Annotated in this window: 48 protein-coding genes, 2 tRNA genes and 1 riboswitch; of the genes, 24 read left to right on the top strand and 26 right to left on the bottom strand. The window is 46.6% G+C overall.

What is annotated here, in order from left to right; translation table 11 throughout:
• The first annotated feature begins 295 nt into the window (after positions 1-295).
• Positions 296-1,132, top strand: coding sequence for a DUF4846 domain-containing protein (locus ADIS_RS00545; protein ID WP_010852275.1), 837 nt, complete (start codon positions 296-298; stop codon positions 1,130-1,132).
• 322 nt (positions 1,133-1,454) lie between these two features.
• On the opposite strand, the gene ADIS_RS00535 is transcribed toward ADIS_RS00545, so the two are convergent.
• Positions 1,455-1,528, bottom strand: a tRNA-Arg gene (locus ADIS_RS00535).
• A 177-nt stretch (positions 1,529-1,705) separates the two neighbouring features.
• On the opposite strand from ADIS_RS00535, the gene ADIS_RS00530 reads away from it, so the two are divergent.
• Positions 1,706-2,440, top strand: a complete 735-nt coding sequence (locus ADIS_RS00530; RefSeq protein WP_010852274.1) for a porin family protein — start codon at positions 1,706-1,708, stop codon at positions 2,438-2,440.
• A 25-nt stretch (positions 2,441-2,465) separates the two neighbouring features.
• Here the strand turns inward: ADIS_RS00530 and ADIS_RS00525 are convergent, their stop codons facing one another.
• On the bottom strand, positions 2,466-3,089 hold the full coding sequence (locus ADIS_RS00525; RefSeq protein ID WP_010852273.1) for a hypothetical protein: 624 nt from the start codon (positions 3,087-3,089) through the stop codon (positions 2,466-2,468).
• Positions 3,089-4,543: an RNA polymerase factor sigma-54 gene (gene rpoN / locus ADIS_RS00520; protein WP_010852272.1), complete on the bottom strand. Its 1,455-nt coding sequence runs from the start codon at positions 4,541-4,543 to the stop codon at positions 3,089-3,091. Before rpoN ends, ADIS_RS00525 begins: the two co-directional genes overlap by 1 nt.
• A 197-nt stretch (positions 4,544-4,740) precedes the next feature.
• Here rpoN and asnS point away from each other — a divergent pair, with 197 nt between their 5' ends.
• Positions 4,741-6,192, top strand: a complete 1,452-nt coding sequence (asnS, locus tag ADIS_RS00515) for an asparagine--tRNA ligase (protein WP_010852271.1) — start codon at positions 4,741-4,743, stop codon at positions 6,190-6,192.
• An 85-nt stretch (positions 6,193-6,277) separates the two neighbouring features.
• Positions 6,278-6,718 carry a hypothetical protein gene (locus tag ADIS_RS00510; protein ID WP_238325344.1) on the top strand — a complete coding sequence of 147 codons (441 nt, stop codon included), beginning with the start codon at positions 6,278-6,280 and terminating at the stop codon, positions 6,716-6,718.
• 4 nt (positions 6,719-6,722) lie between these two features.
• Here ADIS_RS00510 and ADIS_RS00505 read toward each other — a convergent pair whose 3' ends face one another.
• The 13 genes from ADIS_RS00505 to ADIS_RS00445 all read right to left on the bottom strand — a co-directional run bounded on the left by ADIS_RS00505 (position 6,723) and on the right by ADIS_RS00445 (position 17,408).
• Positions 6,723-8,219 (bottom strand): bifunctional ADP-dependent NAD(P)H-hydrate dehydratase/NAD(P)H-hydrate epimerase, encoded by a 1,497-nt coding sequence (locus tag ADIS_RS00505; protein WP_010852269.1) that lies wholly within the window; start codon positions 8,217-8,219, stop codon positions 6,723-6,725.
• Positions 8,220-8,295: 76 nt separating this feature from the next.
• Positions 8,296-8,757 carry an ExbD/TolR family protein gene (locus tag ADIS_RS00500; protein ID WP_010852268.1) on the bottom strand — a complete coding sequence of 154 codons (462 nt, stop codon included), beginning with the start codon at positions 8,755-8,757 and terminating at the stop codon, positions 8,296-8,298.
• 2 nt (positions 8,758-8,759) lie between these two features.
• On the bottom strand, positions 8,760-9,398 hold the full coding sequence (locus ADIS_RS00495) for an ExbD/TolR family protein (RefSeq protein WP_035804124.1): 639 nt from the start codon (positions 9,396-9,398) through the stop codon (positions 8,760-8,762).
• 1 nt (position 9,399) lies between these two features.
• Entirely contained in the window at positions 9,400-9,729 is a 330-nt protein-coding gene (locus ADIS_RS00490) for a hypothetical protein (protein ID WP_035804122.1), read from the bottom strand.
• 53 nt (positions 9,730-9,782) lie between these two features.
• A complete protein-coding gene (locus ADIS_RS00485) occupies positions 9,783-10,586 on the bottom strand; it encodes a MotA/TolQ/ExbB proton channel family protein (protein WP_010852265.1) in 804 nt (267 codons plus the stop codon).
• Positions 10,587-10,874: 288 nt separating this feature from the next.
• A tRNA-Ser gene (locus ADIS_RS00480) sits at positions 10,875-10,962 on the bottom strand.
• A gap of 162 nt (positions 10,963-11,124) precedes the next feature.
• Positions 11,125-12,201 carry an asparaginase gene (locus ADIS_RS00475; RefSeq protein WP_035804120.1) on the bottom strand — a complete coding sequence of 359 codons (1,077 nt, stop codon included), beginning with the start codon at positions 12,199-12,201 and terminating at the stop codon, positions 11,125-11,127.
• The gene (locus ADIS_RS00470; protein ID WP_010852263.1) at positions 12,191-12,973 is read right to left on the bottom strand and encodes a TatD family hydrolase; all 783 of its coding nucleotides are present in this window, start codon (positions 12,971-12,973) and stop codon (positions 12,191-12,193) included. The genes ADIS_RS00475 and ADIS_RS00470 overlap by 11 nt, the downstream gene beginning before the upstream one ends.
• Positions 12,974-12,996: 23 nt before the next feature.
• Positions 12,997-14,100 (bottom strand): glycosyltransferase, encoded by a 1,104-nt coding sequence (locus ADIS_RS00465; protein ID WP_035804118.1) that lies wholly within the window; start codon positions 14,098-14,100, stop codon positions 12,997-12,999.
• A complete protein-coding gene (locus ADIS_RS00460) occupies positions 14,097-14,729 on the bottom strand; it encodes a polysaccharide deacetylase family protein (RefSeq protein WP_035804116.1) in 633 nt (210 codons plus the stop codon). The genes ADIS_RS00465 and ADIS_RS00460 overlap by 4 nt, the downstream gene beginning before the upstream one ends.
• A 3-nt stretch (positions 14,730-14,732) precedes the next feature.
• Positions 14,733-15,944, bottom strand: a complete 1,212-nt coding sequence (locus ADIS_RS00455; RefSeq protein ID WP_010852260.1) for a PP2C family protein-serine/threonine phosphatase — start codon at positions 15,942-15,944, stop codon at positions 14,733-14,735.
• Positions 15,945-15,961: 17 nt separating this feature from the next.
• Entirely contained in the window at positions 15,962-16,213 is a 252-nt protein-coding gene (locus ADIS_RS00450; RefSeq protein WP_010852259.1) for a hypothetical protein, read from the bottom strand.
• A gap of 25 nt (positions 16,214-16,238) precedes the next feature.
• The gene (locus ADIS_RS00445) at positions 16,239-17,408 is read right to left on the bottom strand and encodes a glycosyltransferase (protein WP_081634835.1); all 1,170 of its coding nucleotides are present in this window, start codon (positions 17,406-17,408) and stop codon (positions 16,239-16,241) included.
• Between the two features lie 26 nt (positions 17,409-17,434).
• On the opposite strand from ADIS_RS00445, the gene ruvC reads away from it, so the two are divergent.
• The 4 genes from ruvC to ADIS_RS00425 all read left to right on the top strand — a co-directional run bounded on the left by ruvC (position 17,435) and on the right by ADIS_RS00425 (position 20,665).
• Positions 17,435-18,007, top strand: coding sequence for a crossover junction endodeoxyribonuclease RuvC (gene ruvC, locus ADIS_RS00440; protein WP_010852257.1), 573 nt, complete (start codon positions 17,435-17,437; stop codon positions 18,005-18,007).
• Between the two features lie 238 nt (positions 18,008-18,245).
• On the top strand, positions 18,246-18,662 hold the full coding sequence (locus ADIS_RS00435) for a nucleotidyltransferase substrate binding protein (RefSeq protein ID WP_010852256.1): 417 nt from the start codon (positions 18,246-18,248) through the stop codon (positions 18,660-18,662).
• Positions 18,663-18,781: 119 nt separating this feature from the next.
• Positions 18,782-20,059 (top strand): LVIVD repeat-containing protein, encoded by a 1,278-nt coding sequence (locus ADIS_RS00430; RefSeq protein ID WP_010852255.1) that lies wholly within the window; start codon positions 18,782-18,784, stop codon positions 20,057-20,059.
• A gap of 3 nt (positions 20,060-20,062) precedes the next feature.
• Positions 20,063-20,665, top strand: a complete 603-nt coding sequence (locus tag ADIS_RS00425; protein ID WP_035804113.1) for a hypothetical protein — start codon at positions 20,063-20,065, stop codon at positions 20,663-20,665.
• Positions 20,666-20,734: 69 nt separating this feature from the next.
• Here ADIS_RS00425 and ADIS_RS00420 read toward each other — a convergent pair whose 3' ends face one another.
• Both ADIS_RS00420 and ADIS_RS00415 read right to left on the bottom strand, forming a co-directional pair.
• Positions 20,735-21,796, bottom strand: coding sequence for a YncE family protein (locus ADIS_RS00420; protein ID WP_010852253.1), 1,062 nt, complete (start codon positions 21,794-21,796; stop codon positions 20,735-20,737).
• Positions 21,793-23,664: a TonB-dependent receptor gene (locus ADIS_RS00415; protein WP_162141544.1), complete on the bottom strand. Its 1,872-nt coding sequence runs from the start codon at positions 23,662-23,664 to the stop codon at positions 21,793-21,795. The genes ADIS_RS00420 and ADIS_RS00415 overlap by 4 nt, the downstream gene beginning before the upstream one ends.
• A 185-nt stretch (positions 23,665-23,849) precedes the next feature.
• A riboswitch (cobalamin riboswitch) is annotated at positions 23,850-24,062 on the bottom strand.
• An 87-nt stretch (positions 24,063-24,149) separates the two neighbouring features.
• Here ADIS_RS00415 and ADIS_RS00405 point away from each other — a divergent pair.
• The 4 genes from ADIS_RS00405 (at position 24,150) to ADIS_RS00390 (ending at position 28,445) form a co-directional block, all read left to right on the top strand.
• Positions 24,150-25,316, top strand: coding sequence for an ABC transporter substrate-binding protein (locus tag ADIS_RS00405; RefSeq protein WP_162141543.1), 1,167 nt, complete (start codon positions 24,150-24,152; stop codon positions 25,314-25,316).
• Positions 25,303-26,337, top strand: a complete 1,035-nt coding sequence (locus ADIS_RS00400) for a FecCD family ABC transporter permease (protein ID WP_010852248.1) — start codon at positions 25,303-25,305, stop codon at positions 26,335-26,337. Before ADIS_RS00405 ends, ADIS_RS00400 begins: the two co-directional genes overlap by 14 nt.
• Before the next feature lie 12 nt (positions 26,338-26,349).
• Complete coding sequence (locus tag ADIS_RS00395; protein ID WP_010852247.1) at positions 26,350-27,330, top strand: ABC transporter ATP-binding protein; 981 nt, start codon at positions 26,350-26,352, stop codon at positions 27,328-27,330.
• A 143-nt stretch (positions 27,331-27,473) separates the two neighbouring features.
• Positions 27,474-28,445 (top strand): c-type cytochrome, encoded by a 972-nt coding sequence (locus ADIS_RS00390; RefSeq protein ID WP_010852246.1) that lies wholly within the window; start codon positions 27,474-27,476, stop codon positions 28,443-28,445.
• Positions 28,446-28,531: 86 nt separating this feature from the next.
• Here the strand turns inward: ADIS_RS00390 and ADIS_RS00385 are convergent, their stop codons facing one another.
• Positions 28,532-29,320, bottom strand: a complete 789-nt coding sequence (locus ADIS_RS00385; RefSeq protein ID WP_010852245.1) for an SDR family oxidoreductase — start codon at positions 29,318-29,320, stop codon at positions 28,532-28,534.
• Positions 29,321-29,444: 124 nt separating this feature from the next.
• On the opposite strand from ADIS_RS00385, the gene ADIS_RS00380 reads away from it, so the two are divergent.
• From ADIS_RS00380 to ADIS_RS00370, 3 genes are all read left to right on the top strand, one after another.
• The gene (locus tag ADIS_RS00380; protein WP_010852244.1) at positions 29,445-29,879 is read left to right on the top strand and encodes a MarR family winged helix-turn-helix transcriptional regulator; all 435 of its coding nucleotides are present in this window, start codon (positions 29,445-29,447) and stop codon (positions 29,877-29,879) included.
• Positions 29,880-29,985: 106 nt separating this feature from the next.
• Positions 29,986-30,990, top strand: a complete 1,005-nt coding sequence (locus ADIS_RS00375) for an NAD(P)/FAD-dependent oxidoreductase (protein WP_010852243.1) — start codon at positions 29,986-29,988, stop codon at positions 30,988-30,990.
• 18 nt (positions 30,991-31,008) lie between these two features.
• Positions 31,009-31,329 (top strand): 2Fe-2S iron-sulfur cluster-binding protein, encoded by a 321-nt coding sequence (locus ADIS_RS00370; RefSeq protein ID WP_010852242.1) that lies wholly within the window; start codon positions 31,009-31,011, stop codon positions 31,327-31,329.
• Between the two features lie 64 nt (positions 31,330-31,393).
• On the opposite strand, the gene ADIS_RS22085 is transcribed toward ADIS_RS00370, so the two are convergent.
• A complete protein-coding gene (locus ADIS_RS22085; RefSeq protein ID WP_010852241.1) occupies positions 31,394-33,997 on the bottom strand; it encodes a histidine kinase N-terminal 7TM domain-containing protein in 2,604 nt (867 codons plus the stop codon).
• Between the two features lie 273 nt (positions 33,998-34,270).
• Between ADIS_RS22085 and ADIS_RS00360 the strand changes: the two genes are divergently transcribed.
• From ADIS_RS00360 to ADIS_RS00330, 7 genes are all read left to right on the top strand, one after another.
• Positions 34,271-36,073 (top strand): c-type cytochrome, encoded by a 1,803-nt coding sequence (locus ADIS_RS00360; RefSeq protein WP_010852240.1) that lies wholly within the window; start codon positions 34,271-34,273, stop codon positions 36,071-36,073.
• A 387-nt stretch (positions 36,074-36,460) separates the two neighbouring features.
• The gene (locus ADIS_RS00355; RefSeq protein WP_010852238.1) at positions 36,461-37,177 is read left to right on the top strand and encodes an ABC transporter ATP-binding protein; all 717 of its coding nucleotides are present in this window, start codon (positions 36,461-36,463) and stop codon (positions 37,175-37,177) included.
• Between the two features lie 181 nt (positions 37,178-37,358).
• A complete protein-coding gene (locus ADIS_RS00350; protein ID WP_010852237.1) occupies positions 37,359-37,907 on the top strand; it encodes a cob(I)yrinic acid a,c-diamide adenosyltransferase in 549 nt (182 codons plus the stop codon).
• A 5-nt stretch (positions 37,908-37,912) separates the two neighbouring features.
• Positions 37,913-38,980, top strand: coding sequence for a branched-chain amino acid aminotransferase (locus tag ADIS_RS00345; RefSeq protein ID WP_010852236.1), 1,068 nt, complete (start codon positions 37,913-37,915; stop codon positions 38,978-38,980).
• A 127-nt stretch (positions 38,981-39,107) separates the two neighbouring features.
• A complete protein-coding gene (locus ADIS_RS00340) occupies positions 39,108-39,617 on the top strand; it encodes a hypothetical protein (RefSeq protein WP_155906962.1) in 510 nt (169 codons plus the stop codon).
• Between the two features lie 88 nt (positions 39,618-39,705).
• Positions 39,706-40,807 (top strand): peptide chain release factor 2 gene (gene prfB, locus ADIS_RS00335; RefSeq protein ID WP_155906960.1). Its coding sequence is split into 2 segments (ribosomal slippage): positions 39,706-39,765 and positions 39,767-40,807, totalling 1,101 coding nucleotides; the frame shifts between segments, so codons are not numbered across the junction.
• A 103-nt stretch (positions 40,808-40,910) separates the two neighbouring features.
• Positions 40,911-42,119, top strand: coding sequence for an MFS transporter (locus tag ADIS_RS00330; protein WP_010852233.1), 1,209 nt, complete (start codon positions 40,911-40,913; stop codon positions 42,117-42,119).
• Here ADIS_RS00330 and hslU read toward each other — a convergent pair.
• The 5 genes from hslU to ADIS_RS00305 all read right to left on the bottom strand — a co-directional run bounded on the left by hslU (position 42,099) and on the right by ADIS_RS00305 (position 49,742).
• Positions 42,099-43,490, bottom strand: coding sequence for an ATP-dependent protease ATPase subunit HslU (gene hslU, locus ADIS_RS00325; protein ID WP_202900537.1), 1,392 nt, complete (start codon positions 43,488-43,490; stop codon positions 42,099-42,101). The genes ADIS_RS00330 and hslU overlap by 21 nt on opposite strands.
• A gap of 21 nt (positions 43,491-43,511) precedes the next feature.
• The gene (gene porQ / locus ADIS_RS00320) at positions 43,512-44,492 is read right to left on the bottom strand and encodes a type IX secretion system protein PorQ (protein ID WP_010852231.1); all 981 of its coding nucleotides are present in this window, start codon (positions 44,490-44,492) and stop codon (positions 43,512-43,514) included.
• Between the two features lie 25 nt (positions 44,493-44,517).
• Positions 44,518-47,007: an endopeptidase La gene (gene lon, locus ADIS_RS00315; protein WP_010852230.1), complete on the bottom strand. Its 2,490-nt coding sequence runs from the start codon at positions 47,005-47,007 to the stop codon at positions 44,518-44,520.
• Between the two features lie 250 nt (positions 47,008-47,257).
• On the bottom strand, positions 47,258-48,577 hold the full coding sequence (rseP, locus tag ADIS_RS00310; protein WP_010852229.1) for an RIP metalloprotease RseP: 1,320 nt from the start codon (positions 48,575-48,577) through the stop codon (positions 47,258-47,260).
• Position 48,578: 1 nt separating this feature from the next.
• Entirely contained in the window at positions 48,579-49,742 is a 1,164-nt protein-coding gene (locus ADIS_RS00305; RefSeq protein ID WP_010852228.1) for a 1-deoxy-D-xylulose-5-phosphate reductoisomerase, read from the bottom strand.
• 252 nt (positions 49,743-49,994) lie between these two features.
• Between ADIS_RS00305 and ADIS_RS00300 the strand changes: the two genes are divergently transcribed.
• Complete coding sequence (locus ADIS_RS00300; protein WP_035804108.1) at positions 49,995-51,473, top strand: S1C family serine protease; 1,479 nt, start codon at positions 49,995-49,997, stop codon at positions 51,471-51,473.
• Between the two features lie 22 nt (positions 51,474-51,495).
• On the opposite strand, the gene ADIS_RS00295 is transcribed toward ADIS_RS00300, so the two are convergent.
• On the bottom strand, positions 51,496-51,888 hold the full coding sequence (locus ADIS_RS00295; RefSeq protein ID WP_010852226.1) for an HIT family protein: 393 nt from the start codon (positions 51,886-51,888) through the stop codon (positions 51,496-51,498).
• Positions 51,889-52,268: 380 nt separating this feature from the next.
• On the opposite strand from ADIS_RS00295, the gene ADIS_RS00290 reads away from it, so the two are divergent.
• On the top strand, positions 52,269-55,499 hold the full coding sequence (locus tag ADIS_RS00290; RefSeq protein WP_010852225.1) for a response regulator: 3,231 nt from the start codon (positions 52,269-52,271) through the stop codon (positions 55,497-55,499).
• The last annotated feature ends 65 nt before the right edge of the window (positions 55,500-55,564 follow it).

The following is a 55,564-nucleotide window of genomic DNA, read 5'->3' as shown; positions in this document are numbered from 1 at the left end:
AACAATTTTTCCGCCAACGCAAGAAAGAATACCAAGTTTTTATCCAATAAAACCTGAATCCTCTGATGATCAGGAAGATTATTTAATAGCTCTATCCTCAGGCCACTAAATACGTATTTAACCGTTTCAATACTCCTCGTCGAAACGGCTACTTATTCCGGAAAGTAAAAACATAGCCACCCTGAAATTAGTTCTTACAGCCTGGCTTTTTTTAGGAACAGCTTAGTGTGTTAATCAAAAGCACCTATTTGATATGTAGTTCCAAAACGACATCTTGCGTTAGATTTAAAACCTCATGAAACAGCTCGGTCCCTCTATCATCCTCTGTACTTTGACGTTATCGCTGCTCTTCACAGCCTGCAACGGTACAGATGCTTCAAATCTCCTCAATACGGAGGGATCTACCGTGGCAGAAAGAGTACTTGTACCCCGTGGATTTGCACGAGAATCCACCACCTCGGGATCCTGGCAGTATTATCTGCAACACCTCAGGCTTCTGCCGCATGGCTCCAAAGTTGTGGACTTTCAAGGCCGCCCGATTTCAGACCAGCGTAACCATGTTGCCGTGATGGACATCGACGTCGGAAGCAAAGACCTACAGCAATGCGCAGATGCTACCATCCGGCTTAGAGCAGAATATCTCTACGAGCGCAAAGCGTTTGACAAAATCAAATTCCAGTTCACAAGTGGGCACAACTACGCCTGGCTTGACCATGCCAAAGGCATCAGGCCAGATGTCAAAGGCAACAAAGTGGAATTCAAACAGACCGCCAATTCAGACAACAGCTATCAGAACTTCCGTAGATATCTCGACATCGTTTTCATGTATGCAGGTACCATCTCCTTAGAAAGAGAGTTGACCAAAGTCAACCGTGGAGGGGATTATCAGATCGGTGATGTGATCGTACACCCTTGTAGCCCAGGCCATGCGGTCATCATTGTGGACCGTGCCAAGAACAGTAAGGGCAAGTACATCTACCTGCTGGCTCAGGGTTACACGCCCGCACAATCCATACACGTTGTCAAGAGCCATGACAGAGGGATTTCCCCCTGGTTTGATCTTCCAAAAAAACTACCTATCTGGCACGAACGCTTTTTCTTCAAAAGCCCTCAGATCAGAAGGTTTTCCTGAAACCATAACAAAAACCCTTTATGTGTTGGAAAATTAAAGACCTTAAAAATGGGTGTTGCTTTGAAAACGGGATAATATCGACATATCCACCGAATGAACCAGTACCAAGCGACCCCGAAGGAAGAGCTGGAAGAGCGGATTTGCCAGCACATGTCGGCATCCATTTTGATGTGGTACAGCTTTTGCTGATAACGTGAAATTTGAGAAGAATCCAGATAAAAAGGGGAAGCAGAAAAACTGCTTCCTTTCCAAACACCGTGATTGCCTTCACAAAAAAGGGAATCAAAACCGGTAAAAAACGCACCTAGAATGAGTTAGAAAGTGACCTCGTCAGGATTCAAACCTGAAACCTCCTGAGCCGTAATCAGGTGCTCTATTCAGTTGAGCTACGAGGCCATACCCAAATGGGAATGCAAATTTACCCATTTATCTAGATTATGCAATACAGGGTGTCGTTGTTTTAGGAAAAAAATCGCCAATTGCTCATATTAAGAATTATTAAGATTAAATGACACCGTAATAAAGTAAGATTTCCTAATTTAGCCACCTCAAATTTTAACAAGGATTTCTTAAATGAATAAATTAACGCTGATTTTAGCTGCTCTTTTGCTCACGTTTGAAGTATCTGCTCAGGAACGCGAACGAACGCCCATCGGTGGCAGGCCGAGTATTCCAGGCGATCTTTTTCTGGATTTTGGGTTCAACTTCTTAAATAACAGGCCGGACGATCTGGGAACACGTTTCTTTGCCTCCAGGGTTGTCAACATATACTATCAGACCTCCGTTAAACTGGGTGAAAACTCGGGATTTACCTTTAACCCTGGATTTGGATTTGGACTTGAGAAACTGGCCTTTCAAGACAACCAAACGTTGGTTCCCAATTTGGCCATTTCGCCTGAGTCAAGCCAACTTGTGCCTATTTCATCCATTTATGGCAACAATGCGATCGTTGAAACCAACACCATGGCCATCAACTATTTTGATATCCCCCTGGAGCTCAGGTACCACTTGAATAAATCGAACTACGCGAAAAGTGTCCGGTTTGCTTTGGGCGGAAAATTTGGGCTTTTATACAATGCACATACGAAAGTGCAGGTAACTGACAGCAACGGACTGACGCAAAAGGTGAAAAACCGACAAAACTATGGGCTAAACCCCATCCGATATGGTGTTTATACCCGCCTTGGATTTCCGGGATTTACCCTTTGGTCTTATTATGGCCTAAACGGCGTTTTCAAAGAAGGACGTGGTCCATTCGGAACAGAAGCCACCCAGTTTAACTTTGGAATATCTGTAACGTTGTTCTAGTCTTCCTTGATTGGTTTGAATAACGTCAGAGCATCAGTTGAAAATAATACCCGCTGAAACAAAGAAGGAATCCTAATAGAAACCCGCCAAGGATTTCAGCGGGATTATGCACGTCAAGGGCCAATCGGGCCGAACTTACCGCCCCCGCAACCAAAATACTGGCTAAAAACGGATAAAATAAAACAGCAGATTCGAAACGCATCAATAGCACGCACATAATTGCCGAAACACCGGCAACCGCTGTGGCGTGGGCACTTATTTTCCAAAAAAAGGTAATTACCGTCAACAGACCCAGGCAAACAGTTATGAGTGTCAGCGTGAAGCTTATCAGTTCATCCACATTCAGGCGCAAATAAAAAAAAGTGGCCGTCATCCCATAAAACACGGTTACCAGGCTGAAGGGAATAACCCGTTGTTGCCGGCTGGGAAGGTGGAAGCTATCGATCGAGTAAGTAAGGCGCATACCCACCATGCTGATCAAAGGGATTACGCAGGTGGTCAAGCCTACAAGCAGCAGGAGTGACCACTTGGCAGAATTGGGGGTGGCGGTAGCCTCCGGCACCAAATACATCAGAACAGCTACGATAAGGGAAGGCATCAACAACGGCTGGAATACAACCGACAAAATCCAAGCTATCTTTCTATCCACTACAGTTCTTTTCTTAAACGTGCCACCGGAATCTGTAACTGTTCACGGTACTTGGCAACGGTCCTTCTCGCTATGTTATAGCCCTTCTTGTTGAGTAATTTGACCAGCTTGTCGTCCGACAAAGGTTTTTTCTTGTCCTCCTCTTCCACCATCTTACCTAGCACGCTTTTCACTTCACGATTGGAAACATCTTCCCCCCCGTCTGTAGCTATGCCCTCCGAAAAAAAATATTTTAGTGGAAAGATGCCAAATTCAGTCTGGATAGACTTACTGTTTGCTACCCGGGAAACAGTTGAAATATCCATATCTATTTTTTCAGCAATATCTTTAAGTATCATTGGGCGCAGCTTGGTCTCGTCACCGTCAAGGAAAAACTCATATTGATACTCCAAAATAGCTTCCATTGTTTTCAACAACGTTTGTTGACGTTGTTTTATCGCATCAATAAACCATCTCGCCGCATCCAACTTTTGCTTAACGAAGGTAACCGTCTCCTTAAGTTTCCTGTCTTTCTTGTCACTTTTCTCGTAGGTCTCGAACAGCTCAGAATAGGACCTGCTTACTCTAAGATCCGGCGCATTTTTTGAGTTCAGGGCAATTTCGAACTTACCATTGTTTTCGGTAAGCAAAAAATCGGGAAACAGGTATTGGGTACGCATAAGTCCGTCCGACACCCCACCCGGTTTGGGGTTGAGGCGGGTAATCAACTGGATAATTTCCTTCAATTCATCTTCGTTGATCTGGCATTTCTTAAGGATCTTGTCGTAATGTTTTTTCGTAAACTCATCGAAGCAATGTTGCACAACCTGAATGGCCTGCTGCACTACGGAGTCCTCCCTGTGTTCCCTTCGCTCCAACTGAATGATCAAACACTCCTGTAGGTTTCGGGCAGCAATGCCGGGAGGATCAAAACTTTGAATTTTTAAAAGTATATCCTCCAACTCATCGATATCCGTTTCTATATTCTGGCTAAACGCCAAATCATTTATAATTGCATCTAGGTCACGCCGGATATAGCCATCGTTTTCTATGCTACCGATAAGCTGCAATCCTATAACCTTTTGCCGCTCATCAAGTCGCAAAAAATTAAGCTGACTTATCAATTGCTCGTGCAAGGTAGTGCCGCTGGACAGCGGGATCTCCCGGTTTTCCTCATCCGGGTTGTAGTTGCCATCTCCCTGCATCTTATATCCACCATATTCTTCGCTAAGGTACTCGTCGAGGTTAATATCCTGATCATCTCCAGTCTCCGCAGTATCTCCGTTTTCCTGAAAATCATCCGTTGGCGACTCAAGCTCCTCTTCTTTCCCTTCTTCGAGCGCGGGATTGATTTCCAACTCCTCTTCTATCCGGGCCTCCAACTCTACCGTAGGCACCTGCAACAGCTTTATGAACTGGATTTGCTGGGGAGACAGCTTTTGGGAAAGCATTTGGTTTAAATTCAATCTTTGCATAAATCGCTGTACCTAAGGGATAAATAGGATAATCAAATCTGTTCTTAAAATATTGAAGCCTTACCGAGATTCAAATTTAGGAAATAAGATCAAAATTTTGATAAAAAGGACATTATATCGTTTTTTTGCAGTCTGCTTTTGCCAGCCCGCTAGCAAAACCAAAATCTTTTGAAGATTAGATACAAACAAACGCAACTATGGCCTTCAATAAGCGAACAAAAATCCGGGAAGTATTGAATCTTACTCCTGAAAACCAAATCATTATACTAATGGGATGGGTAAGAACCCGAAGGAGCAACAAAAACGTAACCTTTATCTCGCTTAATGATGGTTCCTGCATCCAAAATTATCAGATAGTGGCAGATCCCACTGTGATCGACGAAGATATCCTTAGAAAAGCCAATACGGGTGCCTCCATAAAAGTCAGCGGCAGACTTGTTGCATCCCAGGGTAGCGGCCAGCAAACGGAGCTAAACGCTGAAAGCGTCGAAATTCTGGGCGAGGCCGACCCTGAGTCATATCCCATACAGCCGAAAAAACACTCCCTGGAGTTTCTTAGGGAAAATGCGCACCTCCGCATACGGACAAGCACCTTTTCTGCTGTTATGAGGGTCAGACACCACTTGGCCTATTCAATTCACGAATATTTCCACCAAAAGGGATTCTTTTATATCCACACCCCAATTATCACAGCCTCTGACGCCGAAGGGGCCGGAGAGATGTTCAGGGTATCAGTACTGGATCCTAAAAACCCACCCCTCAAAGAAGACGGATCGGTGGATTTTAAGCAGGACTTTTTCGAAAGAGAGACCAACCTAACGGTATCCGGCCAGTTGGAAGGAGAGCTCGCTGCCTTGGCTCTATCAGAAATTTACACATTTGGGCCGACCTTCCGTGCGGAGAATTCAAATACCACCAGGCACCTAGCCGAGTTTTGGATGATTGAACCGGAAATGGCCTTCTACGACGCAGAGGACAACCAAGACCTAGCCGAGGATTTTCTGAAATACGTCATTTCAAGTGCACTAAGGCATTGCAAAGAGGACCTGATGTTTTTGGACCAACGCGCAGCGGAGGAGGAGAAAACAAAAAAAGCAGAGCTCCGAAATGAACTGTCCCTGCTGGAAAGACTGACCTTTGTGACGGAAAACAAGTTCGAACGCATTACCTACACAGAGGCCTGGGAAATCCTAAAAAACTCAGCCCCCAATAAAAAGAAGAAGTTCGCTTTCCCCATAGAAGAATGGGGAACCGATCTTCAATCCGAACATGAACGGTATCTTGTTGAAAAGCACTTCAAAAAGCCCGTCATTATCAGCGACTATCCAAAAGCTATCAAGTCCTTCTACATGAAACAAAACGAAGATGGAAAAACAGTTGCCGCCATGGATATACTGTTTCCTGGAATCGGCGAAATCGTAGGAGGATCCCAACGGGAAGAAAATCTGGAAAAGCTTGCCCAACGAATGGAAGAACTGAATATCAGCCGGGAAGAAATGTGGTGGTACCTAGATACCCGAAGGTTCGGAACTGCACCCCACGCGGGGTTTGGCTTGGGCTTTGAACGTTTAGTCCTATTTGTAACGGGAATGGGAAACATCAGGGATGTCATCCCTTTCCCCCGAACCCCCGGCAACGCAGAATTTTAAACGAAGACGCCACAATGGAAAAAATTGTGGCGTTCTTTTTGACTAGATGCTGAAATGTGATAAATTTAGTCAAATGGAAAAATTCTTGAAATTTCTAAAAACCGAATCCATAGGGGGACACGTGATACGATTCTCATTGGCAGGTCTGTTGTTGTTTGGAGGATTTACTAAACTCATCCTTGTCGGAGCATTGGGTCATAATCTTCTTGGGGCGATTGTCATTGCTGCGATAGAAACATTGGCTGCTTTTGGACTAATCATCCATTACAAACGCCCGGAAATGGGCCTGGCTGGCGCCGCGTTGGCTATTCTTGCTATCATTATCCGTATTATTTACTCACTGAACTACGTAAAGGAAAGCCTCACCCAAACAGACTCGTTCTTAAGTGCATTCGCTACCTTTCTTGGCCTATACAACAACGGGCTGTTTCATATCATACTCCTTATAGGGGCTGCGATATATTGCATGGGCAACTCCTATAAAAACTATTTCAGAAACCGATTGACACAACCATGGCCACATTAAGAGACTAGGATATCCCCAACTTCACAAAGGTCTGAGGAATAGATTCCACAATATCAGAGGCTATCGTACCCCTCCATCTAGACATCGCAGCCAATTCGCCTGCAAGACCATGATGAAAAACTGCGCAGGTGGTCGCATCTTCTGGACTGTAACCCTGTCCAAGGAAGGAACAGATCATGCCTGTAAGTACATCCCCCGAACCGCCAGTAGCCATGTATTTGGTACCCGTACTATTCACCAACTGCCTTCCATCTGGCAAGGAAATTACTGAATTGGCCCCCTTTAGGACAAGTATACAGCCGAAATTGACTGCAAATTCCTTCGCCTTTTCTAACCTAACGAGGTGGTTGCTGCATTTACCAACCAATCGCTCGAACTCAATCAAATGAGGCGTAAGTACTTTTCCTTCAAGCAAAGAAAAAAGGCCGGGATCACCGCTTAATAGATTGATCCCGTCTGCATCTATGACCGCCGGCCCTCTGTATGAATTCAAAAATGCTTCGAAAAACTCCCGAGTCACCTTGCCAACTCCCATTCCCGGACCGATGCCAATTGCCGTAAAGCGGCCCAAATCAGGTAGTGGAAGGGAAATAAACTCAGAACCCATAGACGTTTCAACCATAGCCTCGGGAACGGAACTCTGAATGGGGACCACCCCACATGCAGGCACAAAAGCGGAAACCAGACCTGACCCACACCGAAGGGCAGCTTTACATCCAAGTATGACCGCACCCATCTTTCCAAAGCTACCTCCAATCATAAGAACCTTACCGTAGGTACCTTTATGGCTAAATCGGTCAAACCTCCGATGGAGTGGCCTGATATCACCTGCATTGAGGTAGTAAAAATCTCCCGAAAAAGAAGAATAATCATAAACATCCATCCCTATTGACACCACAATAAGTTCTCCCGTATGGAACGCATGCTCGGGAATCAATAAGCTTATTTTTGGAAATTGAAAAGATACAGTATGCGAAGCCTTGATAGCAATTCCTTCGAGGATCGAATCTGCGGGCAACCCCGATGGCAAGTCAACCGCAATGATTGGAATGCCTGATTGGTTCATTTTCTCAACCACCGATCTGTAAATCCCTTCGAGGGGTCTATTTATGCCTACTCCAAAAATTGCATCGACCACCAGATTTGCATCCAACAAAAGCTCACTAACTTCCTGTATGTGTTTGTAGGAAACGGCTTTGGGTAGGCGCATAAGGTTTGACTTAAAATCCTCTGACCCCTTAGACGGATCACCAACTACGAAAACACCTACCTCATAGCCACGCTCTACCAGCAGACGGGCAACAGCAACCCCATCCCCTCCGTTATTTCCGGTTCCGCAAACAACCGTCAGCTTCCAGGTCTTATCCTGGACATGTGCCTGTAACCATGCTACAAATGCATTGGCTGCACGCTCCATCAAATCCAGCGAACTTATTCCTTCATGTTCTATGAATTCTTTATCCAATCGCTTCACATCGAGCCCCGAGAGTATCTTCTGCATGATCACCAATCATATAACCGATCAAAAAAAAAAGCCGATTCTAGTGAACCGGCCTCTTTACCTAAAGTATCTTATTCTAATCCTGAACCTTACCAACTGAAGCATACATAAGCTTCCTGGCATCAGCTTCACGGAGTTCAAATTGAATATCTGAAACTGGGCCCATTTTCACTTCTTTATCCGCTTTGAGAGAAATTGTAATTTGATCCCTTTCAGCTTCGGAAAGTTTATCCTTTTCCTGATTGACCCACTGTACGATATCCGTAGTGTTGATCAACACATCGTTGGCTTGGATCCTAGGTTCCTGACCATACAAAGCAGGATTCTTAGGCTTACCTAAATAAAGATAGGAAATCAGCGTCTTCTTTTGAAGCTTCTGAAGCTGGGTAGCCTGTGGAATCTTTTGCTCCACCAAGATCTCCTGCTCTCTAAGTACGGTAGTAACCATGAAGAAGAACAAGAGCATGAAGATAATATCCGGAAGCGCAGACGTTGGAATATTAGTATCCGCTTTGGTCTTTTTCTTAAACTTTGCCATAATTAACTTCCAATTTTATCTGGTTCTGCAATTGAAATCGCCATCGGGATTCCCTCTTTACCTCTTTCCTGTAGCTCAGTCTCGGCGGCAGTTTTACCTGAAAGCGCACGATACTCGTCAGCAGAAAGACCAACTCGAGCTCCGTAGATCTCAAAGTAAGCCCTCTTCACCAAGTCAAGCACTTCAAGATAAACCTCGTAACTTGTTCCACGGTTTGTCTTGATCGAAACAACCGCTCCACCTGGGCCTGGGTAATCAGAGGATGTAGGGCTTTGTTCGGACAATTCCCTCAACGAAGCGGGCAGACTGTTGTAAAGTGCCAACCCTTCCTCATCAGGACGACCGAAGTTCAGGATAAACTTCTTGATCTCCTCTGTCAATCCTTCCGTAGATGTTCTGAAATCACCTTCAATCAACAGTTGGTCATTTGCATTGATCAGTATGTTGAAGATGTTTCGCTCATTCAGCTCAACCTCTGGCGGTGGCTGATTCGGATCCTGCTTTGGAGGAAGGATATTTAAAATACCTTTGTCCGAAGCGATCGTTGTTGTCACGAGAAAGAAGATAAGCAGCAGGAAGGCAATATCTGCCATTGAACCCGCATTTACCTCCTGACTCATTCTACCTCTTTTGCTCGCCATATTATTTTACAATTTTGGTAATCTCGGTTATTACGATACCTGCAATCGCTGCCATGAACAGCACATACACAGTTATCAAAACACCCCCTACCGTCTTAGCGCCGGTTTCAGTGATGTTAAAAGGGTCAGCAGCATACTTTGGTGCAACGTCGGCATCGGCTATCGAAAAGGCCACAAAGAACAGCCCCCCGATCAAAACCACACCTACGACTGTCTTAACCAAACTCATCGGGTCACCGAGTGACTTGATAAGTGGCATCACTACAGCGAATATTGCACCAAGTATTACCAGCAAGTACCCTGCATATAAGAATATATCAGTAGTATCCATTTCTAAACAACGTTCTTAAGTTAAACAATATTTTTCACAAAACAAACCAGAAATTACCTGGTCAGTTTGTGCTTTACAAGAATGTCTACCAAGCTGATAGATGCATCTTCCATATCGTTAACCAAAGAGTCGATTTTGGCAACGCAATAGTTATAGAACAACTGAAGGATGATCGCTACTATCAAACCTGCTACCGTTGTCAACAAGGCGATTTTAATACCACCCGCCACGAGAGAAGGAGAGATGTCACCTGCTGCCTCGATGGAGTCGAAGGCGCCGATCATACCAATTACCGTACCCATGAAACCAAGCATTGGCGCAAGTGAGATGAATAGGGATATCCACACCAATCCTTTTTCCAATCTACCCATTTCCACCGATCCGTAGGCAATAATAGACTTTTCCACCATATCGATACCCTCTGAATAGCGCATCAACCCTTGGGTAAAGATAGAAGCAACAGGCCCTTTGGTGTTTTTGGTAACATCCTTTGCGGCTTCGATTCCACCTTCTTCCAACGCACTTTCAACCTTTGCCAACAATTTCTTGGTATTGGTAGTTGAAAGGTTTAGGGTGATGATTCTTTCCAATGCAACCGCAAGTCCCAAAATAAGACAAAGCAATACAGGAGTCATAAAAGTAGGATCACCTTCGATAAACTTCTCTTTGATGATCTGGTGGAACGTAGCATCCTCATCTAGGATATCGTCGTCGGCCATCACTGGCACAGGAGCGGGTGCTGGTGCAGGTGCTGCTGTTTCTTCAGATTCTACTTCTTCAGATTCATCTTGTGCTTTCGTAATAACCGGTGAGAATAAAATTCCGGCAAGCATGAACAAAGCGATTAACTTTTTCATAATGTAGTTTTTAATAGACTTTTAAAGGTTGAACGGTTTCTAATTTCAAATTAAGTTCTTAAAGTTATGGTTTTTTCAACTCAATTTCCAAGCGTAACAGGTATAATTTCAAATTAAATCTTCCGGGTGGGGCTCCCTGTAAACTCCCATAAGTTGAAACTTCGGACCAAACTATACTAGTCAGTTTCATTCGAACGGATGTTTCGTCCTTTCAATGGTGGAAACAATCCGATGGGCGACAGATGGAAGCAAAACGCAGGTCAGATATGAAAAGAACGAAACTTTTTGCAGAGAGGAAGGGATTCGAACCCTCGATACCCTTTAGGGGTATACACACTTTCCAGGCGTGCTCCTTCAACCACTCGGACACCTCTCTGTATAGTGTATTTGTGACGTTTAGTGCGACAAATAAAATTATAAAAATCAGCTCATGCAAATTATTAAGGGGTTTATTGCGTAAAAATAGCAGGCTGAACAGTTAGGAGAGCGGGTTAAAAAAATACGGACTTGATTGTCAAGGCCTTCATTTTTCCGTTGCCTAATTACTTGAAACCGTCATTTCTCCCGCCAATGGAACGATCAGCTTCCGCTTTATTTCCATTTCGGAAGATTCGTTTGCCAGTAGAAACATCAACTTGGTTACTGCTGCCTCCGTGGTAATATCTGCGCCACTGAGTACGCCAATGCGCTCAAGGTCCTTACTGGTCTGATACCTACCCTGTATCACCCTGCCCCCATTGCATTGGGAAACATTGAAAACAACGATTCCCGCATTCACCGCCTTTTGCATCAATTTCAGAAACCAAAGTTCACTGGGACTGTTGCCCGACCCATAGGTTTCCAAAACGATGCCCCGCAGCCCCTTGATCTTAAGGCAACTCTCGATGACCTTTTCAGTAATGCCAGGGAACAGCTTCAATACCATGACCTGATTATTGATTCGGTTTAGATACCGTAGCTCCTTCGAGTCCGAGGGTCGCTTAATTGCCGTGAAATTATAGTCAATCACAATTCCCGACTCAGCAAGTGGTGGATAATTCTCCGATTCAAATGCGTCGAAGTGGATGCTCTGCACTTTCTTCGCACGATTTCCCCTCAAAAGCATGTGGTTGAAAAAAATGCAAACCTCCGGTACTATAGGCTGCCCGTTCCGCTTTGATATGGCAATTTCAAGTGAGGTCATGAGGTTCTCCCGGGCGTCCGACCGCATTTCGGAAATCGGCAATTGGGCACCTGTAAATATTACTGGCTTGTTTAGCCCTTGAAGCATAAAGCTTAGCATAGACGCAGAATAAGCCATCGTATCCGTGCCATGGAGAACCACAAACCCGTCATAAGTATCGTAGTTTTCATAAATGATATAGGCCATGTCCACCCAGTGCTGAGGACTGATATTGGAACTGTCTATGGGCTCGGGAAACGAAATCACGGTTATGCTGATGTTAAGTTGGGTCAGCGTAGGTACCTTCTCCAATATCTGTCCGAAATTAAAGGGCACCAAGGCCCCCTCAGCACTGTAGGCCATGCCCAGTGTGCCTCCGGTATAGATGATCAAAACCGAGTGCTCAATATCCTTTTGAGACGCCGTATTTAACCTTACAATCTTATAATTCATCTTCTTTGGCGTTAAAAACGGAGAGTGCATTCAGTGTCGTCCGCTCAGCTATCTCTTCTATGCTGCATCCCATAATTTCCGAAAGGCGGGCAGCGATGACCGGTATATGTTCGGGCGAATTACGCTTCCCTCGAAAGGGAATCGGAGCTAGATAGGGTGCGTCAGTCTCCAGCACCACAGCATCCAGCCCCACGGCTTTTATCACCTCTCCCACTCCGCTATTTTTATAGGTGACCGTACCGCCCACACCGAGGTAAAAACCCATTTCCATGATTTCACGAGCCTGTGAGACCGTCCCGGAGAAACAATGAAAAATCCCGGTCAAACCTACCTCGTACGCAGCTTGAACTACCTCGATGGTCTCTGCCATGGATTCCCTGCAATGCAAAATAATGGGCCAGCCCTTTGATTTTGCCCATCCGAGCTGAACTTTAAGTGCATCTTGCTGTTCCCCAAAAAAGGTTTTATCCCAATAAAGATCGATGCCGGTCTCCCCTACCGCAACAAAATCCCGTTGTTCCATCAGCTGCTCCATTTTTGCCAGTACGTCCTCGAAATCAGTTCCCACATCACAGGGATGAAGACCGATTGTGGGAAAACATACTCCCGGAAAACGAGCTTCCAAGGCCAGCATAGGCTCAATGGTGTCCAGGTCAACATTGGGCATGTAAATTCTTCTTACACCTCTTTCCAAACTTTGCCTGATAAGGCTATCTGCCTCATTTCCAAATTTAGTGGAATAGATGTGCGCGTGTGTATCGATAAAGTTCATTAGGTCTGTATAAAATCATTCAATCAACGGTAACTTCGGCTCTTCCAGCGTATAGGGGACGGCCAAATATAATAAAACAATGTCGCCATACTGCTAACAAAAAAATAACTTTCAAAAAGCATTAAGTCTAAAATCGGAATTTTAGTTTCGGTTTTACCTGCAAAAGTGGCTATAAAAACGGACTGCACCCCAACCTTGAGTACCCAGCCCGCCAAAAATAGGCCAGGTACCGACCAGATGCCTGCCAAAACCATTGGAAAAAAAGCAACCTGCACTGCCAACAAAACCACCCAAAACAACGAGAGCGACAGCGCACCTCTGGCCCAGCGCTTACGCTGATCCATTAACTCACTAAAATTCCCAATGGCATTCGTCTGTACCAAGCACCGCCCATTGACCAAATGAACAGGACGGTAGCCTGCCTTAAACATCAGGGAAGAAATCGCCAAATCTTCCGTTACCGATCCAAATACGGCTTCAAACCCACCCACCTGACGGTATCCTTCGGCGGAAATCAGCATATTATTCCCCATGGCGGTAAGGCAAAAGCCAAGATCAGCAACCACTTTTACCATCCCCAAACTCAACCACCACTCGATCGCCTGCATACGGCCAAACCAACCACTAGCTACCACCTGGGTCATGCCTGTCATAAGCCCAAATTCAGCCCGAAAAGCACCGACCAACTCCTGCGCCCAAGTAGGCGGCACCCTGCAATCGGCGTCGGTAAAAAGATACAGGTCTGCTTCCGCTTCTTCTATCATTGCTGCCAATACCGTTGCCTTACCATTTTGCCCCGGCTCGAGGTTATGGTCAAAAAACCGGATCTGCCGGTTTTCCCAGCGACTCCCCCATCGCTCCAAAAGAACCCGGCTACCATCGCTGCTGGCATCATCTCCAACATAAAAGGTAATCTTGTCTGCGGGGTAGTACAGTTCACCAAGGGCCTCCAAGCAACCCGGCAGGTTGGCTTCCTCATTTCTGGCTGCCAAAAAAACAGCAATTCGCGGTAATTCGCCGTCTTGGACAGGCTGAGAGGGGTAAGCCTTGGCGGCGCGCGCAATCCTCCACCAAAGGTACATGTCCTGCAGTATCAGGAACCCAACACAAGATGCTAATAGGATCATATCGGTAGAAAGTCCGAAACAAAACCCTCCCCATCCAAAAAAGTTAAAAAGTCGGGCAATACACGCTTCAACTTAGCAGCGGTCTTTTGTTGGTCATGAAAAAGAACAATAGAACCAGGCCTTGTTTTGGTCTTGAGGTTTTCCAAGATCTTTTCCGGCGATAACCTTAACAGGTAGTCTCCCGCAACAATTTCCCAATACACCAACCTAAAATCCTGCAAAAGCAAGTGCTTTTGCTTCGGCTTTAGCAATCCATAGGGCGGCCTGAAAATCTTGGGACTTACGCCAAGGGTATCATTTAGTTCCTCTTGACAGTGTCTAACATCACGCAAATACTCTTCGGTAGAGACTTTGATTCCATTCAGGTGGTGAAAGGTATGGTTGCCTACTTGATGGCCTCTATCAACGACTTCCCTAGCAAGGTCTACATACCGGGCTACGTTGTCGCCTACCATAAAAAAAGTAGCCTTGCAGTCCCGCTTCGCAAGTTCCTCCAACACAAAATCGGTGATCCCGGCGACCGGGCCGTCATCAAAGGTGAGGTATATTTTCCGATTTGCTCTGTCACCATGCCACTGTAATTCCGGACAAAACAACTGGACCCATCGCGGCACACGAAATAAATGCATTGCCTACTTAACCCTTAGGGACAACAGCGTGATATCATCCCTACGATCCTGGCCATTGGCATAGCCGTCCAACACCTTAAAAAACACATTGTGAAAATCAGCAGGATCCTCACACCAATTCTGTTCGATGTAATCCAGAAAGCGCTTGTCCCCAAACTCCCTTTCGGAGACATCTATTGTCTCAGTGAGGCCATCTGTGTACAGATGTAGGACGAAATCCTCAAGGTCAGTTCGCGACCCCAGCTCCAAGAAAGGCAGCTCTTCGAAAGCTCCCAATATCGTTGTCCCCGCCTCCAGCAACTCAGGTCCATCGTTCTCTTTTCGACACAAAACCGGGGGATTATGCCCTGCATTTACGAAAGTAAGTACCTTGGTTTTATAATTATAATGCCCCAAAAAAAAGGTTATGAACCGCTCACCAACCGTATTCTCAAAAATGGTGAAGTTCAACTGTTCCACGATTGATTTCAGATCAGAAAAACTTCGCAAAAGCGTACGCAAAGCGGCTTGGAAATTGGACATAAGCAAGGCTGCCGGCATACCTTTCCCCGAAACATCCGCAATACAGAAAAACACCTCGTCATCCGATTTCTCGATCAGGTCATAGTAGTCTCCTCCTACCGTACTGTGTGGATAATAGGTCACTTTTGCTTTTAAGCGCTCTGTTTGGGGAAGCTGGGCAGGGAAAAGCATACGTTGCACATTGCTGGCAATTTCCACCTCTTTGCGGAGCCGCTCCTGCTCCAATTGCTTCCTGGCAAACCGCTTGTTTTCCAAAGCCACTACCAGAATGTTGGTCAATGCCTGGGTAAAATCCAGGTCTAGCTCGGCGTCCTCGTCCTTCTTCCGGATCAATAGAATGGCCAACATGGAGTCCTTGTGATAAACAGGTACGTAAATATTAACCTCGGAAAAAGAATACTCTTCCGAAAGGGTCATGCTGAGCTTTCCCATTTCCCTATTCTCCTCAATACTTTCAACAGGAATCTCATCCGGCACCAGTTCTTTAACGTTATGGGAAATCCGTAGGGAAAATTTGCCGGAGCCCGCCAGATAAAGCATCATGCTCTTCATATTCAGATGAACCAAGCAAGTAAACTTGAATATGTTCAATAGCACCGACTCTGTCTTATTTTCGTTGATCGCTTGGGTAATCTCAAGCAACGCTTTCAACTCGAGTTCCTTACGCTGGTATTTTACAATCTCTGTCGTCACCGGATCTTTTTTTTGGTCTATAATGCATTGTGTTTTAGCAACCCCATTTTGGTTGCCAGGTAATAAAAACGATGACCATCCCGCTCCAAATTAACCTCACCAAAAACCTCAGTATCGGGTGCGCTGTAACATTTGACAAATTCCTTTGCATAAAGCAAATCCAACGTAGCTACCAGCCTGGAGTGTTCCCAGCCCAAGGTTTCTTTTAGGTATTCATAGGACTGTAAAAAATAAAGTTCATCGAGCAAATCAAATTCATCGTCAGTCATGCATTACCCGTATTTTCCAACAAAATTAGAAGAATAAATCACTTTTTCTGCCCTTCCAGGTATATTTTCCACGAGCGACTCCCACGCCAACAGCGACCACAAACAAGGGATGAACGAATGCCGAAAGAATGACGGAGGTAGACTTCAATACTAGCCCAAAATGCCGGATCACCTGGCGTAGGGCAAGCCAATCCGCCAATGCCTTACAAAACCATCCAAAACCAAAAACAAGCAGAGAGATGGCTCCAGTAACCAGCAACAATGGTGACAAAACGAAAAAAGCCGGCAGCAAAAACGAGATCAAAGAACTCAGACCATGGACGGCAGACCGGTGCACTCGCCACTTCGAAACCCATCTCCGACGCTGCCCTATCAGGGCTTCCCACTTCTCAAAAGGTTTGGCGTATACCAAACCTTCCCCACCATGAAAATAGGCTACCGCCCCCGCTCCAAATTTTGCCACAACTTTCTTCAATAAAAATTCATCGTCTCCGGATGGATGGGTATAATTGCCGTCATAGCCACCAACCGCAAAGAAGGAGGAGCGGCGAAAACAAAGGTTTGCCCCGCTGCACATCAAAGGGGCGCCCGCTTGACAGGACACACCGGTCACGATCTGAATGCTGGCCCATTCTACCTGCTGAAAATCGGAGAAAAAACCACTGGTAGATTCCGAAAATACGGGACCGATGACCATATGTACTTCGGGATTAACCAGCTCCCTTACCAAAAAAAGAAAAGGGTTACCGTGGAAAAGTATATCTGCATCCGTGGTAACAATAACCTCGTTGCGTGCGGTAGCAATGCCAACGTACAGGGCACGCTTTTTTCCTATTCCTTCATTCTTAACCACTCGCCAACCGATCGGCTGGTGTTTCTCCAAATAATCTCGCAAAACTGAGATTGAACCATCCTCGCTGTGATCATCCACCCATACAACCTCCCAAGAGGCCGGTATACCCGTATTTACTTGACGCATCATCTGAGGCAGGTTGCTGGCTTCATTGCGAAAAGGAATGACCAGCGAAACCGAAGGCGATTTATCAATAAAAAGAGGAGCTATACGTTTTCTTGTAACCAAGCGCCAGCCATACAGAAGGGTGCCAATCATCAGTAGATAGCCAATGCAGAGACCGATAAAACAAACTTCCATCAGACTGAAAAGGGACATTAGCACAGCCAAATGAGAATACATAGGGATATTTCCACTAAATTGCCAAGGTGGACAAAGTAGAGAAAAATAGCGGAAAAGAAAAAATCATCCTCGGCATAGATCCAGGTACGAACGTCATGGGTTACGGGCTTATTTTGGTAAAGGGAAACGCCTATCAAGTGATCCAGTTTGGCGTCATTCACTTAAAAAAATATCCCGACCACGCCCTGAAGCTTAAAAAAATCTACGATCGGGTCTCACAGATCATAGAAGAATACAACCCGGATTCAGTGGCACTTGAAGCCCCCTTCTATGGTGAAAACATACAGTCCATGCTCAAGCTGGGCAGGGCACAGGGTGTGGCCATGGCGGCGGCATTGGCAAGGGAAATCCCCATATCCGAATATTCTCCCAAAAAAGTAAAGCTATCCGTGACCGGTAACGGAAACGCTTCCAAAGAACAGGTAGCCGACATGATCAAAACACTGTTGTCGCTAAAGGAAGTACCCAAACTGCTCGATGCTACCGATGCACTGGCTGTGGCGTTATGCCACCATTTCCACTCCGGAAGATTACAGACTAGGGGCCGCGGCGAAGGCTGGAAAGCCTTTATCGCTGACAACCCTAACCGAGTGAAGTAACGTTTAATCATACAAAATGGCAAACAAGGGGAAAATCGGAAAAGAGCTTCCCTACCTACTAAAGATAGAATCCAACCGAAGACGCCACGTATGTGCATGCATGACGTGGCCTCCACAGGCTGGGGCACTTATAAAACCTACGACCTGCCGGCAGGAATAATCCGGGCGAGCAGGGTCATCCGGGAGGGTATCCCGATTTATTTGGACAAGTTACGGCCTTTAAAAATCAACTTATACAATGAAAAAGACTTCAATCTCCTATACCGTCTCATTCGAACGCTTCCGGGCTGCGTTGGAAGACCTCAGAGAAATGACAGAGAGAGCCAAAGCCAAAGGGCTTTTGGAAACGCAACGGCAAGAAATCGTCCAGGCTTTTGAGTCGACCCATGACCTCGCACTGGAAACAATGAACGGCTACTTTCAAGCGCAGGGCAGAGCCCCATTTTCCGGATCCCGGGACACCACGGTTGAGGCTTTCAACGAAGACCTTATCGATGATGGACAGGGGTGGCTCGACATGATCATCTTTAGGATAAAATACAACCCGTTATACCCAGGCGATTATTTGGGCTCCCTGAGTGACAGCGTCGTAAAAAAATACATCACGCTTTTAGGTAATTTCGAACGAAATTTCCAAAATAAAGCCGGGTCATAAAAAATAATTGCGTCTGCATGTAGCATTTTCCACTGAACTTACGTCAGGGCGTTAGGTAACAGTATGAAGTACCGAATTTTGGATAAAACGCAAACCAAATTGTTTAAAACGTAAAAGTCATGGAAAAAACCTACCCACTACGGCGTCGTTGGTCAGCCGCCCTACTGATTGCTTTTACCGCAATCATCGCTTTGCCAAGCTGTCAGGATGAGGTAATCACTACCTACACCTATACTACACAGGTTCCTGTTACCATTCAGGTCAGCACTTTTAGGGAGGCTGCCATCTCCGTCGAACCAGGTAGACCGTTGGATAATCCCGGAAAGATTTACCTATACGGCGACTATTTGTTTGTCAGTGCCCCGGGAGAAGGCATACATATCCTGGACAATTCAACTCCAGCTTCACCAAAAAACATGAACTTCATTCCCATTAAAGGGACTGGCGACCTAGCCATCAATTCAAACATTCTCTATGCGGACAATTACATTGACCTCCTGGCCTTTGATATCAGCGACCCCAAAAACATCCGGATGGTCAAAAGGGAGACCGATGTGTTCCCAACCATGTACAGCGATAGGGAGCAAGGAATCATAATTAGCTATAAGGATACCGTAGTAACCTCCACAGAGGAACGGATGTCAATTGGATTTTGGGGCAGGCCCGCATTTCGAACTGACATGATGACATTTTCCGGTGCAGAATCGGCTTCTAGGGCAGGGCAAAGCTATGGTCAGGGCGGTTCAATGGCTCGATTTACCCTCCTTAACAACCACCTATACACAGTGGATCACTATCACATGCGTGTCTTCGACGTAAACGATCCCAAGGATCCAAAATTCCTGACCGACATTTCCCTGGGCTGGGGCATAGAAACTATTTTCCCGTTCAAGGACAAATTATTTATTGGATCCATGACCGGGATGTTCATATACGACGCCTCCAATCCGGCTAGGCCTACCCAAATGTCCCGATACGACCATATAACGGCCTGCGACCCGGTAGTAGCCAATGAAACCCATGCCTTTGTGACCCTTCGAAGCGGTGTTGCATGCCGGTTTGGCGTTGACGAATTACACGTATTGGATATCGTAGACCCCTATCAGCCCAAACTCCTAAAAACCTATCCGATGGACAATCCGCATGGTTTAGGGCTTTCCGGCAACCATCTTTATATAGCAGAATCAAACCACGGCTTGAAGAGCTTTGATATTTCGGACGTTTTGGGAATCAAACAGATCGAACACCTTCGGGAAATCAAATCTATAGACATCATCCCCGGACCCAAATCGCTTATTGTGATCGGACCGGAAGGGGTTTGTCAATACGACTATACACAGCCCAATAAGCTCAGAAAACTAAGCTGCATTTCTGTGGGAAACAAAATGATAAATTAATCGATGCGCTGGGTCATTGCTTTTCTGTGTTTATGGAGTGCACCGTTATGGGCACAAGAAAAAGGTGCACCGTATGTACTTCACCTTGAACTGGGCGCATCAATGGGATCGGATGAGGTTGGAATAAGGGTCAATCAAAGCATCAAGACGCTACACGCAGTTCAGTTCCATCCAAACCACCTTTTTGGGTTTATACTCGGCGCCGACTCCTACCCGCTGCTCACAGTCGTCCCGTTTGGAGTCGGATGGCGAGGGGTTTTGGATCCCCTCCAAAAAACAAGCTGGATGGCAGGTATGGATTTGGGATATGGCTCCACGGTGCTGGAAAAAAAAATGGAATCCGAGTGGAACAACCTTTCTTGGTTTGAGGGTGGGCTTATGGCCCATCCGACGGTAGGGTTACGAATCAATAACAAGGGGAACTCAGCTTGGAGTTTTCTAGTGGGTTACAAGCATCAATCCAGCCGTTTTTATCAAGGTCTCCCCAGCGCCAACACTGCCGTGCAAACGCCCAGCCTCTCCAATCCCGCCGACTGGATATACTTACGAAAGGATCAAATTACGTACCGCAGTTTAACAGTAGCTGTAGGGTTGATTTTCCTCTAGACAAAAAAACCAACCGACCGGGGACAATCCCTACCGTCGGTTGGTTCTCAAGAGAAATAGTCCCCCTCCCTACCTAAAAAGAAAACCGGAGGGGCCTCGACCAGCCTGAAAGCTGTCGATCAAGCTTCCAGAGGGACCCACCTTCCAAACTTGGCCATTCCCTTGCCAGCCAGCATGATCCCCTACGTATAAAGTATTTGAGGATGAATCAAATCCCAACCCGTAAAAATTTGATCCCACAAAATACTCGGCGTCCAAAACGACTCCCGTTTCAATAGACACCTTGGCTACCCTAGCGGAAGCTCCTGAAGTAGTAATGATGTATACGTCGCCGTTAGTGCCCATCGTAAAATTTCCATTATATATAGCGTTCGCCAATGGGATGGAGATAGTTTCGCTGATTGAATAGGCAGAATGATTGATCCGATGAAAATATACTCGCTCTGCATCCATTGCATACACATACCAATTGGCGCCAAATTGAACAAAGAAATGTGGAGAACCCGCGGACACCTCGACCGTACGGGCAACTTCTTCCGTCGCTGGATTGATGACCACAAGCTGCGAGCCCGAAGCACAGGCGGCCCAGAGTTCTGAACCAATAAGAGCCATACCTTCTGGTCTACTGGGAACTGGAATCTGCTTATGAACCGCACCTCCTTGCAGTCCGTTGACCACCGCCACAAAGGACTCTGTATTGTTCCAGTTTTCATCGTAGGGACCATAATCACTTATAAAAAGCTTCTGCCCTATTACTTGCAGATCTCTTGGGATCTTGAGTTTGCTGTCATTTACCGCCCCCACACTGCGAAAATCAGCAGCCTGTACAATCTCCACCTTCCCTGTATTCGCAACGATGTAGGCCAGTCCATCCACCACTCTAACCTGTTGGATCAGCCCTGCGAAAGGCCTGGCATTGGCCGATTCAAACACGTTTGGCTGCAAATCGCCAGAGATCGGATCATAATGATGAATATCGCCGTCATTTGCCCCAAAGGAACCCTCATTGATGATCAAAACGCCTGATTCAAATTTCCCTATCGGTTGCTCAATAGGATCGCCGACACAGGACACAACTAGAGCCAATACGTACACAAGGCTCAGATTCTTTAAAAACGGATAAATCTTCATAGTTTGTAGGTTATATTTAATTCAAAATTTCTTCCCGGCATTGGCCGTAGCCGCAAAACTTCATACCTGGTATTCAGGAAATTATTGACCTGAAAACCCAGAGAGACCACCTGCCTGTTGAATGCTCGCTCATAGCGCCATCCTGTATCAAAAAGCTGATAGCCAGCCAACGCGCTTTGGTTGTCAATGCTGACAAACCGCTGGCCTACACGATGCCCGTTTATGAAAAACTGTAATGACTCGCGGTGTACATCTAGGCCGAGCTGAGCTTTGGTTCCGGGTGTGTAAGGGAGGATTTTTCCGATTTCATGGATGTTGTTGCCATCCGACCGGAGGATTACAGCCTGATTTAAAGACAAAGAACCGGACAGCCCAGTCTTCCATTTCCCCGATTGTCGATGGCCTGAGAAAAAAAGATCCATCCCATGACTGGAAACTTTCCGTACGTTTCTTGGACTCCAATAGACATCGCCCGGCAGCCAAAGGATCCAATTGTCCACCTGCATATCATAGTAGGAAACGCGGGTCTCCCAAGCGTATTTGGAATCGGTATACCGATAGAGAAAACCCAATTCTCCACTGAGTGCGTTTTCGGATTTCAGGTCAGGGTTGCCTCCCGGCACCCAAAAGCGGTCGTTTAATGTGGGCACCTTAAAACTCCTGGCCCCGGCAACTTTGCCTGTCAACTGATGCCCATTTTGTTGGAGCAGAGACCAATCGATCCCCAAACTCGGGGAAAAAGGGGCAAACTCGCCTTCAAATACCAATTGCCGCAGGTTCACGGAAACCACCATATCCGGGCTGGCGTTAAAATTTACAGCTTGGTAAATTTCTATCCTGTTATCCGTGGCCTCATAGGTGCTGAGCTTTCCGAGTATATAGGTTGCCCTGCTTCCAGACTTAAACTCCAACCTGGATCCCAAAGACCAATCCAATTCACCAGCCAGCAAAAACTGTTGGGTAATGTTTACATCCGATCGATTAAAAACCATCTCGTCCCTTACCCAGCCTGCCTTCAGGTTTAGGTGGCGGTTTTCGGTAGTCCGATTAAAATCAAGCACCCAGCGCGTGCTTTGGTCCGACTGAACGTCCGTGGAATTGGATCCCATAACCGGCTGAACATCCCGGTGGGCAGCATTCCACCAAAAGGAGCTGGAAAGCTGGCTATTGACTCCTACCCTCCAAACCAAATCCTGCATTAGCCCCATTTGATTCACCCCAGCATGTTCTTGGATTTCTACCGGCAAGCCGATCTTGCCCATATTACGAAATGGGTATCGATTTGGGGCTTGTAGGCGATAGAATCGGGATCGGCTTCCCACCTGGGAATTTGAAAAGCCGATTTGAACCTCCTGCCTGTTCAGTCCAAAACTCCCAACGCCGCTGGAAGCTTCGGCCATCCAGCCCGTTCCGCCCATCACATCACTGCTCAGGTGAATAGCTCCACCTATGGCATCCGTCCCGTAGTTCGCCCCGCTGCTACCCATGTGAATCTGAACCCTATCCGTACCCGATAGCGGAAGGAGAGAGAGATCCATCTGGCCAAGTGAGGGAGAATTTATCGGAAGCCCATTCCAAAAAAATGCATTATGACCTGCGGAGGTGCCCCTCATGGTGAGAGAAGCTATCATACCCGGGCCATATTGCCTGACAAACAACCCTGAACGGCGCTGTAACAATTCAGACAGGGTAAGACCGCTGAGATCTCGAAGGGCTACACTATCAATTGATATAACCTGTTGCCCCCGTGAAAATCGTTCTAGCGAAGAGGCTTTGACTTCCACAGGTTGTAACAACAAGGTATCTCCCGGAGTAGATACTTCGCCTGAAAACAATCCCAAATACCAAAGAATAAGAGTTCCCAGCAACAATTCGCTTTTGATTTTAGCATGAACATTTCATCCAGCTACTCAAAACTGCATACAAAAGAAATGGAAAAAACGAACATGCACCCCTCTATCCAGGATATAGGAGCATGGAAAAACACCGAATAAAAACGCGGCATTCCATAGAAAGCACCATTGCGTATTCCCAAGCCTTTCACCCGAAAGCTTTGAATAGTCGAAATATGGCAGGTCTCCTGGCTTCCCTGGATCTGTGGGCCTTCTCACATCCCAAAATGGACGCAATGGCGTTGTGGCACAGATCACTTATCGGCCTTTACCGATAGGGGTTACAGTTGCGGGGACAGCTCCGGCTTTTACCGGATTCCCTTTTAATTCCTTGCCCTGGCTAGAGCTCAGAAACCAAATTTCATCGCAAACATAGCCCAAAAACGGGAGGCAAAAAATACCTTGCCCAATTATTGTTTTTGGATGCAGAAAAAACAATGGCTTATTTTGGAAAAAAAACAGTGAAACCTTCCTCCCTCTTTCCCCTATTCTTCGGTGTTGTGTCCATGCTGGCTCTGGCATGTGGACAGGCGAGTAAACCGGTTTCCTACGGTACTTGGGAGGATCTTCCACTACGCTTCGCCAAGGGCTTTTCTGTTAAGAAATCAGGCGATAACTACTGGGTCGAAGTGCTGGAGGCATTTCCCAAGGCCGACCGCTCCTATCATTACCTTGTAATCCAAGGGGACTCTACCCTGCCCGACCTGCCGGCACAGATAGACTTTGATGCAATCGTCCGTCTGCCTGCAGAAACAGTGGCCGTCACTTCGACCACACATATCCCCCATTTGGATATGTTGGGAGTCACGCGGTTGCTGGGAGGATTCCCCGGACGGGAGCTAATCTCCTCTGAGCTACAACGGGGCAGAATAGAGGCCAACGAGGTTCGGGAACTAGGTACAGGGGCGTCGCTTAACGTAGAGTCCGTAATGGATCTCTCACCGGATTGGCTGATGGTTTCAACCGTGGGAAACAGCCTTCAGCAGATTTCCGTTTTATCCAATGCTGGTATCCCAATCATACTTAACGGCGACTACGTGGAAGGGCACCCACTGGGTGTGGCTGAGTGGATAAAACTGACCGGTATTTTGACAGGAACCTCTGATCAGGCAGACCAACTATTCGAAGAAATAACGAGGTCGTATATTGAAGCACAGCAACTGGTAAAGGATAAAATGGATATCCATCGTCCCAGGGTAATGTCCGGCGTCATGTATAACGACAGTTGGTACGCATCCGGATCGGACTCATGGGCAAGCGTTTTGATAGAGCACGCGGGTGGCGACTACCTATTTAAAGAAAACAGGGGAAAGGGGGGGCTTACCCTCAGCTACGAATACATCCTAGACCGTGCAGAATCGGCGGATTTTTGGATTGGTGCAGCGGACTATCCCTCTCGCCAAGCATTGGCCAAACAAGATGCTAAATATATCGCCTTTCGGCCGTTTCAGACTGGAAACATCTTCACCTACACCGGCCAAAAAGGTGCTACAGGAGGCTTGCTATATTTCGAATTGGGTTATATTCGCCCAGACCTAGTATTAAAGGATCTTATAAAAATCATGCATCCAGACCTACTGCCAGATTACGAACTCTTTTTTTATGAACGGATAGATGAACGGTTATAGATCCCTTCGGACACTGTTTGCAGCTGGAAGTATCGTGCTGCTGTTACTTTGGCTGACCAACATCAGCTTGGGATCGATACGAATTCCCGTTCCTGAAATCTTAGGGAGGCTCATGGGATTTTCCTTCTCCAAAGAATCCTGGGAGACGATCATTGTCCATTACCGTCTTCCCAAATCACTGACTGCCATTTTGGCGGGTATTGGGCTTTCGCTAAGCGGCCTTCAAATGCAGACGTTTTTTCGGAACCCATTGGCCGGGCCCTATGTACTGGGTATTAGCTCCGGTGCAGGGCTGGGAGTAGCACTTTGGATGATGGCAGGCGCTTGGATTCCCGCATTGGGGGCACTTGTCGGTAACGGTCCATGGTCCTTGTTTTTTTCCGCGGCACTTGGCTCCTTTGTGGTCTTATTGGTTATAAGTCTGGCCGCATGGAAGGTAAAGGATAGTATGACCCTACTGATCATTGGGTTGATGTTTGGCAGTTTCGCTTCCTCTATCGTCACATTGATCGCCTATTTTAGCGAAGCCGAAAGCTTGAAGCTATATACGGTTTGGACTATGGGCAGCCTAGGCACCACGGGGTGGACACAGCTTTTGGTATTCATGGCAGGAACATTCCTCGGCCTCATACCTTTAGTCCTGTCGGTCAAGTCTTATAATGCCATGCTTTTGGGAGAGAATTATGCCCAAAGCATGGGGATCTCCGTAGATCGTTTGCGCTGGAAAATGATCATCAGCACGGGATTGTTGACCGGTGCTACCACTGCATTCTGCGGCCCTATCGGTTTTATTGGGATCGCCGTCCCGCACGTAGCCAGATTAATTTTCAGAACCTCCGATCATCTCACGCTGATAGCAGGATCTGCCATGCTGGGAGCCATAACGCTCCTACTTTGCGATACGATTAGCCAATTGCCAGGTTCTGCGCAAACCTTGCCGATAAACGTGATCACTTCCTTCCTGGGAGCCCCTGTCGTAATTTGGCTGGTCTTCAAACGAAATGTAAGCAGGGAGTTTTAGCCGGATAGATACATGAACGCAATACAACCCGCAATCTGGTGTAAGGAGCTGGAAATCGGATACCAACAGGGGCATCCTCTATTCCGTAATTTGAATTTTTCTGTTGTCAAGGGACAGGTTACTTGTCTAATGGGGCCAAATGGTGTTGGTAAGTCGACCCTGATTAAGACAGTTTTAGGCATATTAGCACCTATTTCCGGACAGCTGTACCTATCTGGAAGACCTATCTCCGAGATCGGGAAAGAAGAAATTGCGCGGATGGTGTCGGTAGTCTACACCGACCGAATCGTCAGGGGCAATATACGTGTGCAGGAGATGGTCGCCTTAGGAAGGATTCCCCATACCGGTTGGCTGGGGAGTCTCTCAAAAAATGACCTCCTCTCGATACACACTGCCCTAGAGGATGTAAACATAGCAGAATCCTCGAATGCACCACTCGCTGAACTGTCCGATGGACAACTCCAAAAAGCACTGATCGCACGGGCCTTGGCCCAAGATGGAGACTTGTTGATACTAGACGAGCCCACAGCCCATCTGGACCTCGTAAACCGCTTCGAAATCATGTACCTGCTACGCGAGCTTGCGATCAAAAAAGACAAAGCTGTATTTGTGGTAACGCATGACTTGGATATTGCCTTGGAGACCGCCGACCGCCTGCTACTCATGACAGATAAAGGCACCCTGCATGCTGGAACACCGGAGGATCTGGTGATAAACGGAGGCATTAACCAACTTTTTCCGGATGGCCGTTATTTCTTTGATCCCAAGACATCGAAGGTGGTTAAAACGCAAGACTACGAGCCAATAACCATAAGTGGCCCGGAAGTCTTGACAGTGTGGATTCATAAAATACTCCGGAAGTATGGCGTTAATGCCACGCCGTACTCCATCGAAGTCTCCGATAATCCCTTCCAAATAAGCCTGCGGAGCGAAAAACAAACCCTCCAGCTAGAAACCTTGGAGCAGATGATCGACCATTTACTAAGAAAGTAACCAAAAAACGATTTTTTATAGGTAAATAATTTGGATTAAAAATTATTTTACATATATTTATTCCGATTTTTTTACGATACATATATTTTTATTATGAAACCACTACACTCCTTTAACCAAGACACAATAACCTAATTGACTCTATGAAGACTATGCTAAAAATCGGATTACTAGCTGTATCCGCACTTCTCTTGCTTGCGCTTGCAGGAATTCTCTATGTTTCTTTTGCCTTACCCAATGTAGGCCCACCCCCGGCAGACCTTAAGGTGGAAATAACTCCCGAGAAAATTGAGCGGGGCAAGTACCTTGCCTACCATGTATTGCAGTGTATTGATTGCCATTCCCAGCGGGATTTCGGGGTTTTTAGTGGCCCTCCCATTGAAGGAACCGAGGCACATGGAGGGGAACGATTTGATCAGACGATGGGATTTCCCGGTGTCTTTATCTCACCGAACATCACGCCAACCGGCATCGGCGATTGGACAGATGGCGAATTGTTTCGCCTGATCACCACCGGCGTCCGGAAAAACGGGGAACCAATTTTCCCCATCATGCCCTTCGAAAGCTATGGGAAATTAGATCCATCGGATATAGAGGCGGTAATTGCCTACATACGTACTCTGGAGCCAGCTACGACCAACCATCCGGCTTCTGTGGCCGATTTCCCGTTTAACCTGATTATGCGAACCGTCCCAAAGAAAGCAGAACCGGAAAAAAGACCTTCAACCCAAGATCAGGTTGCCTACGGCAAATACCTCGTTACCGCAAGCGCCTGTTACGATTGCCATACCAAATTTGAAAATGGAGCGTACGTGGGAGAGCCGATGGCCGGAGGAAGGGAGTTTTTACTACCTTGGGGCACACTTACTTCCGCGAATATCACACCACATGAAACAGGCATAGGTTCCTGGACAAAAGAGGCGTTTGTCGGAAAGTTTAAGGCCCACCAAAACAGGGAGGAATTACCATCCGTAGGCGGTTCGGATTTTCAAACCATAATGCCTTGGTACATGTATGCAGGCATGACCGAAGAAGACTTAGGGGCAATCTATTCCTACCTGAAGACGATACCCCCCGTAGAAAACCGCATCACAGTTTTCGTGGCCTCCAATTAAAAAAAATTATAACAGGTAAAAAAGCGCAAGTCGCCCTAAAGTGCCCCTGACGTTTGGTTGGATACCGGCAATCAGGGGCTTCCTTGTTACACCGCAGTCATATTACCACCATCGATTGGGATGCTGGTACCATTAATATAGGCAGCCAAAGGAGATGCCAAAAACGTAACCAGAAACCCATATTCTTCCGGTTTCCCAAGCCTCCCCGCGGGTATTGCCTGTCGCTTTTCCTCCAGCAACTGCTCAGGTGCCTTCCCTACCCGTTCGGCCTGACCGGCTATAACTTCCTTAATCCGCTCCGTATCAAAAGAGCCCGTCAAAATAGTATTGACCGTCACGCCTGCCCCGGCCACCTCACGTGAGAGAGACTTAGCCCAACTGCTAACTGCCGAACGGATGCTATTCGAAAGAACAAGGTTGGGAATGGGTTCCTTGACAGATGAAGACGACACATTGATCACTCGGCCATAGCCGCTCTTTACCATTCCCGGAAGCAAAACCTGGGTAAGGGTCACATAGGACTTGAAAAGCAAATCAAACGCCTGCTGAAAATCTGCTACGCCTTTTTCCATGACCGTTCCCGGGGCTGGCCCGTTGGTGTTATTTACCAAAATATGAATCTCCAAACCCGAAAAATATTCTTTCACCCTTGCTTCAAATTCCTGGGGATTGGCATAGTCCACCAGTAGATACCGGTGTTTCTGCCCTGCATGCGTAGATAAAGTTTGAATGGCACGTTGGAGCTTTTCTTCATTCCTTGCCATCATGATCACCTCTGCACCTGCGGAGGCCAACTGCTGGGCCGAAGCCAAGCCCAATCCCCTAGAACTGCCACCCACGACAGCCCGTTTTCCTGATAAGTCGATTTGTATCATTTCGCTGATTTAATGACCGGCATCATTTCTCTCCGGTTGATTTTCAATTAAGCCTATAAACTTTATAGGGTGTATTGCTTTTTATTACAAATTAACCCTTATATTTGTTGCACTAATTATTGGTATGACACACGAGCAATTTAGTAAGTATTCCTTTCTCTTGGACAGAACCGCCCGAAGGGTAAAGCAATATGCACAAAGAAAATTCAAACAGCAAGCCTTCGATGTGACCGTAGACCAATGGCTAGTCCTAAAAAACCTCTCGGAAGGGGAGGCACTGAGCCAATCCGAATTGGCCCAATTGGTATTTAAAGATCAACCTACACTTACCAGGATCATTGATCTGCTGTGTAAAAAAGGATATGTCGAGCGACAACCTCATCCGCTAGATCGAAGAAGTTTTCTTTTACTGCTGACACAGGCCGGTAGGGAAAAAGTCGGGGAACTAAAACCACAGGTTTCTTCTATCCGGGAGGAGGCCTGGAAAAACCTGAATCAGGAAGACTTCAACGAATTTAAACGGATTTTGGATACGATCTACAGCAATCTGGAAGAATAAAAAACGAAATAGCCTATTTAGTTGTTACACCAACTATATTTGCCCCGCTTTAGGGGAATTAGAAAGATGAACGTGTTCCCTCATTATTTATAAAATTTCACAAAAGATGATTACTACGGATATTTGCATCATTGGAGCTGGACCGGTCGGCTTGTTTGCGGTTTTTGAAGCGGGGCTGTTGAAAATGCGTTGCCATCTGGTCGATGCATTGCCTCAGATAGGTGGACAACTCTCTGAGATCTATCCCCAAAAGCCCATTTACGATATACCCGGATATCCGGAAATCAAGGCCCAGGAACTGGTGGACAATTTAATGGAGCAAATTAGGCCGTTTAAGCCCACCTTTACCTTGGGCGAACGGGTTGACCAACTTGCCAAACAGGATGATGGATCCTATGTCCTGACGACCAATGAAAAAACGCAAATCCATGCTCAGGTAATCATCATTGCGGGTGGATTGGGATGCTTCGAGCCTCGAAAGCCTGTCATAGAAAACCTGGAAGTTTTTGAAGGAAAAGGGGTCACCTACATGGTAAAAAACCCGGAACAGTTCCGGGATAAAAAAGTAGTGCTCGCAGGTGGTGGAGATTCTGCCTTAGACTGGACGCTTTACCTGGCAGACATTGCCCAACGGGTTACCTTGGTACACCGAAATGAAACCTTCCGGGGGGCTCCGGATACGGCAGCCAAGGTATTTGACCTAGCAAACAGCGGGAAAATTGACCTCATTCTTTCTGCGAACCTGAAGGAACTAGGAGGTAACGGGCATTTGGACAGCGTGTTATTGGAAGACAAATCCAAATCTCCGCTAAAAATCGAAACCGATTACCTCATTCCACTTTTTGGGTTGAGCCCTAAATTAGGGCCCATTGCCGATTGGGGTTTGACCATTGACAAAAATGCGATTGAAGTAGACACGACCGATTATTCTACCGGTGTAGAACGAATCTATGCGATTGGGGACATCAACACCTATACGGGAAAACTGAAACTCATCCTTTGTGGCTTCCATGAGGCTGCCATCATGATGCACTCCGCCTTCAAATACGTGTATCCAGACCAAAAATTAAGCTTTAAATACACCACTGTAAACGGTGTCAATGCATTTTAATCCAACTGAAAAAACGAAATGATAAATTTTACCGTGGAAGACCATGACGGAAACCGGCAATCCATTGAGGCCCCGGATGACATGGGATTGAGTCTGATGGAAGTGCTTAAGGCGTCCGAATATCCGGTTTTGGCAACTTGTGGTGGCATGGCATTGTGTGCCACCTGCCACGTAGAAATCCTGGAGGGTAAATCCGAGTTGGGCGTTGCTACTGACACTGAGTTGGATCAACTTGAGGCATTACCGGAATATTTCCCGACTAGCCGATTGGCCTGTCAAATTAGAATTTCCGATATCTTGGAGGGATCCGTTGTTAAGTTACGAGGAGAAGACAACTGATTAATAGGCTCCGGCCTTTACGCTTCGTGGGCGGGGCCGGAGTCTTTCTTTTTCCCTTTAAAAGTCACCGCAGCCATTTCTCCAACACCGTCCTGAATGTCTCCTGCCGTACCGGTTTGGTGATGTAATCATCCACGCCAGCTTCCTTGCAAGCCTCTTCCTGGCCTTCCATTACGTTTGCCGTAAGTGCTAAAATCGGGATTCTCCTGGTGTTTTCTCCAGCCCTTATTTTCCTAACCAGCTCGTATCCGTTCATATCCGGCATATGGAGATCTGTTATGACTAAATCAGGCCGCTCTTTTTCGTATAAGTCGTAGGCATCCACACCGTTCTCCGCTTCTATTACCGTAAACGCCGGAAACAAATTGGAAAGATAGACTTTTACCAACATGCGGTTCACCGCATTATCCTCGGCCACCAATACCTTCATTTTTACATTGGTTGGGGTAAGAATCCTATTTGTACCATCCAAATCTGTCGGGTTGTCCGAAACCGTCCATTTCTCAAATTGATCTACGAGATCCATTAACATAAATGGCTTGATCAACTTTTTCCGGCAACCTAAGGTTTGGAATTGCGAAAAGGTAACTTCGGGTGTATCGGTGGGAAAGACGATACAACACCTATTTCGAAATGCAGGCCCCAGGCGAACAACAAAGTCTCTGACCTCGTAGGAAACCCCCCCTTCCTCGTTTTTTCGTACGTGCGAAAAGAGGGAACGCACACCGGGATGTTTGCTCAACCAGCCAAGTGCCTCATCATAAGACGAAACGGATGTATATTGAATGGATAAGCAATGTAAAAAGAATTGTAGTGTCTCCGCAAGAGCTCCCTCAAACCCCACCAATAGAGCCGGTGAATAGTCAGAAAACGACTTGTCAATAAAAGGGCTTTCCTTTAGCGAAACGATATTGGGTAACTCAAACGAAAAAACGCTGCCCTTTCCCGCTTGTGAATCCAGCATAAGTGTGCTATTCATCAGGCCGAGCAACTTATTGGAAATCGTCAACCCCAGTCCGGTACCTCCATATTTTTTTGTAGTGGATGCATCCGCCTGAGAAAATGCCTCAAATATCATTTGTTGCTTTTCATCAGGTATGCCGATTCCTGTGTCCCTCACCTCAAACCTTAGCCTAACTTTATCTGCCACGCGATCAAGCACGCCAATCCGTAGTTCCACCTCGCCAGCATGCGTAAACTTGAAGGCATTGTTCAAAAGATTGATCAAGACCTGCTTGATCTTAACCTCATCTCCCAAAAACTTGTAGGGGACGTCAGGGGAAATACGCAGAACAAACTCAATGTTATCCTTGGCTGCCTGAAAACTCATTACATCGGCGATTCCACGAATTACCTGCCTAAGATTGACCTCCTGGATATCCAAATCCATCTTTCCCGCTTCTATTTTGGAAAGATCCAACACGTTGTTAATGAGATCCAGTAGAACATTAGCCGAACTAAACGCAGTGGTCACGTACCGCTTCTGCTGCTCCGACAGGGCTGTGTTACCAAGCAGCTCAGTAAATCCGATCACCCCGTTTAAGGGCGTACGAATTTCATGGCTCATGTTTGCCAAAAATTCCGATTTGGCTTGGTTTGCCTGCTCAGCCTCCGTTTTTGCAGCTACAAGTGCCTCCCTAGACTCGACCTCTTGAGTGATATCTCTTATCACCACAATTTTTCCCAGAAATTCCGCATTTCTCACCCGTATGGCGGACAGTGTAGCCGAATACCATCTTTCCGAACCCGAGCCCTCCCATTTGAACGAGTGCTTCTTACGATCCTCTTCTGAAAAGCCGGGACTGATCCGATCCCAAAGCGATTGTACTCCAGCCCGTTTTTCTGCTTTGGAGGCAAATCCACCAACCATTTCCGACACAGCCGGGTTGTAGGAGACGATACGATCCATTGGATCCAGCACCAACACACCGTCTGCAATACTTTCAAAAAGGGTCTTGAACACAATTGGCGTCTCCTTGAACAAACGGAATTTTGAGAGACCCAAAAAAACGAATACACCTGTACCGATAAAAGAAAGGGGAATTGGATCCAAATGAAAGGGAACAATATCAGAAAGAAGCGAAAAATAGGCCAAAATGGGGCACAACGCACCAAGACCTACAAAATATATCTGTCTAGCATCTGTCACAGTACCCAATACCAGCATTCTGACCAGTACTATTTGACTTGCAACCAATAATATCACTGTATAGGCTTGATGCGCCCAGTAGATCGGACCCTTTGTAGTCACCAACACATCCATGATGTCATTGTGTACGGCGCTATATGAAGTGTAGAAAAGGTAATGCTTTCCATTCGTAAACACCAAAACGAGGGTGATCAGTGGAACCACAAAGACCAATCGCTGAATCCAGGGAATTGCCGAACTACCGGAATAGTGCCAAACCATCAGGAACAAAACCGGCCCAAAAAACACAGCCCCAAAATACTGGAGGTTTAAAAAAAAGACCTTTTGGGGCAACCCCACCGAGGCCAGTTCAAAAGCGTAACCCAACGAATAAACCGCAGAGGATATCATCAGAAAAACAAAAAAGGTTACCTCTTTTGATTTCCTTAGCTTGCCGGCACTGAGAGCGAGTAACAAAGGAATAATCCCTGATACCAGCATCCATACTACGACTCCATTCAGGCTAAAATAAATTCCCATGCGCTTGCTACTCCAAAAACCCCAACGCCAAAATAAACCCTCAACAAAATATAAATTTAATAATAATCTTTAGCCCACCATGTCCATCGGTGTATATTTTTAATCCAAAAAACCGTTACCTACCCATCCATTTCGCATTTCTTCTACCTTTCATAGAAATACCTCCGTAAAACCACCTCGCCATCTATTGAATTATACCAACATACTGGCTAAATTACGAAACATAAGCAAGAAAAATCACCAACGCTGAGCCACTCAATCACCTTTGATCCCATGCGCCAACCCGTTCTTGGATTATCCTTTATGACCCTGATGTTTCGGGGTCCAGTATCTGTACTTATCCTAACCGTTTTTCTCCTGACCGGATGCGGTCCGGAGACATCCAATCTACCGGAATCAGACCCCGATAACGGAGGACTAATACTTCCGGGAGGCTTTGAAGCACTGACCGTCATAGACAGTGTCGGGCTTACCAGACACATCGCTGTTACCGAAACAGGAGACATCTATGCAAAATTACGTTATTCCAGAGATGGCCTTGGCGGGACGGTGGGAATCCGCGATACCGACGGGGATGGACGGGCGGATTCTGTGGTGCGATTTGGAGATTACGAGGATGTCGGCGGATCTGCGGTGGGTGTGACCATTCACAACGGCTACTTGTATACCAGCACCGTTCGCCAAGTATTGCGTAACAGGCTCATACCGGGGGAATTAATCCCCAGTAGCCGTACTGAGGTAATTCTGACCGATACCGATCCAAACGTGGCACGAAACTGGCACACCACCAAGCCCGCCGCTTTCGATGGAAAAGGCAATATGTACATCCCCTTTGGATCGCCCTCCGATGCGGGACAGGACATTACCTTGTATGGCCCCACAGGGATACCAGAGGGCAAAGGCTTGGATCCCACGCCCGAGCGGGAGATGCATGCCGGAGTTTGGAAATTTGATGCCAATCGGGAAAACCAGGTTCAGACGGACGGTGTGAAATTTGCCACAGGCCTACGCAGTATCGTTGGCTTGGCCTGGAGTCCATTGGATGACCACCTTTATGCGGTCGTAAACGGTATCGACAATTTTCATACGATGTATCCAAAAATCTTTAGTGCATGGCAAGCAGCCGTACTTCCCTCCGAAATCTTAGCCAGGGTGAAAGAAGGTTCGGACTTTGGATGGCCATATGCATATTATGACCAATTGCAGGGAAAGAACGTTTTGGCTCCCGCCTACGGAGGGGATGGCAATATGGTAGGCAGAGCTGCCAACTTCGACGACCCGGTTATCGGATTCCCCGGCCATTGGGCACCTATGGAAATCCTCTTCTACCGTGGAGATCAATTTCCGGAAAGGTATAAACAGGGGGCATTTGTGGCTTTCCACGGATCGACCGACCGATCCCCCTATCCGCAAGCAGGATATATTGTTTGCTTTGTTCCGATCAAAGATGGTAAAGCGGACCATTGGGAGGTCTTCGCAGACGGTTTTGCGCGTGTTGACACAGTAGAAAATACCAGCGATGCCGTGTACAGGCCCATGGGACTCGCCGAAGGCCCAGATGGTTCACTGTACATCTCTGAATCCAACAAGGGTAGGATCTGGCGGGTAATGTACAAAGGAGAAAAGAAGAAATTCGGCGATCGCGAGCTCGCTGATATGGTCAAAAAAACCGAAAACAAAACCTATATTAAAACGCCGATCGAAGGACAGGACAATCTGGATAAAGGTAGCGTACTGGAAGGGGGAATACTCTACAATACCTATTGTGCCACCTGCCATCAACGGGATGGAGAGGGCGACAAAAACCGCTTTCCACCCTTGGCACAATCCGAAAGGGTTCTTGGGCCGATTGAACCCTTGGTAGATGCCATTCTAAACGGTCTACAAGGGGAAATCACGGTACGTGGAAAAACCTACAACGGTTATATGCCACCCCATGAAAATATTTTGGATGACCATGCAGTGGCGTCGATCAGCACTTACATTCGCAGCCGGTGGGGAAATAAAGCAGGACCAGTAACTCCCAGCGAGGTTAGCAAAATCCGCGCCGCAACCCGAAGTGATAAGCCGCTATGATGAGCACGGCCAACAGGATCAATTTCCTATAACTAAAAGTAATTTCCATACTCCAAACTACTGTAGACTAATCACCTAGGCAAAAAGCCTATAGTCCGCCTGCGATCAAAATCAGGGGGGGGGGTAGTTCGGTCTATTCAGCCCCTGATATGTACGAACGTATATCCTCAATCAGATTTGCAAGGATGGGTTGTGGATTTGGTCACAATCCTTTTCGCCAAATATGAAACCCTCCTTTCTATCTAAAAAATCTATCGGGTACGTAGGAATTCATTGCCTTAACTCCCACTGTTAAAATCGGCAGAAAGAGGCCTTTCTAAAAATAACCAATCCCGTGCTTTTTTTGCCCATAAAGCCTTATCTTCACGGTTTAAAAGGCAGGAAATCATGGCTACCATTATTGAAACCAGGAATATCCAGAAAACCTACCGGATGGGGGTGGAGGAGGTTCAGGCACTCAAATCCATCAACATTACGATAAATCGGGGTGAATACGTGGCGTTCATGGGGCCGTCAGGATCTGGAAAGTCCACACTAATGAATATTATTGGCTGTTTGGATACGCCTACGGCTGGTACTTACACCCTGAATCAGAAGCTGGTAAGCGACATGAGTGAGAATGAGCTGGCCGAAGTTCGAAATAAGGAAATAGGCTTTGTATTCCAAACGTTCAACTTACTGCCTCGGGCCTCCTGCTTGGAGAATGTAGCGCTTCCTTTGATCTACGCTGGTTACGGAAAAGCGGAACGATCAGAGAAAGCATTTTTGGCATTGAAAAGCGTGGGACTGGAAGATCGGGTTCACCATAAACCCAATGAGCTTTCGGGCGGCCAACGACAACGGGTTGCCATCGCGAGGGCGTTGGTAAATGATCCGAGTATAATTTTGGCAGATGAACCCACCGGAAATCTAGACTCCAAGACTTCTTACGATATCATGGACCTTTTTCATGAACTCCACCAAAAAGGAAATACCATCATTATGGTGACCCACGAAGACGATATCGCCCATTATGCCCATCGCGTTATCCGGTTGAGGGATGGCCTGGTAGAGTCAGATAACGTCAACCCCAGCCCAACGACCGGGAAGCGCGAACTGGTTTAAAACCATCTCAACGCTACGAAGTTTTAGCAGCATACCGTTGTGTCAATGAATTAATTCAATCAATTGGGTATTGCCAGAAAAAACAAACACATGAAATCGAGCATGCCGCAAGCGACACAAGGAGGAACGATTGTAATACGTGCGAGATTCCATGTGACCTTTGAAAAACAATTATAGACACATGAAAATTTATACCAAAACTGGAGATAGCGGAGAGACCTCCCTCTTGGGTGGCAACAGGGTCAAAAAATCAGATCTGCGTATCGATGCCTATGGAACCGTCGATGAACTGAATTCCTTTTTAGGTTTGCTTAGGGATCAAGAAGTCAATCTTCATCGAGCTGCATTCCTCAAAGATATACAGGACCGGTTGTTTACCATCGGTGCTGACTTGGCAACGCAGGAAGGGGCCAAAAACGTCAAAAAGCCGGATTTGGATCCTTCGGATGTACTAGCCTTGGAAACGGAGATAGACGGTATGGAGGAAAATCTGGAACCACTTCGTAATTTTATACTGCCCGGTGGGCATCCCTCCGTATCGATAGCCCACTTGGCTCGAACTGTCTGCAGAAGAGCGGAGCGAAGGGTTATTGAACTTCACGCCTTGACCTCTGTAGACGAACAAATTATAAAATACCTGAACCGTCTCTCCGATTACTTGTTTGTATTGAGCAGAATGATGGCAAAGGAGCTGAATGTAAAAGAATCTATTTGGACGCCTAGAAATTAAACGCTATGAACAATACCATAGAAATTCAAATCACGAAAACGGCTTCGTCAAAATTACCCCAAACGGATTTTGACAACCTCACCTTTGGGCATGCGCTAAGTGACCACCTTTTCGTGGCCGACTATTTTCAGGGAGAATGGCATAACCCGCGCATAGAGCCCTATGCGCCTCTTAGCCTTAACCCTGCCAACGCAACACTGCATTACGGGCAGTCCGTCTTTGAAGGCCTAAAAGCCTACAAAAACGAGGCCGGAGAAGTGCTAGTTTTCCGGCCGGACGCCAATTTTCGTCGACTTAACGAGTCGGCCAAACGGATGTGTATCCCCGAAGTGCCGGAGGAGTTGTTCATGGATGGATTGGCCAAATTATTGGAATTAGACCGCGAATGGGTACCGTCGAAACCTGGCTGTTCCCTGTATATCAGACCCTTTGTGTTTGCAACCGATGATTTTCTGGGAATCCGTCCATCCCAGAAGTACAAATTCATGATTTTGACCAGCCCTGTTGGGCAGTATTATGCCAAACCGGTAGCTGTGAAAGTTGAAACCCACTTCAGTCGGGCGATTGAAGGGGGCACAGGATATGCAAAAGCAGCGGGAAACTATGCTGGGTCACTCTATCCGGCCATGTGCGCACAGAAAGAAGGCTACGACCAGCTGCTGTGGACAGATGGCAAAACCCATCAACACATTGAAGAGAGTGGCACGATGAACGTAATGTTCGTGATCAATGGAACCCTTATTACCGCTCCAACCACTACTGGAACCATCCTAAAAGGAATAACCAGGGACAGTGTGCTGACATTGGCCAAGGAAATGGATATGCCTGTTCAGGAGCGTTTCCTGAGCGTGTCGGAATTGAAAGAAGCCCTTGAGAACGGGACTATGCAGGAAGCGTTTGGAACAGGCACAGCAGCAACCATCGCCCATATCCGGCTGATCCATATTGATGGCAATGACTACAGCCTTCCCGAAAAGCCACGGGATGCATTTTCCAACAGGGTTTTACATAAATTGGACGCTATCAAGTACGGAAAAGAAAAGGACCCGTACGGTTGGGTGTATAGGTATTAAAAAATACTCGTAAACAATGGCACCTTTCTGCCACGGCTGGTTATCACCAATGCTGTATGGAAAGGTGCCTTTTTTATTACTTCGCAACAACCTATCGAAAATCATGCGGAAACCCATTCGAATAACCTTGGTCCTACCATTAATCTCGTTACTCCTGGTCGCCTACTCTCACGGCCTGCTGGCGCAGAACTATCTGGTACTTCAAAAAGGAGAAAACCAAAAAACACGGATCCAGTACCAGGTGGGCGAATCAATTACCTACAAACTCAAGGACATCCCCTATTACATGACCGACATCATACGGGAAATCCAGTCCGAGCACCTTTTGTTTGGGGAAAACATCGTAGCTCCGTGGCAAATTGAAGTGATTGATGTCAGTGCCAAAGATGAGCGAAACAGTACTCTTCGTAATCTTACCTTGCTGCCCGCAGCGGCGGCTTTGCTCCTGCTAACAGCGGAAACGGTGAATAGCCTGTATGCAGATGGCAGAGTTGAGATTAGCCAAACATCTCTCGTGATTTCGGGCGGACTGCTGGGGTCGGCACTTATTATGTCCCAGGTTCGATATCGTAAGTTTAGATTAAAGGGAAGACGCAAATTATTGGTCCTTTCCCAAGAGGACTGGACAAAGCCCTAGCCGCTCTAGTTCATTTTTGGATATTCTACCACATAAATAGGTATTGCCTGTAAAAATTCGGAAATTTGCCTTTCAAAAAAACCCAATCATGACACAAGACCAGTTGAAAGACTTGAAGGCCCGCGTTTTGGCCTTGAGGAGGTATCTTTGACTACGATCGTAAGAAAGCCGAAATAGAGGAGTTTGAAGCCATATCCGCCCAGCCAGATTTCTGGAATGACCCGGAAGAGGCGGAAAAGATTATGAAGCAGATTCAGGCCCGAAAGGCATGGACTTCTTCGTTCGAATCATTGGAAACCCACTTGGGAGACTTAGACGTGCTGTACGAATTTTACAACGCCGAAGAGGTTTCCGAGTCCGAATTGAAATCTGAATTCCAACAGGTAAGCAGGAAACTGGAGGACTTGGAACTGAAAAAGATGCTTAGTGGCGAGGAAGATCAACTCAACGCCATGTTGGAAATCAACCCTGGTGCAGGAGGCACGGAAAGCAATGATTGGGCCTCCATCCTGATGCGAATGTACATCATGTGGGGAGAAAAAAACGGTTACAAGGTTCGGGAGGTGGATTTGCAGGAAGGCGAAGTTGCCGGAATTAAATCTGTCACCCTGGAATTTGAGGGGCCACTTGCTTATGGATTTTTGAAATCAGAGACTGGGGTACATCGGCTGGTACGTATATCCCCCTTTGACAGTGGGGGCAGGCGACACACTTCCTTTGCGTCGGTATATGCCTACCCGGTAGTAGATGACACCATTGAGATCGAAATCAACCCTTCTGACATAGATTTCCATACCTCGAGATCGGGAGGTGCCGGAGGACAAAACGTAAACAAGGTAGAGACCAAAGTACAGCTGACCCACAAACCCACCGGTATCGTGGTGGTTTGCCAAGTGGAGCGTTCACAACTTGCCAACAGGGAAAAAGCCATGCAAATGCTAAAATCCCGGCTTTATCAGTTGGAAATGGAGAAGCGTAACGCCGAACGTGCCAAAATCGAGTCCGGTAAAATGAAGATAGACTTCGGTTCCCAAATCCGGAACTACGTTTTGCACCCCTATAAACTGGCCAAAGACGCCCGAACGGGCTATGAGACCTCCGATGTGCAGTCCGTATTGGACGGCAATCTCAACGAATTCATTAAAGCCTACTTACTCGCCCAAAGCGAAGAAGAGGCAAAGCGTGACTGACAAACATCCACCCTACAGGCCATCAATCCTGTAGGGTGGATTTACTGTATTCAACCCTTGGGACATCAAGAACGGATCCGAACCGACGGGAGATAAACGAAAAATGCACGTGGAAACTCGACGGCCAGCCATCTACAACCTGAATTTTTTCCTGCTGTGCACCAGCTACTTTTTGTTCTTCACCAGTTTCAACATGATCATACCGGAGCTACCTGCTTACCTAACCAGTTTGGGCGGGGAGGATCACAAAGGATTGATTATATCCCTCTTTACCCTTTCGGCAGGTTTATCCAGACCCTTTTCAGGAAAACTGGCCGATCGAGTAGGACGAATCCCCGTCATGGTTATTGGCGTGGTAGTCTGTGTTGGGGTAAGTCTCCTCTACCCGATACTCACTACGGTGGGTGGATTTTTGTTTTTACGTTTCCTGCATGGATTCTCGACCGGATTTACACCCACCGGATCTTCCGCGTACTTGGCAGACATCATCCCATTTCAAAAAAGAGGAGAAGCCATGGGCATTCAATCGCTTTTTGGATCTTTGGGAATGGCCGCAGGGCCCGCACTTGGTGGGTACATAGGGGGAATATGGGGCGTAGAACCCCTGTTCTACCTTTCCGCAGCTATCTCCTTTCTTTCAATTGCCATCTTATCCCATTTGAAAGAGACGCTACAAACCAGGGAAAAACCTAGGTGGAGCCACCTGAAACTATCCAAATCAGAGATAATTGAAACAAGAGTTTGGGCACCCTCATTGATTTTGGTGTTCTCCGTATTTTCTTTTGGAGTCGTACTTACCGTGATTCCCGATTATTCTGACCACCTGGGTCTTGAGAACCGAGGACTGTTTTTTGCTGTGTTTACCATTTCTTCCTTGGCCATCAGGGTTTTGGCAGGGCGGGCATCCGACAGGTTTGGCAGGATACCTGTACTGAAAGCCGCCACACTCACGATGGTGGTTGCGATGTGGGTGGTAGCAGAAGCAAAAAGCACCAGCATGCTGCTTGTGGGAGCTGTATTGTACGGATGTTCGATTGGAATGAACAACCCGACCATCACTGCCTGGACCGTAGATCTGTCCCTTGAGCGTTTCAGAGGAAAGGCACTCGCGACCATGTACATAGCGTTGGAAGCAGGCATAGGGCTGGGCGCGTTGGTGTCTGGTTGGATTTTTGCCAATCAGGCAGAAAACTTCAGTGCTGTTTTCACTGCAAGCGCGGCAACCGCCGGGGTCGCATTTCTCCTGCTATGGTTTATCCCAAAGACCAAAGACCCCCACACCCCCAAAAAATCACAGGATGTATTGGGATAGATCTCTGTTTTTCACCAACGAGCTCAACCGGTCATTTACCATCTCACGGGTAATCATGATCCTGCTGTTTGCCCCAATGGTATCCGGTACTTCAAACAAAAAGTCGCTCAAAAGATGGCTCATGACCGTATGTAGACGTCGGGCACCAATGTTTTCCACTTCCTCGTTGATCCGAAATGCCAATGCCGCAAGTTCTTGGATAGCCTCATCGGAAAACTCCAAATACACCTCCTCTGCCTCGAAAAGTGCCGCATACTGTTTTGTTAGCGCGTTTTTCGGCTCCTTAAGTATTCGGTAAAAGTCCTCCTGCGTCAAACTGGACAGCTCAACTCGGATAGGAAACCTTCCCTGCAATTCCGGAATAAGATCCGATGGCTTGGACACATGGAAGGCTCCCGCAGCTATAAACAATACGTGGTCTGTATGGACCATCCCATATTTTGTGTTGACTGCACTTCCTTCGACGATCGGCAGCAAGTCGCGCTGTACCCCTTCCCTACTCACGTCGGGTCCAGAACCTCCCCTACCGGATTTGGAGACAATTTTATCGATCTCATCGATAAAAATGATTCCGTTGTTTTCGGCTAGCCGAATGGCCTCTTCTTTGACCTCGTCAAAATCAATCAGCTTTGAGGCCTCCTCCTCCATCAGCAGCTTTCTAGCCTCCCGTATGCTGACCTTTCGCTTTTTCGTACGCTTGGGCATCATATTGTTCAGCATATCCTGAAGACCAGCCATACTGGCTTCATCCATCATACCATTTCCTATCATCCCGATACCGGCAGAGGGTGACTGCTTGACGCTGATTTCCACCTTTCGGTCTTCAAGCTCTCCTTTACGAAGCTTTTCCCGAAACTTGTCACGGGTCCGCTCATTCAATTCCTGCTCAGAGGCTAAATCCGGGTTAAAACCCGCCTGCATGGAGGGAGGAATGGTGCCTACAGATGCTCCCTTAACGGGAGGAATCAAGATATCCAACAGGACATCTTCAACCAGCACCGCTGCTTTCTCCCTTACTTCTTCATTTTTCGCTTCCTTTACCAACGTGACAGCCTGCTCAACCAGATCCCGTACCATCGACTCTACGTCCCTGCCCACATACCCCACCTCGGTAAACTTAGATGCCTCCACTTTAGTAAACGGAGCCTGCGCAATTTTGGCAAGCCGTCGAGCTATCTCGGTCTTACCGACACCGGTGGATCCTATCATCAGGATGTTATTGGGAACGATATCTTTTTGAAGGTCAGATTTTACCATCAACCTCCGTATTCTATTTCTCAAGGCAATGGCGACATTCCGTTTGGCATCGTGCTGACCGATTATGTACTTGTCCAGCTCGGACACTATTTGTTTTGGCGTTAGATTCTCCATGTCATTATTCAAATGCAGATATTAAAACTTTCTCAGCGACTGTAAGTTCGTATGTATTCCCACTATGTGTGCTGTGCCCGCCACCCGGTAGCCAGCGAGGGCATAGGATAGGGCGAACGCCCGGCTCCGCAACAAAAACCCGCCGGAAAAACCTCCCAAGCCCCTGCCGTTCCAACCGGAAAACTCCTGTCGCAATAGGTAATTGTAGCCCAATCGGAGTTCAACGGATTCCTTAATAGGGATCTCCGCTCCAAAAACCAGTCTTCTAAATACCCGATCTGTAAACCGTCCTTCTACGGAAGGCTCCAATACATTGGTTGAAACCAACGGCGTATCATACAGGAGGTTCCTAGCGGTAAGGTGAAAGCGCATCGGCATGTTTTCTGCTTTATAAGCTATACCTACCCTCAAATCGGCAGGAAGCCTCAATCGGGCGTCCTCCAAATAATCGCTCAGCACCCATCCCACCTGCTTTGCAACAATGGAAAGGGCTAGATCCTCCAAGGGGTGTCGATAAAGAATTCCAATATCAAACGCCGCGGCATAGGCTTGGTAACTTTCCAGTACCGAACCCATCAATTTTAGGTTCAGGCCGTAACGGAAAACACCCCGCGTGGCCGCCAGCGCAGCAGTAAGCGCAAACTCACTGGCATGAAAGGTTCCCAAGGGAAAACCTACCTCATCGTACCCTTCAAATTCCCCGTAATTTACAAACTGCATCCCGATGGCGGCAGAAACCGGCTTCCCGGCTTTGAAATTGTACCCGGCAGTTGCAAATTGAATATCACCGGGAAAATTCAAATAGTGTACGGAGAGTGTGCTTTCGTCTAAGGAATCCAGCAAGGCGGGGCTGGACAGAAACATCAAGGGATCGCTTACCGAGGTAATATTCACACCTCCCAGACCTGCCAAACCCGTAAAAGACGGCTGTTCGGTAAAGCCAAAGGCACGTTGGGCCACTTGGGCATTCAGGGAACAGGGCCCCGACCCTACGAGTACCATTAACAAAGCGGCTAGGTGCTGAAGCCTAACAATCACCAGATGTGACCCTTTGATTATCAAAGGTGAATGAAATGGAATCATCGACCAACTCATCCAGTAGCGCCAATTGAATAACCTCTTGCACATGGTCTACCAAATGGAAAGTGATCCCTTTAAGGTAGGAATCGTCGATTTCCTCTAAATCCTTCCGGTTCTTATTGCAGAGAATAATATCGGTAATACCTGCCCGCTTGGCTGCCAGGATCTTCTCCTTGATGCCACCCACAGGCATTACTTTCCCTCTTAACGTGATCTCGCCCGTCATCGCCAGCCTATTTCGTACTTTTCGTTGCGTATAGACGGAGGCAATGGCCGTCAGAATGGTGATACCCGCAGATGGGCCATCTTTTGGTACTGCTCCAGCAGGTACGTGTATATGTAGGTCGTAGTTATCAAATACCCTGTGGTCTATGCCGAGCTTGTCAGCTTTTGAACGGAGATAGGAAAGAGCCGTCATCGCCGATTCCTTCATCACCTCTCCCAACTGACCGGAAAGTGTAAGCTTCCCTTTTCCCTTGCTCAGACTGGCCTCTATAAACAAAATCTCACCCCCTACAGAGGTCCAGGCAAGGCCGGTTACTACTCCTGGTACGCTGTTGTCTTGATAAAGCTCCTTATCAAATACTTCTCCACCCAGAACCTTACGAACCATAGCTGGGGTGATCTTTTTTTGGTACGCTTCTTCCATGGCAATGGACTTGGCCACATTACGGGTTACCTTTCCGACCAACCGCTCCAAATTTCGGACTCCGGACTCCCGGGTGTAGTCCTCGATTATTTTTACCAGCGCTTCCCTGCTGAACTGAACATCTTTGGCCTTAAGCCCATGTTCCTTTCGCTGCTTCGGAATCAAATGGCGAACCGCAATCTCCACCTTTTCCTCTAGGGTATATCCCGTCACCTCTATGATCTCCATTCGATCCCGAAGTGCGGGTTGCAAGGTCTCTAGGGTATTGGCAGTGGCGATGAACAAGACCTTGGAAAGATCATAGTCCACCTCTAGGTAATTATCCACAAATGCACTGTTCTGCTCGGGATCCAATACCTCCAAGAATGCAGATGAAGGATCTCCCCTAAAATCAGAACTAAGCTTATCAATTTCATCCAACACGAATACGGGGTTAGAGGTCTTGACCTTCTTCATATTCTGGATAATCTTACCGGGCATAGCGCCTACGTAGGTCTTTCTGTGCCCCCTGATTTCTGCTTCATCATGGAGCCCGCCCAACGACATGCGCACATATTTTCTGCCCAATGCCTTCGCTATTGACTTGCCCAGTGAGGTTTTACCTACGCCCGGAGGACCATAAAGGCAAAGAATCGGCCCCTTCAGGTCATTCTTCAATTTCAAAACCGCCAGGTATTCAATGATCCGCTCCTTGACTTTTTCCAGTCCGAAATGATCCTTGTCCAGAATATCTTTGGCACGTTTCAGGTCAAAGTTATCCGTGGTAAACTCATTCCAAGGGAGCTCCACCATCACCTCCGCGTAATTCAACGCGATCGGGTATTCCGCGGCGGAAGGATTCATCCGGAGGATTTTGTTTACCTCCTTTTCAAAATGACTCCAAACTTCCTTGGGCCACTTCTTTTTCCGTCCCCTTAACAGCAGATCCTCCACTTCCTTCTCGGGCCCTTCTTCCCCAAGTTCGGTTTGAAGAACCTTCATCTGCTGACGCAGAAAATAATCGCGTTGCTGCTGATCTATATCCGTATGTACCTTTTTTTGGATCTCACTTTTCAACTCCAGCATCTGAATGTCCTTCATCATGAGCTCCAGCAAAAGAGTGGCCCGATCGATGCCATCGTTGATTTCCAGCAGCCGTTGTTTGGATTCTACCGGCGCATTGATATTGGAAGAAAGAAAGTGGGTTAGAAAAGGCGTACTATCGATATTGTCCAGTGCCACCTGTGCCTCTCGGGGGATTTCCGGGTTCAATTGGAGAATCTTGAAGGCGGCCTCCTTTAACGACTGCTCCAAAGCTTCTATTTCCTTGTTGTTTTTTGGAAAGGATTCCTCCAGGTAATCTACCTTCGCGACAAAATAAGGATCATCAGACACTTCTTCACGGATCTTAAACCGCTTTTTTCCCTGTATAATGATGGTGGTGTTACCGTCCGGCAATACGATCATTTTAATGATCTTGGCCAGCGTTCCTACATTGTAGATATCCTGCCATCCAGGGTCGTCCTGATTGGGGTTTCGCTGGGCACAGACGCCGATCAGCTTGTCTCCCCTCTGGGCTTTTTTAACCAAACGGATGGATCGCTGCCTTCCCACCGTAATGGGAATAACAACACCCGGAAAAAGAACCGTATTACGAACGGAAAGAATTGATATTTCGTCTGAATAACTATCTGCTTTCAAACTATCGTCCTCCTCTTCGTCATCTGTAATTAAATGAATAAGCTCACCCTCCCCTGAATAGTCTCCCAACAAGAATGATTGATATAGTTGATTTCCGAAATTGCTCATACAGTCAATACGACAGTCTTCATGTCACTTTTTATAGAATATCGGACATCACGTCCCTAAAATAATACAAAACAAGTAAAACAAGCCACGTGCCAATATGTGCTTAGACACAAATTGGCAGCGACGGTTTCAAGTTAAAACTTTCTTATTCAAAAACAAAAATAGAACCCAACCTTTAGCCAAGGTAAAACAGGCAATGCTACCTGTAAGATCGATGGATAAAGAGAGTTTATATCTTGGCAAAAAGGTCTTAGCTTCCTACGAACAACTTCAAGATATCGTTACCGATCGCGAAAACCATGATCATCAGTAAGATGACCATACCCACCTTTTGTGCGTTTTCCAGAAACCTGTCAGAGGGGGCTCTTCCGGATACCATTTCGTACAGGAGAAACATAACATGTCCCCCGTCCAACGCAGGGATCGGTAGAAAATTCATAAATGCCAAGATCATGGAAATCAATCCAGTGATAGACCAAAACTTGACCCAATCCCAGGAGGATCCATATATTTTGGCCATACCGATAGGACCGCTCACATTTTTGGCAGACACCTCTCCCGTAAACATTTTGCTCATGGCTTTGGCATTTACGATCACTACACCAAATGCCCTTTGTACCCCCAGCGGTACCGATTGGGCAAGCGTATAGCTTTTTCTAACAGGTTCCAGCAGGCTGGCAACGCCAATACCTATGGTGTTATTTTCGCTGACATCAGCCATCAGGGTAAGTTGCTGCCCATCCCGTTGTACCACTACCTCTACCTGCTGATTTGCCTTGTCTTTAAGCGCTTGTTGAAGATCGTCAAAATAGACTATCTGCTCTCCGTTTATCGCCACTATTCGATCTCCCCGTAGTATTCCGGCTTTGGCAGCCCCCTGATTCGGCGCTACCTCACCCACTTCAAACGGAAAACGGATCTGAATAAACTTGGACATACTTTCCTCGTTGGAGAAGGAATTGATAAAACCCCTCGGTATGGCCACCTGAATTCTTTCTCCGTCACGATCAACTGTATAAAACCCATTATTGCTTAGCAGAGCGGAACCACTGCTCAAATCGTTAATGGATTCATAGGGCTGTCCGTTTATGTCAAGGATCCTGTCACCGGTTTTCAACCCAATCTGCTCTGCAATGTCGTAGGCGACAATCCCATGGGTCAACACCTGATCCCTTGAATAGTAGGTTTCCCCTCGATTGTATACCAAAAAAACAAAAATAAGGATGCCCGTTACCACATTGACGATGATACCACCCAACATGACGATGAGGCGTTGCCAGGCAGGCTTGGATCGGAACTCCCAGGGCTGGGGCTCAGACCCCATCTGCTCGGTATCCAAAGATTCGTCCACCATACCGGAAATCTTCACAAAGCCCCCTAGCGGAATGGCTCCAATAGAGTACTCTGTCTCACCGTATTTAAATCCGGCGATCTTTGGGGGAAAGCCAATGGAAAATTTCTCCACCCGCATGCCAAACATTTTTGCAGCCAACAAATGTCCCAACTCGTGCAGCCCTACTAAAATCGACAACCCAAGCAGCAACTGCCCCACCATTATCAGCGTTTCCATATTATATTTTTTCGATTAATTTCTTGGTTAATTTTCTTGTCTCGCTATCCGTTTCTACGAGGTCTTCCAAAGCCGGCGACTTTATAAAACCGATTTTCTCCAAAGTCTGTTCAATCAGCTCCGACATTTGCAGGAATCCGACCTGATCCTTTAAAAAAGCCTCTACCACTACCTCGTTGGCCGCATTTAGGACACAGGGCGTATTCCCCCCCGCCTTTAACGCATCAAAGGCTAGCTGTAAATTTCTAAAGGTCTGAAGATCGGGTTTTTCAAAGGTAAGATTAGGATAATCCGCAAAATTAAACCGGGGAAAATCTGCCTTCAAGCGATCAGGATAGGAGATCGCAAACTGAATGGGAATACGCATATCTGGCAGACCAAGTTGCGCTTTGATGGAACCATCTTCAAACTGAACGAGGGAATGCACGATCGATTGGGGATGCACGACTACATCAATTTGATCCGAATTTAGTCCAAAAAGCCATTTAGCTTCTATCACTTCCAATCCCTTGTTCATCATTGAAGCTGAGTCGATGGTGATTTTGGCTCCCATATCCCAATTGGGGTGCTTTAGTGCCTGCGCTTTGGTAACCGACTTAAGGTACTGGCTGTTCCTTCCCCGAAATGGCCCCCCGGACGCGGTCAGTATGATCTTTTCGATGGGATTATGAAACTCCCCGACCAGGCATTGAAATATGGCCGAGTGCTCAGAATCAACCGGATAAATATTTACTCCCTTCTCACTTGCCAGAGCGGTGATAAGTTCTCCGGCTACTACCAGCGTTTCCTTGTTTGCCAATGCTATCGGCTTTCCCGCTTCAATGGCACGAATGGTTGGGATCAATCCTGCATAACCCACCAGCGCGGTGAGCACCACATCAATACTCTCCATTTCGACCACTTGCGCAAGTGCTGACTCGCCAGCGTACACCTTTATGCCCCTGGGTTGCAATACCTCCTTTACCTGCTGATAGGAGGATTCATTTCCAATTACCACGGCATTGGGCTCGAACTCGAGTGCCTGTTGAATCAATAAATCTGCGTTATTTTGGGCGGTGAGTACCTCTACCTGAAATGAGTCACCTTGATTCCGTATCACATCCAGTGCCTGAGTACCTATGCTGCCTGTGGAACCCAGGATGGCTACGTTTTTCTTTTTTGACATTTAGTTTGATTTACCTCAGCGTCAACCCTCGCCAGTCCGAAAGGTTGGACGAAATACGCTGTCATTTTTTAGCATCGACTGACAAATTTACAAGGTAAATGGCGTTTTTCGCTTTTTTTTGCCCGCTTTTTCCTGCATATTGTTTTTGGTATGGTATTGGTTTGATCGCAAAACCGTAGAATACGTTTCACGTATGCAGAATTAATCGGTTTTTATGATCACTGGAATCTGATCGGATAAGTTTTAGGAAATATGCAAAAACATTTCATTACAGGCGTAATAGCCCTGATTGGAGGGATGGCAGGTGCTTGGCTGTATTTGACGGTAGTAGAACTACCAATCCAAGCTTCCTCTTCGGTTTTTTCCGACCATCCGTCCTGGAACCAACAAACTAATTGGATGGACGGAATTCGGGAAAGCGGATCAGAAACCACCGCTTCGTCAAATGGGTCGGGAACAATGGATCTCCCGGTTTCTTTCGTAGAGGCCTCCCGCAAGAGTACAAACTCCGTGGTCTTTATCAAGAATTTCTCCGGAACCGACACCAGGCGCTACAGTATTTTTGACTATTTCTTTGGCCAGGGAGTTCCACAGCAGCGGGTAAGTACCGGTTCGGGTGTGATTTTGTCCAAAGACGGCTATATCATTACAAACAATCACGTAATAGACCGGGCAGAAACCATTGAAGTGGTGCACCAAAAGCGCACCTACCAGGCCAGTCTGATAGGTGCAGATGCCAATACCGACATCGCCGTATTAAAAATAGAGGCGGAAAATCTTCCAGCCATACAGATAGGAAGCAGCCGGGAACTACAAATTGGGGAGTGGGTCATCGCTGTCGGCAATCCATTTAACCTTACCTCCACGGTAACTGCGGGTATTGTGTCGGCCAAAGAAAGGCAGATCAATATCATGGGAGGCGAATTCCCCTTGGAGTCCTTTATCCAAACCGATGCTCCTATCAACCCGGGCAACTCTGGTGGCGCTCTAGTGGACGTGGAAGGGAAACTGGTAGGTATCAATACCGCCATTCTTTCCAGAACTGGTTCCTATACAGGGTATGGGTTTGCCGTGCCAGTAGACATAGCCACCAAGATTGCCAACGACCTGATAAAATATGGCGAAGTGCAAAAAGCGATTCCCGGACTCGAAGTAGTCGAGATTACCCCAGAACTGGCAGAAGAAATGAATCTTAAATCGCTCGATGGGGTGATCGTTTCCCATGTGGTACGGTCCGGAGCGGCTGAAAAAGCAGGCCTGCAGCGAAACGACGTGATCCGATCCATTAACGGTATCAATATCACCGGAAAAGGCAGCTTTGAAGAGGTGCTGTCTTACTTTTACCCGGGGGACGAGATTCGCATGAGCTATCTTCGTGAGAACAATAGTAGAAATGCCAACCTGACGCTGCAAAACCTATTGGGAGGGACCGGGGTTATCAAACGGGAATTTTATACATCAACCCTGCTGGGGGCTAAGCTTGAAACCATTAATGCCCTGGAAAGAGACCGGCTAAACATCGATTTCGGGATCAAGATATCTGGCATGACCCGTGGTTACCTAAGGGATCTGGGTCTGGGCAACGGTTTTGTGATAACCCAGTACAATGGAGAGCCTGCCAAGGATCCAAAAGCGTTCGGCAAGTTTCTGGAAGAATTCAGCGGTAGACTGCGGTTGGAAGGATTGGCCCCAAATGGGCAACCGTTTATGCAATCCTACAATATCCGCTAACGAAAATTTGGAGGCTGTTCATTTAAAAAGCCGCTTTGATCAAAGCGGCAGTTTCCTCCATTACCCTGGAGTCCAGCTTCAGTTTGGGTCTGGAAAAGTTGATGTCTCCCATACCTCTCAATGGAACCAAATGGATATGCGCATGTGGTACTTCAAGGCCAATTACCGCCACGCCAATTCTGGTACAGGAAATAACCGATTCCTGTGCCCTTGCTACCCTTTTCGTAAAAGCCATGAGACTTGCATAGTCCTGCTCATCTAAATCAAAGAGGTAGTCTACCTCCAATTTGGGCACTACCAGCACGTGTCCCTTTACCAGTGGCATAATATCCAAAAATGCAATGTTGCGCTCGTCCTCAGCTACAATATATCCGGGAATCTCTCGGTTGATGATTTTTGTAAAAATAGAAGACATAAAATCTGTTTTTGCGGTGATTGAAATAACTTCGCCTATCTTTTTTAAAGACAGGCAATTACCAATTTCTTGAAATTCTGTTGTAACAACAGCAACAGTCCGCCCAACCAGTCTAGGAAGCTGACCCGCTACCAAAAGGGAGGATGCGCTAGAATACGAAGATAGTAAATTTTCACTATCAAAATCATTTTAGACAACGAAGCAACCAAGCTTATAGCGGTATTCAACCTAAAGGATTCGTTTGAAACCTGTGTTCCCGACCAATAAAATAGACAATGATTTAAATTAATAATAGCTTGTGATATACCTGACAATTCCAAAAATCCCACGTATATTGCTTACTGACAGCTTGCTAATTTACTCCCTTTTTTAAATCCTTTATGAATTCTAAACAGCCCACAAGTGAGAGTATAGCACTACTTCAAAACCTTCTGGACAATACTTCCGATGCCACCCAGGTTTGTCTTGAAAATGGCAACCTATTTTACATAAACAAAGAAGCCTCTAAACGACTGGGAATCAAGCCAGATGAAGTAAAGAACTACCACGTTTGGGATTTTGAGGAACTTTTTAGGGATAGGTCGGTTTGGTTTGCCCATGTGGATGAGTTGAAAAAAATGCCCCACATGATCATAGAAGGCACGAACTTCAATCAGGTAACCGGCAAAAAGTTCCCCGTGGAAGTTACCGTTAAATTCATTGAGATCAATGGACAAGGGTATGTAGTAGCCAACTCAAGAGATATTTCGGAACGTAAAAAAGTGGAAGAGCAGCTACAGTACACAAATGTGTTTTTGCGTAGGGCTATGAACATGGCCAATATGGGCTCGTGGGAATTGGAACTTGCTTCGAACATACTAAAATGGACTGAAAACCTCTATAAGATCCATGAACTTTCGCCCGATACACCGATAGATTTGGAAAAAGCACTTGGATTTTATAACAAGAAGGACCAAGCAACCATCCAACGCAAGGCAGAGGAAGTAATTCTTACGGGTAAGGAAGGAGAGTTTATTGGCAAGATCCACTTAAAGGGGAAACGATTTAAATGGGTAAAGTTGAAAATACTCTACCTCAAAGAGCAAGGGAAAGGAGAAAAGATAATCGGACTTACGCAGGACATCACAGAAGAACGCCTGGCTAAGATGGAGGTAGATAGGCAGTTGGAACTTCAACAACTGATGATCGATATTTCTTCAACCTACATCAACACCAACGTACAGGATCTGTCCCGAACCGTCAATGAGTCCTTGAGCCGGATCTCTCTTTTTGTGAATGCCGACCGAGGCTATGTTTTTGCCTATGATTTTGGAGAAAACACCACCTCAAACACCTATGAGTGGTGCGCCGATGGCATCACGCCCGAGCTGGATAATCTACAAAATCTCCCCCTTGACTTGATTCCCGATTGGGTAGAACAGCACAAGCGCAGTATGACGTTTGAAGTCGGTGATATCGACACCCTAGAAAATCAAGATCTCAAGGACATCATCGAGCCGCAGGGCATCAAGACCCTGATAGCCCTACCGATGGTACAAGGAAATACGCTTATGGGCTTTGTAGGATTTGATTGGGTGAAAGAAAAACACGCCTTCCAGGATGCAGAGAAAAAACTATTGAAGATTTTCGCAGACCTATTGGTGAGTGTGGAAACCAAAAGTAACCTAGAGCGGTCGTTGGTAAGGGCAAAGGAGGAAGCTGAGAAATCCAGCCGGGCCAAATCAGAGTTCCTGGCCAATATGAGCCACGAAATACGTACGCCCCTGAATGGGGTAATTGGGTTTACAGATCTGTTGATAAACACTAACCTGTCTGATGTTCAGCTTCAATATGTGCAAAGTGCCAATTCATCTGCCCATTCGCTTCTCGGCATCATCAACGACATCTTGGATTTTTCAAAAATCGAAGCCGGAAAGCTGGAATTGGAAGAAATCGAAACCGACATCATCGAACTGATAGAGCAGACCGCAGACATTGTCAAGTTTAACACATCGTCCAAAGACCTCGAGTTTCTGCTGAATATCCAGGTGAACATCCCCAATTTAATAGTCGTTGATGCGATCCGGCTAAAACAGATCATGGTAAATCTACTCAGCAACGCAATAAAATTCACGGAAAAAGGCGAGGTTGAGTTAAAGGTTTCGTTCGAAGCCGTTGAAGAAAACCCAAATGTGGGAAGATTTACCTTTTCTGTAAAGGACACAGGTATCGGTATTTCCGCTGAGCAACAGGAGAAACTGTTCAAATCCTTTTCCCAGGCCGATTCTTCTACCACACGAAAGTTTGGGGGAACAGGGTTGGGCTTAGTTATTTCGCAAATGATTGCAGAAAAAATGGGTTCCGGTATCCAACTGGAAAGCGAGGTAGGTAATGGATCTACCTTTTTCTTCACAATAGAAAGGCCTTTCCTTACAAAGAAAGATGCTGTCGTTAGGGAGTTTTCAAGTATCAAACGAATTTTAATTATAGACGACAACGCCAACAATAGGAGAATTCTGCGCGATACCCTTCACCATTGGAAGATTGACACTGAAGAGGCTGATAACGGGTTGAGTGCCCTTCGGCTTCTTCAAGAAGAAAAGCATTTCGATATTTTAATCGTTGACTTTCATATGCCTTTTATGGATGGACTTATGACCATTGCAGAAGCCAATAAAATTATCGGTAAATTTAAAGGAAAAAAACCAAAGATTATATTATATAGCTCTGTTGATGACGTTCAGTCTGATGAACGCTACCAACAGGTGGAAGTTGATGCCAAGCTGATCAAGCCGGCAAAAATATCTGAGTTGTTTAACTGCCTCTTGAGTCTAGCCGAGGAGAAAGTCGGTTTTTCTGATTTAACAAGCAAAGAAAGTAAGTCCTTTGACCTCAAGTCAGGTGATTCATTAAAAATCATGATTGCAGAAGATGTATCCCTCAACATGATACTGCTGAAAACGATCCTACGCGCAAATTTCTCCAATTGTCAAATTATCGAAGCAAAAAATGGCCAGGAAGCTATTGACTTCTACATGCACCATTCGCCTGATTTGATCTTCATGGATGTGCAGATGCCCATCAAAGATGGATACCAGGCTACGCAGGAAATAAGAACACTGGAACAGGAAAGCGGAACCCACACCCCCATCGTTGCACTCACAGCCGGAGCACTTCTCAGTGAAAAAGAAGCGTGCCTTTCTGCGGGAATGAACTATTTCATGACCAAACCGCTCGACAAGCAGAAGATATTGGATCTGGTAAGAGAGATTTTCGATACGGACACAGAAAAGGATCCTCCGCTTGCTCCGGATGAATTTGACTATGATGGGCTGCTGGAGACACTTTCCGGCGATCGGGATTTGCTCATCAGCATTATGAACGAGGGATTTTCCGAGATCGAGGAGAGCCTGAAGCGACTCAGATCCGCTATCATGATTGACGAAAAAGAGAAAGAAAGCCTACTCCACAAGATTAAAGGATTGTCCGGAAGTCTAGGCATGCAGCGCTTTGCCGCGACTATTGAAGATATGGAAAACATTACGGATCCGGTACAGCTGATTGGCCGATGCAAAAAAGCCCAGATCGCATTCGAACAAATAAAATCCAAGATAGAGAGGAAGTTAGGATAGCTCCGTGTTGGATTTGATGGGCAGGAATTCAGCTTAAAAATAAATTAGCGTGATGCTCTGATTTT

The sequence above is a fragment of the Lunatimonas lonarensis genome, assembly GCF_000390185.1.
Classification (GTDB): Bacteria; Bacteroidota; Bacteroidia; order Cytophagales; family Cyclobacteriaceae; genus Lunatimonas; species Lunatimonas lonarensis.
This window is presented reverse-complemented; position numbering and strand designations above follow the sequence as displayed.

Coding starts and splice junctions, on each gene's coding strand:
- lon (WP_010852230.1), bottom strand. CDS start 47,007: ATGAGCAATTTCGGAAATCAACTATATCAATCATTCTTGTTGGGAGAC.
- ADIS_RS00460 (WP_035804116.1), bottom strand. CDS start 14,729: ATGCATTTATTTCGTGTGCCGCGATGGGTCCAGTTGTTTTGTCCGGAA.
- ADIS_RS00385 (WP_010852245.1), bottom strand. CDS start 29,320: ATGATACAAATCGACTTATCAGGAAAACGGGCTGTCGTGGGTGGCAGT.
- ADIS_RS00345 (WP_010852236.1), top strand. CDS start 37,913: ATGAACAATACCATAGAAATTCAAATCACGAAAACGGCTTCGTCAAAA.
- ADIS_RS00355 (WP_010852238.1), top strand. CDS start 36,461: ATGGCTACCATTATTGAAACCAGGAATATCCAGAAAACCTACCGGATG.
- ADIS_RS00450 (WP_010852259.1), bottom strand. CDS start 16,213: ATGACTGACGATGAATTTGATTTGCTCGATGAACTTTATTTTTTACAG.
- rseP (WP_010852229.1), bottom strand. CDS start 48,577: ATGGAAACGCTGATAATGGTGGGGCAGTTGCTGCTTGGGTTGTCGATT.
- ADIS_RS00490 (WP_035804122.1), bottom strand. CDS start 9,729: ATGGATACTACTGATATATTCTTATATGCAGGGTACTTGCTGGTAATA.
- ADIS_RS00295 (WP_010852226.1), bottom strand. CDS start 51,888: ATGTCTTCTATTTTTACAAAAATCATCAACCGAGAGATTCCCGGATAT.
- ADIS_RS00375 (WP_010852243.1), top strand. CDS start 29,986: ATGATTACTACGGATATTTGCATCATTGGAGCTGGACCGGTCGGCTTG.
- ADIS_RS00485 (WP_010852265.1), bottom strand. CDS start 10,586: ATGAAAAAGTTAATCGCTTTGTTCATGCTTGCCGGAATTTTATTCTCA.
- ADIS_RS00390 (WP_010852246.1), top strand. CDS start 27,474: ATGAAGACTATGCTAAAAATCGGATTACTAGCTGTATCCGCACTTCTC.
- ADIS_RS00290 (WP_010852225.1), top strand. CDS start 52,269: ATGAATTCTAAACAGCCCACAAGTGAGAGTATAGCACTACTTCAAAAC.
- ADIS_RS22085 (WP_010852241.1), bottom strand. CDS start 33,997: ATGGGAATTTATTTTAGCCTGAATGGAGTCGTAGTATGGATGCTGGTA.
- ADIS_RS00380 (WP_010852244.1), top strand. CDS start 29,445: ATGACACACGAGCAATTTAGTAAGTATTCCTTTCTCTTGGACAGAACC.
- ADIS_RS00505 (WP_010852269.1), bottom strand. CDS start 8,219: ATGCAGAAGATACTCTCGGGGCTCGATGTGAAGCGATTGGATAAAGAA.
- ADIS_RS00430 (WP_010852255.1), top strand. CDS start 18,782: ATGGAAAAAACCTACCCACTACGGCGTCGTTGGTCAGCCGCCCTACTG.
- ADIS_RS00370 (WP_010852242.1), top strand. CDS start 31,009: ATGATAAATTTTACCGTGGAAGACCATGACGGAAACCGGCAATCCATT.
- ADIS_RS00435 (WP_010852256.1), top strand. CDS start 18,246: ATGAAAAAGACTTCAATCTCCTATACCGTCTCATTCGAACGCTTCCGG.
- ADIS_RS00350 (WP_010852237.1), top strand. CDS start 37,359: ATGAAAATTTATACCAAAACTGGAGATAGCGGAGAGACCTCCCTCTTG.
- ADIS_RS00475 (WP_035804120.1), bottom strand. CDS start 12,201: ATGAATTATAAGATTGTAAGGTTAAATACGGCGTCTCAAAAGGATATT.
- ADIS_RS00500 (WP_010852268.1), bottom strand. CDS start 8,757: ATGGCAAAGTTTAAGAAAAAGACCAAAGCGGATACTAATATTCCAACG.
- porQ (WP_010852231.1), bottom strand. CDS start 44,492: ATGGTACTCGTAGGGTCGGGGCCCTGTTCCCTGAATGCCCAAGTGGCC.
- ADIS_RS00330 (WP_010852233.1), top strand. CDS start 40,911: ATGCACGTGGAAACTCGACGGCCAGCCATCTACAACCTGAATTTTTTC.
- ADIS_RS00300 (WP_035804108.1), top strand. CDS start 49,995: ATGCAAAAACATTTCATTACAGGCGTAATAGCCCTGATTGGAGGGATG.
- ADIS_RS00495 (WP_035804124.1), bottom strand. CDS start 9,398: ATGGCGAGCAAAAGAGGTAGAATGAGTCAGGAGGTAAATGCGGGTTCA.
- ADIS_RS00420 (WP_010852253.1), bottom strand. CDS start 21,796: ATGAAGATTTATCCGTTTTTAAAGAATCTGAGCCTTGTGTACGTATTG.
- hslU (WP_202900537.1), bottom strand. CDS start 43,490: ATGGAGAATCTAACGCCAAAACAAATAGTGTCCGAGCTGGACAAGTAC.
- rpoN (WP_010852272.1), bottom strand. CDS start 4,543: ATGCAAAGATTGAATTTAAACCAAATGCTTTCCCAAAAGCTGTCTCCC.
- ADIS_RS00530 (WP_010852274.1), top strand. CDS start 1,706: ATGAATAAATTAACGCTGATTTTAGCTGCTCTTTTGCTCACGTTTGAA.
- ADIS_RS00400 (WP_010852248.1), top strand. CDS start 25,303: ATGAACGGTTATAGATCCCTTCGGACACTGTTTGCAGCTGGAAGTATC.
- asnS (WP_010852271.1), top strand. CDS start 4,741: ATGGCCTTCAATAAGCGAACAAAAATCCGGGAAGTATTGAATCTTACT.
- ADIS_RS00425 (WP_035804113.1), top strand. CDS start 20,063: ATGCGCTGGGTCATTGCTTTTCTGTGTTTATGGAGTGCACCGTTATGG.
- ADIS_RS00545 (WP_010852275.1), top strand. CDS start 296: ATGAAACAGCTCGGTCCCTCTATCATCCTCTGTACTTTGACGTTATCG.
- ADIS_RS00360 (WP_010852240.1), top strand. CDS start 34,271: ATGCGCCAACCCGTTCTTGGATTATCCTTTATGACCCTGATGTTTCGG.
- ADIS_RS00395 (WP_010852247.1), top strand. CDS start 26,350: ATGAACGCAATACAACCCGCAATCTGGTGTAAGGAGCTGGAAATCGGA.
- ADIS_RS00305 (WP_010852228.1), bottom strand. CDS start 49,742: ATGTCAAAAAAGAAAAACGTAGCCATCCTGGGTTCCACAGGCAGCATA.
- ADIS_RS00470 (WP_010852263.1), bottom strand. CDS start 12,973: ATGAACTTTATCGATACACACGCGCACATCTATTCCACTAAATTTGGA.
- ADIS_RS00445 (WP_081634835.1), bottom strand. CDS start 17,408: ATGTATTCTCATTTGGCTGTGCTAATGTCCCTTTTCAGTCTGATGGAA.
- ADIS_RS00465 (WP_035804118.1), bottom strand. CDS start 14,100: ATGATCCTATTAGCATCTTGTGTTGGGTTCCTGATACTGCAGGACATG.